The 57,671-nt window shown below is 53.4% G+C and carries 46 protein-coding genes (1 of these 46 running past the window's edge); 12 read left to right on the top strand and 34 right to left on the bottom strand.

Translation table 11 applies throughout. The features are described 5' to 3' along the window. The 3 genes from ABD949_RS15270 to ABD949_RS15260 form a co-directional block, all read left to right on the top strand. A protein-coding gene (locus ABD949_RS15270; RefSeq protein WP_345244718.1) for a NarK family nitrate/nitrite MFS transporter crosses the window boundary here: on the top strand, nt 1-1,048 show its 3' portion. Its footprint begins 257 nt before the window's first position; the window shows 1,048 of its 1,305 coding nt (coding positions 258-1,305); its start codon lies beyond the left edge, outside the window; its stop codon occupies nt 1,046-1,048. Between the two features lie 115 nt (nt 1,049-1,163). Further along, nucleotides 1,164-4,775, top strand: a complete 3,612-nt coding sequence (locus ABD949_RS15265; protein WP_345244717.1) for a molybdopterin-dependent oxidoreductase — start codon at nt 1,164-1,166, stop codon at nt 4,773-4,775. A 63-nt stretch (nt 4,776-4,838) separates the two neighbouring features. After that, complete coding sequence (locus tag ABD949_RS15260; RefSeq protein ID WP_345244716.1) at nt 4,839-6,296, top strand: rubredoxin; 1,458 nt, start codon at nt 4,839-4,841, stop codon at nt 6,294-6,296. Nucleotides 6,297-6,468: 172 nt separating this feature from the next. Here ABD949_RS15260 and ABD949_RS15255 read toward each other — a convergent pair whose 3' ends face one another. The 10 genes from ABD949_RS15255 to ABD949_RS15210 all read right to left on the bottom strand — a co-directional run bounded on the left by ABD949_RS15255 (nt 6,469) and on the right by ABD949_RS15210 (nt 21,529). Then, entirely contained in the window at nt 6,469-6,648 is a 180-nt protein-coding gene (locus ABD949_RS15255; protein ID WP_425576757.1) for a hypothetical protein, read from the bottom strand. 46 nt (nt 6,649-6,694) lie between these two features. Beyond that, nucleotides 6,695-6,961 carry a hypothetical protein gene (locus ABD949_RS15250; protein ID WP_345244715.1) on the bottom strand — a complete coding sequence of 89 codons (267 nt, stop codon included), beginning with the start codon at nt 6,959-6,961 and terminating at the stop codon, nt 6,695-6,697. 22 nt (nt 6,962-6,983) lie between these two features. After that, nucleotides 6,984-7,172 carry a hypothetical protein gene (locus tag ABD949_RS15245; RefSeq protein WP_345244714.1) on the bottom strand — a complete coding sequence of 63 codons (189 nt, stop codon included), beginning with the start codon at nt 7,170-7,172 and terminating at the stop codon, nt 6,984-6,986. Between the two features lie 103 nt (nt 7,173-7,275). Continuing rightward, nucleotides 7,276-7,788, bottom strand: coding sequence for a RidA family protein (locus tag ABD949_RS15240; RefSeq protein ID WP_345244713.1), 513 nt, complete (start codon nt 7,786-7,788; stop codon nt 7,276-7,278). A gap of 8 nt (nt 7,789-7,796) precedes the next feature. Further along, the gene (locus ABD949_RS15235; protein ID WP_345244712.1) at nt 7,797-9,548 is read right to left on the bottom strand and encodes a PQQ-dependent sugar dehydrogenase; all 1,752 of its coding nucleotides are present in this window, start codon (nt 9,546-9,548) and stop codon (nt 7,797-7,799) included. Between the two features lie 111 nt (nt 9,549-9,659). Further along, complete coding sequence (locus ABD949_RS15230) at nt 9,660-10,910, bottom strand: amidohydrolase/deacetylase family metallohydrolase (RefSeq protein ID WP_345244711.1); 1,251 nt, start codon at nt 10,908-10,910, stop codon at nt 9,660-9,662. A gap of 25 nt (nt 10,911-10,935) precedes the next feature. Further along, nucleotides 10,936-12,153, bottom strand: a complete 1,218-nt coding sequence (locus tag ABD949_RS15225) for an aminotransferase class V-fold PLP-dependent enzyme (RefSeq protein ID WP_345244710.1) — start codon at nt 12,151-12,153, stop codon at nt 10,936-10,938. Between the two features lie 79 nt (nt 12,154-12,232). Beyond that, nucleotides 12,233-14,521, bottom strand: a complete 2,289-nt coding sequence (locus ABD949_RS15220; RefSeq protein ID WP_345244709.1) for a T9SS type A sorting domain-containing protein — start codon at nt 14,519-14,521, stop codon at nt 12,233-12,235. Between the two features lie 118 nt (nt 14,522-14,639). Then, on the bottom strand, nt 14,640-17,462 hold the full coding sequence (locus tag ABD949_RS15215; protein ID WP_345244708.1) for a S8/S53 family peptidase: 2,823 nt from the start codon (nt 17,460-17,462) through the stop codon (nt 14,640-14,642). Between the two features lie 29 nt (nt 17,463-17,491). After that, a complete protein-coding gene (locus ABD949_RS15210) occupies nt 17,492-21,529 on the bottom strand; it encodes a S8 family serine peptidase (RefSeq protein WP_345244707.1) in 4,038 nt (1,345 codons plus the stop codon). A gap of 188 nt (nt 21,530-21,717) precedes the next feature. Between ABD949_RS15210 and ABD949_RS15205 the strand changes: the two genes are divergently transcribed. Further along, entirely contained in the window at nt 21,718-23,145 is a 1,428-nt protein-coding gene (locus ABD949_RS15205; protein ID WP_345244706.1) for a DUF1800 domain-containing protein, read from the top strand. 76 nt (nt 23,146-23,221) lie between these two features. Further along, nucleotides 23,222-24,418 carry a DUF1501 domain-containing protein gene (locus ABD949_RS15200; protein WP_345244705.1) on the top strand — a complete coding sequence of 399 codons (1,197 nt, stop codon included), beginning with the start codon at nt 23,222-23,224 and terminating at the stop codon, nt 24,416-24,418. Here the strand turns inward: ABD949_RS15200 and ABD949_RS15195 are convergent. From ABD949_RS15195 to ABD949_RS15170, 6 genes are all read right to left on the bottom strand, one after another. Beyond that, nucleotides 24,415-25,107 carry a hypothetical protein gene (locus ABD949_RS15195; protein ID WP_345244704.1) on the bottom strand — a complete coding sequence of 231 codons (693 nt, stop codon included), beginning with the start codon at nt 25,105-25,107 and terminating at the stop codon, nt 24,415-24,417. The genes ABD949_RS15200 and ABD949_RS15195 overlap by 4 nt on opposite strands. Further along, nucleotides 25,104-25,469 (bottom strand): T9SS type A sorting domain-containing protein, encoded by a 366-nt coding sequence (locus ABD949_RS15190; RefSeq protein WP_345244703.1) that lies wholly within the window; start codon nt 25,467-25,469, stop codon nt 25,104-25,106. Before ABD949_RS15190 ends, ABD949_RS15195 begins: the two co-directional genes overlap by 4 nt. A gap of 56 nt (nt 25,470-25,525) precedes the next feature. Then, complete coding sequence (gene rdgB, locus ABD949_RS15185) at nt 25,526-26,101, bottom strand: RdgB/HAM1 family non-canonical purine NTP pyrophosphatase (RefSeq protein ID WP_345244702.1); 576 nt, start codon at nt 26,099-26,101, stop codon at nt 25,526-25,528. 64 nt (nt 26,102-26,165) lie between these two features. Beyond that, nucleotides 26,166-27,053 (bottom strand): FKBP-type peptidyl-prolyl cis-trans isomerase, encoded by an 888-nt coding sequence (locus ABD949_RS15180; protein WP_345244701.1) that lies wholly within the window; start codon nt 27,051-27,053, stop codon nt 26,166-26,168. 100 nt (nt 27,054-27,153) lie between these two features. Then, nucleotides 27,154-28,101, bottom strand: coding sequence for an FKBP-type peptidyl-prolyl cis-trans isomerase (locus ABD949_RS15175; RefSeq protein ID WP_345244700.1), 948 nt, complete (start codon nt 28,099-28,101; stop codon nt 27,154-27,156). A 69-nt stretch (nt 28,102-28,170) separates the two neighbouring features. Beyond that, the gene (locus ABD949_RS15170) at nt 28,171-29,187 is read right to left on the bottom strand and encodes a DHH family phosphoesterase (RefSeq protein ID WP_345244699.1); all 1,017 of its coding nucleotides are present in this window, start codon (nt 29,185-29,187) and stop codon (nt 28,171-28,173) included. Between the two features lie 154 nt (nt 29,188-29,341). On the opposite strand from ABD949_RS15170, the gene ABD949_RS15165 reads away from it, so the two are divergent. Beyond that, nucleotides 29,342-29,761, top strand: coding sequence for a nucleoside-diphosphate kinase (locus ABD949_RS15165; RefSeq protein WP_345244698.1), 420 nt, complete (start codon nt 29,342-29,344; stop codon nt 29,759-29,761). Nucleotides 29,762-29,865: 104 nt separating this feature from the next. Here the strand turns inward: ABD949_RS15165 and ABD949_RS15160 are convergent, their stop codons facing one another. From ABD949_RS15160 to ABD949_RS15115, 10 genes are all read right to left on the bottom strand, one after another. Next, on the bottom strand, nt 29,866-30,981 hold the full coding sequence (locus tag ABD949_RS15160; RefSeq protein ID WP_345244697.1) for an ABC transporter permease: 1,116 nt from the start codon (nt 30,979-30,981) through the stop codon (nt 29,866-29,868). Further along, entirely contained in the window at nt 30,978-32,084 is a 1,107-nt protein-coding gene (locus ABD949_RS15155) for an ABC transporter permease (RefSeq protein WP_345244696.1), read from the bottom strand. The genes ABD949_RS15160 and ABD949_RS15155 overlap by 4 nt, the downstream gene beginning before the upstream one ends. 111 nt (nt 32,085-32,195) lie before the next feature. Then, nucleotides 32,196-32,945: an ABC transporter ATP-binding protein gene (locus tag ABD949_RS15150; protein ID WP_345244695.1), complete on the bottom strand. Its 750-nt coding sequence runs from the start codon at nt 32,943-32,945 to the stop codon at nt 32,196-32,198. Then, nucleotides 32,926-33,855 (bottom strand): ABC transporter ATP-binding protein, encoded by a 930-nt coding sequence (locus tag ABD949_RS15145; RefSeq protein WP_345244694.1) that lies wholly within the window; start codon nt 33,853-33,855, stop codon nt 32,926-32,928. Before ABD949_RS15145 ends, ABD949_RS15150 begins: the two co-directional genes overlap by 20 nt. Nucleotides 33,856-33,952: 97 nt before the next feature. Continuing rightward, nucleotides 33,953-34,888 carry an HlyD family secretion protein gene (locus tag ABD949_RS15140; RefSeq protein ID WP_345244693.1) on the bottom strand — a complete coding sequence of 312 codons (936 nt, stop codon included), beginning with the start codon at nt 34,886-34,888 and terminating at the stop codon, nt 33,953-33,955. 4 nt (nt 34,889-34,892) lie between these two features. Next, nucleotides 34,893-36,158, bottom strand: a complete 1,266-nt coding sequence (locus ABD949_RS15135; protein ID WP_345244692.1) for a TolC family protein — start codon at nt 36,156-36,158, stop codon at nt 34,893-34,895. 58 nt (nt 36,159-36,216) lie between these two features. Further along, nucleotides 36,217-36,843: a TetR/AcrR family transcriptional regulator gene (locus ABD949_RS15130; protein WP_345244691.1), complete on the bottom strand. Its 627-nt coding sequence runs from the start codon at nt 36,841-36,843 to the stop codon at nt 36,217-36,219. Nucleotides 36,844-36,901: 58 nt separating this feature from the next. Beyond that, a complete protein-coding gene (gene nth / locus ABD949_RS15125; RefSeq protein ID WP_345244690.1) occupies nt 36,902-37,564 on the bottom strand; it encodes an endonuclease III in 663 nt (220 codons plus the stop codon). 152 nt (nt 37,565-37,716) lie between these two features. Next, nucleotides 37,717-39,999, bottom strand: coding sequence for an FAD-dependent oxidoreductase (locus ABD949_RS15120; protein WP_345244689.1), 2,283 nt, complete (start codon nt 39,997-39,999; stop codon nt 37,717-37,719). Next, a complete protein-coding gene (locus tag ABD949_RS15115; RefSeq protein ID WP_345244688.1) occupies nt 39,974-42,097 on the bottom strand; it encodes a glycoside hydrolase family 2 protein in 2,124 nt (707 codons plus the stop codon). The genes ABD949_RS15120 and ABD949_RS15115 overlap by 26 nt, the downstream gene beginning before the upstream one ends. A gap of 47 nt (nt 42,098-42,144) precedes the next feature. On the opposite strand from ABD949_RS15115, the gene ABD949_RS15110 reads away from it, so the two are divergent. After that, nucleotides 42,145-42,384 carry a hypothetical protein gene (locus ABD949_RS15110; protein ID WP_345244687.1) on the top strand — a complete coding sequence of 80 codons (240 nt, stop codon included), beginning with the start codon at nt 42,145-42,147 and terminating at the stop codon, nt 42,382-42,384. Further along, nucleotides 42,381-42,794 (top strand): putative toxin-antitoxin system toxin component, PIN family, encoded by a 414-nt coding sequence (locus ABD949_RS15105; RefSeq protein WP_345244686.1) that lies wholly within the window; start codon nt 42,381-42,383, stop codon nt 42,792-42,794. The genes ABD949_RS15110 and ABD949_RS15105 overlap by 4 nt, the downstream gene beginning before the upstream one ends. Here the strand turns inward: ABD949_RS15105 and ABD949_RS15100 are convergent. The 4 genes from ABD949_RS15100 to ABD949_RS15085 all read right to left on the bottom strand — a co-directional run bounded on the left by ABD949_RS15100 (nt 42,741) and on the right by ABD949_RS15085 (nt 51,711). Beyond that, nucleotides 42,741-44,474: a sodium:solute symporter family protein gene (locus ABD949_RS15100; protein WP_345244685.1), complete on the bottom strand. Its 1,734-nt coding sequence runs from the start codon at nt 44,472-44,474 to the stop codon at nt 42,741-42,743. The genes ABD949_RS15105 and ABD949_RS15100 overlap by 54 nt on opposite strands. After that, nucleotides 44,471-47,101, bottom strand: coding sequence for a glycoside hydrolase family protein (locus tag ABD949_RS15095; RefSeq protein ID WP_345244684.1), 2,631 nt, complete (start codon nt 47,099-47,101; stop codon nt 44,471-44,473). The genes ABD949_RS15100 and ABD949_RS15095 overlap by 4 nt, the downstream gene beginning before the upstream one ends. 45 nt (nt 47,102-47,146) lie before the next feature. After that, nucleotides 47,147-48,628: a RagB/SusD family nutrient uptake outer membrane protein gene (locus ABD949_RS15090; RefSeq protein ID WP_345244683.1), complete on the bottom strand. Its 1,482-nt coding sequence runs from the start codon at nt 48,626-48,628 to the stop codon at nt 47,147-47,149. Nucleotides 48,629-48,720: 92 nt separating this feature from the next. Beyond that, the gene (locus tag ABD949_RS15085; RefSeq protein ID WP_425576762.1) at nt 48,721-51,711 is read right to left on the bottom strand and encodes a SusC/RagA family TonB-linked outer membrane protein; all 2,991 of its coding nucleotides are present in this window, start codon (nt 51,709-51,711) and stop codon (nt 48,721-48,723) included. A gap of 349 nt (nt 51,712-52,060) precedes the next feature. On the opposite strand from ABD949_RS15085, the gene ABD949_RS15080 reads away from it, so the two are divergent. Beyond that, entirely contained in the window at nt 52,061-53,080 is a 1,020-nt protein-coding gene (locus ABD949_RS15080) for a LacI family DNA-binding transcriptional regulator (protein WP_345244681.1), read from the top strand. Between the two features lie 75 nt (nt 53,081-53,155). Here the strand turns inward: ABD949_RS15080 and ABD949_RS15075 are convergent, their stop codons facing one another. The 4 genes from ABD949_RS15075 to ABD949_RS15060 all read right to left on the bottom strand — a co-directional run bounded on the left by ABD949_RS15075 (nt 53,156) and on the right by ABD949_RS15060 (nt 55,928). Beyond that, nucleotides 53,156-53,392 (bottom strand): hypothetical protein, encoded by a 237-nt coding sequence (locus ABD949_RS15075; protein ID WP_345244680.1) that lies wholly within the window; start codon nt 53,390-53,392, stop codon nt 53,156-53,158. Beyond that, a complete protein-coding gene (locus tag ABD949_RS15070) occupies nt 53,367-53,966 on the bottom strand; it encodes an RNA polymerase sigma factor (protein ID WP_345244679.1) in 600 nt (199 codons plus the stop codon). Before ABD949_RS15070 ends, ABD949_RS15075 begins: the two co-directional genes overlap by 26 nt. Before the next feature lie 461 nt (nt 53,967-54,427). Then, nucleotides 54,428-55,150: a hypothetical protein gene (locus ABD949_RS15065; RefSeq protein ID WP_345244678.1), complete on the bottom strand. Its 723-nt coding sequence runs from the start codon at nt 55,148-55,150 to the stop codon at nt 54,428-54,430. Between the two features lie 34 nt (nt 55,151-55,184). Next, nucleotides 55,185-55,928: an iron-containing redox enzyme family protein gene (locus tag ABD949_RS15060; protein ID WP_345244677.1), complete on the bottom strand. Its 744-nt coding sequence runs from the start codon at nt 55,926-55,928 to the stop codon at nt 55,185-55,187. A gap of 163 nt (nt 55,929-56,091) precedes the next feature. Here ABD949_RS15060 and ABD949_RS15055 point away from each other — a divergent pair, with 163 nt between their 5' ends. Genes ABD949_RS15055 through ABD949_RS15045 form a run of 3 tightly spaced genes read left to right on the top strand, consistent with a single transcriptional unit; the run spans nt 56,092 to nt 57,670 of the window. Beyond that, nucleotides 56,092-56,586, top strand: coding sequence for a hypothetical protein (locus ABD949_RS15055; RefSeq protein ID WP_345244676.1), 495 nt, complete (start codon nt 56,092-56,094; stop codon nt 56,584-56,586). 36 nt (nt 56,587-56,622) lie between these two features. Then, nucleotides 56,623-57,288, top strand: a complete 666-nt coding sequence (locus ABD949_RS15050) for a hypothetical protein (protein ID WP_345244675.1) — start codon at nt 56,623-56,625, stop codon at nt 57,286-57,288. Further along, nucleotides 57,269-57,670: a histidine kinase gene (locus ABD949_RS15045; protein ID WP_345244674.1), complete on the top strand. Its 402-nt coding sequence runs from the start codon at nt 57,269-57,271 to the stop codon at nt 57,668-57,670. The genes ABD949_RS15050 and ABD949_RS15045 overlap by 20 nt, the downstream gene beginning before the upstream one ends. Nucleotide 57,671 lies beyond the last annotated feature (1 nt).

Raw genomic sequence — 57,671 nt, 5'->3', positions numbered from 1 at the left:
ACCGCGCAAAACGTATTCGGCGCTGCTGGCGGTGTCGGCTATTCCCATCATGACGGTGGGTCTGGCACATTCCTACGAGGCTTTTCTCCTGTTTCGGTTGGCCATTGGGGTAATCGGTGCTTCGTTCGTGATTACCCAGTACCATACGTCGGTGATGTTCGACAAGAAGATTGTCGGCACCGCAAATGCCGTGGCCGGTGGATGGGGTAACCTGGGTGGAGGCATTACCAACATGGTGATGCCGCTCATCTTTGCCCTATTTGTGGGAATGGGCTATATGCCGGCATCCGCCTGGCGACTGGCCATGATTGTGCCGGGCGTTATCCTGCTCGTGCTGGCGGTGCTGTACTACCGCTATACCAAGGATACTCCGGCCGGCAACTTCGATGAACTGTCGGAAGATGCCATAGCCAGCTCTCCTAAGGCTAAAGGAACCCTGGCGATAGCCGCCAAAGACCCGCGTACCTGGGCGTTGTTCCTGGCCTACGGGGCATGCTTCGGCATCGAGGTGACCTTCGACAACATTGCCGCGCTGTACTTCTCGGAGAAATTCGGCGCTAGCCTGACCACGGCCGGTATTCTGGCTGGCGCATTCGGTTTCATGAACCTGTTTGCCCGCGCTATGGGCGGTATTGTAGCCGATAAAGTAGGCAACACTTTTGGCCTGAAAGGCAAAGGCCGGTTGCTGGCCCTGCTGCTGGCGCTGGAAGGTGTCGGTATTGCCTTGTTTGCGCAGTCGGGCAGCCTGGTGCTGGCTGTCGTGCTCATGCTTGGTTTTGCGATGTTCCTGAAAATGGCCAACGGCGCTACCTACGCCATCGTGCCCTTCATCAACCGCAAAGCCATTGGTTCGGTAAGCGGGATTGTCGGTGCCGGAGGGAATGTAGGTGCGGTGCTGGCTGGCTTCCTGTTCAAGTCCAGCACCATCAGCTATTCGCAGGCCTTTCTGTACATCGGTCTGGCGGTTGGTGCTGTGGCTGCGGTGGTAGCCGTCATGAGCTTTGAGAAAGTAGCCGAAGTGACAGAGTCGGAAGTAGCGATGGCTTAAAGAGTGAAAGAGCGATAGAGCGAAAGAGTGACATTCAACCTATGCCGGGGCAGAGACCGCTCTTTCGCTCTTCCACCTTTTATAGAGATATTAAAAGCTTAAAAACCACAATTATATGGGTGCGCACGTAAATCAACATCAAACTACCTGCTGTTACTGTGGCGTTGGCTGTGGTGTGGTAGTGAAACAGGAGCCAAACGGGCGACTGACCGTTGAGGGCGATAAGCAGCATCCGGCCAACCGGGGTATGCTCTGCTCGAAAGGCATGAACCTGCATTACACGGTCATGGACCAGTCGGACCGGTTGCTGTATCCCCAGATGCGGCTCAACCGGGCGATGCCCATGCAGCGGGTAAGCTGGGATACGGCTTTGGAGCGGACGGCCGCCGTTTTCCGGACGTTTATCCAGAAATACGGTCCCGATTCGGTTGCGTTTTACGTGTCGGGGCAGTGCCTGACGGAGGAGTATTACCTGGTTAATAAGCTGATAAAAGGCTTTATCGGCTCCAATAACATCGACACCAACTCCCGGCTCTGCATGAGTTCGGCGGTGGTGGGTTACAAACTGTCGCTGGGCGAAGACTCGGTGCCGGTTTGTTATGATGATATTGAAGAAGCCGACGTGTTTCTGGTGCAAGGGGCCAACCCGGCCTGGTGCCACCCGATTATCTGGCGACGCATCGAAGCGCACAAAACCGCCAATCCGAACGTCAAAATCATTTGTGTCGACCCCCGTAAAACCGATACATCCCGTTCGTCGGATTTACACCTGCCCATCAAGCCCGGTACCGATATTGTGCTAAACAACGCCATCGGGCGGGTGCTGGTTGAAAAAGGGTACATCGACGAAGAGTTTATTGGCAACCATACCGACGGCTTTACTGGCTTTCGGGAACTGGTGATGCAGCGTACCGTCGAAGAAGCCGCCGATTTGTGCGGGATCCGGGCCGAGGACATTCGGTTAGCGGCTAAATGGATTGGCCGGTCGAAAGGGTTCCTGTCGATGTGGACGATGGGCCTGAATCAGTCGGTGATTGGGGTAAACAAAAACCTGTCGCTGATTAACCTGCACCTGATTACCGGCCGCATCGGTAAGCCCGGCAACGGCCCATTTTCGCTGACCGGCCAGCCCAACGCCATGGGTGGCCGCGAGGTAGGTGGACTGGCCAATGTGCTGCCGGCGCACCGCGACGTAACCAACGCCAAACACCGCGCCGAGGTGGAAACCTTCTGGAACAGTCCGGTGAAGATTGCCGATAAGCCCGGTCTGACGGCCACCGAAATGTTCGACGCCCTGAACGACGACCGGTTGAAGGCCATCTGGATTATTAACACCAATCCGCTGGTGAGTCTGCCGGATGCCAACGCGGCCGAGGCAGCGCTGAAAAAAGCCCGCTTTGTGGTGGTGCAGGATGTCTCCAACCGGGCCGATACGGTGCCCTTTGCCGATGTGGTGCTGCCCGCAGCCGCCTGGCTCGAAAAAGAAGGCACCATGACCAATGCCGAGCGCCGGATTACGCACCTGCCTAAAGTACTGGATGCGCCCGGTGAGGCTCTGCCCGATGCTGAAATCATATGGCGCTTTGCCCACAAGATGGGCTTCGGTGAGTCGTTTGACTACGCCAGTGCTTCTGACGTCTATCAGGAGTACACTCAGATTACCGCCGGGACGAATGTGGATGTTACGGGCGTAAGCTACGACCTATTGCGGGAACAGCGGAGTGTGCAGTGGCCGCTTTCGGCAGTTGGCAGTTCTCAGTCAACAGAGGGCAGTGGGCAGTTGGCAATAGACAGGGGCGTAGGAACGAAGCGTTTATTTACGGATCATGTGTTCTACACCCCCAACGGCCGGGCGCAGATTCACGCGGTGCCGGATGGAAATAACTCCGAGCCCACCGACGAAGATTTTCCGCTGGTGCTCACGACTGGCCGTATCCGCGACCAGTGGCATACCATGACGAAAACCGGTCGGGTTGCCAAGCTGAACCAGCATAGTCCGCAGCCGTTCCTGCAAATTCATCCCGACGATGCCCGCGCCCGTGGTATCAAAGCTGGGCAGTTGGTGGAAGTCAAAGGCCGTCGTGGGGAAGTGCGGGTAAAGGCACAACTAACCGACGACGTGCGGCAGGGGCTCTGTTTCCTGCCAATGCACTGGGGTAAGATTCTAGGTAAAAACCTCGGCCGGGCCAACAACCTGACTAATTCCCTGTATGACCCCCGCTCGAAGGAACCAGACTTTAAATACTCGGCCGTTCAGGTAGTGCCGTACAAAAAGCCGGTCGAAAAAATTATTGTCATCGGTGCCGGTTCGGCGGGGCTGGGCTTCATCAACGCCTACCGGGCACTCAAGTCGGACGCGACCCCGGAGGAGGACGAAATTCACGTCTTCTCCAAAGAAATTTATCCGTTCTACAACCGCGTGCTGTTACCCGATTATATCAGCGGGGCGCAGTCGTGGGAACAACTTGTCAAGCTGCGCGAAGACCAGTTCGACGAAACAAAAATCATTGTCCACAAAGGCGTTGGCATTGCCCACATCGACCGAGAGCATAAGGTTGTGACCGATACCAATGGCGTGGAGCATAGCTACGACAAATTGCTGCTCGGTACCGGTAGCAGTGCCTTTATGCCGAAGGGTGTGCCCCGTATACCGGGCATTTTCAACATGCGGTCGCGGCTGGATGCTGATTCGCTGCTGCCCTACTTAAACCAGCCAGACCCTCATGCCGTAATTGTCGGCGGTGGTCTGCTGGGTCTGGAACTGGCGGCTTCGCTGCGGCAAATGAACGTGCGGGTGACGGTTATCCAGCGGATTAGCCGGTTTATGGAGCGTCAGCTCGACCCACTGGCCGGTGAACTGCTGTATCAGGATCTGATTGAACGGGGTATCGAGGTGTATTTCAACGAAGAGGTACAGACCTTCCGGGGGACCGAACAGGTTGAAGGTATCCAGTTGAAATCCGGCCGGAAAATAGACTGTCAGGTGGTGGTGATCGCCATTGGTACCATACCCAATATTGAACTGGCGCGGCAGGCCGGACTGGACTGCAACCGGGGTGTGGTAGTCAACGATTACCTGCAAACGACAGACCCCGACATTTTTGCCGCCGGGGAGATTGCCCAATGGCGCGGGCAGATGTGGGGTATTACGCTGGCAGCCGAACAACAGGCCGAGGTAGCGGCCCGGTTTATTGCCGGGGATATTTCACAACCGTACAAAGGCAGCGTGTCCATGAACATCCTGAAAATGGAAGGTCTGCACCTGTGCAGCATCGGCCTGCCCGAAGCCCCGCCCAACGACCCCGACTACGAAGAGATTGTGTTCATCGACCGGGCCAAGCGCTATTACAAGAAGTGCATTGTCCACCACGATAAGCTGGTTGGTACCATACTGGTAGGTGACAAAAACGAGTTTCAGGAGTTCCGCGACCTGATTGCCAGTGGCGTTGAGCTATCCGAAAAGCGGCTCCAACTGCTCCGGTCGAGCAAGAAGGTAGACCCCGTGGAAGGCAAGCTGGTCTGCTCCTGCAACAACGTCGGCCAGGGCAACCTCGAACGCGCCATCCAGAGCGGCTGCACCGATTTCCAGCAACTCTGTCAGAAAACCGGCGCCGGCACCGGCTGCGGCTCCTGCCGGCCGGAGGTGAGGAGTATACTCGAATTAATGAGTGAAAGAGCGGTAGAGCGAAAGAGCGGGGCCTTGCCGCCCATTATCGCCAATCATTAGCCAGGCTGCTTTGCAACACACTCTTTCGCTCTATCACTCATTCGCTCTATCACTCTTTGAATCATGCGCGACTACTATTCCCTCAAAATAAATCTCCCGGCGGGTATTGTATCGCCGGGGTATCTGCAAAATGTGCTGACGCTGGCGTATAATGCCAATGTGCGGGAGGTGCGGTTTGGTGCCCGGCAGCAATTGCTGATGACGGTGCATTACGAAGACATGCGCTTTCTGGAAAAAGACCTCAAGACGCACCAGATTTTCTACGAGGTAAACCGCGACGAGTACCCCAACATCATCAGTTCGTATTGCGGAGAAGAGGTATTCCGTACCGGCGACTGGCTGCACGAAGGGGAATACCATACCGTGCTGGATAGTTTCGAGGACCGGCCAAGGCTGAAAGTAAACCTGTCGGATTCCAGCCAGAGTTTTACGCCGTTCTTTACCGGCAACCTCAACTTCATTGCGTCGCCGGAGCCGCACTTCTGGTACCTGTACATCCGCCCGAAGCAATGCAACACGGTATTCCGCTGGCGGGAGTTAATCTATACCAATGAGATTGGCCGACTGGTGAAATCTCTCGACGAGGCCATGCTCAACCAGGGGCACCGTGATGAAAAGTCGCTGTACCGGGCTGTCACGGCGGAGCGGCAGTACATCACGCAGCCGGCTACCCAGGAGCTGGAACTCCCCGAATTTTCACTGCCCTACTACGAAGGTTTCAACCGCTACGGCCAGCGCTCGTGGCTGGGACTGTACCGTCGGGAGGAGCAGTTCTCGATTGCGTTTCTGCTGGACCTTTGCCAGCTCTGTCTGAAAACCCGCATCGGCGAAATCTGCGTGACGCCCTGGAAATCGCTCATCATTAAAGGGATTGAAGAAAAAGACCGGGGCGGCTGGTCGTACGTGCTGTCGAAGCACAACATCAATGTGCGCCATGCGGCCAACGAACTGGCCTGGCAGACGGAGGACCATAGCGACGAGGGTACCCGCATCAAGAACTCGGTTATCCGGTACTTTGCCAAACACGATACCCGAACATTTGGCCTGTGTTTTGGCGTACAAACCCGGCCCAAATCGGAGGTATTTGGCTCCGTGCTGATTCGCCAGCGGCCGCTGCTGCGGATTGGACTGCTGCCCCTCTTTAGTGTCTACGACTTGTATTTTGCCGATAACTTCAACCCCAACAGCCGGACCTATCACCTGTTTGAACGCGGACTACTCAAAATGATGGTACCGGGCCAGATTGAGCGCCTATGCCGCAAGTTTGGCATGCGTCGTTCACTCGAAGGCCCCGAAATCCTGCGCCCCGACCCGGAAGAATCCCAGCCAGCCGCCGATACCGAACCCGTCGTCCACCAGTGCCCCCACTGCCTGACCGTCTACGACGAGCAATTCGGCGACCTCCTTCGCGGCATTCCCGCCGGTGTCCCCTTCGCCAAACTACCGGATTCTTACCAATGCCCTACCTGTGATGCGCCGAAGAAGGAGATGCGGGAGGTGAGGTTGGAGGCAGTTGGCTGACTGAATAATTATTGTATGTTGCTAGTTATGGATGATCAGGTATAATCGTTTCTTTACTTACAATTACTCGGCATTCGGAAGATACCTCTATTACTTTAGAATTTTTGTTATAAGTATGAGCAGATTTTGGCCACTTTAACAACTTTATATTATAGCTTTATAGAGGAGGGCTTCACTCCGTTACCTTCAGCACTTTCTCCATTGGAGAGCCGGTCTTGATAAGCTCCCTCTCCAGTTCTTTGGGTACTTCGTCGGTGTAGGCCCGAATGTCGCCTTCTTTGTGGTAGCCTTTGCCGACCACAAACACTAGATTGTCCAGTTTGGTGAATCCGAAAAGTGAATCAAGGAGCAAGCAAGTGAAAATACGTTATTCTACAGGTAGTAGCTGTTAACCCTTTTTAGTAAGTTTGATCTTTTATTAACCTGAGATTATTTAGCTCAGGGACTTCAATAACGCAATCATGAGGTATCTTGCCCCGATTAATCCAGTTAGTCACTACCTGCGTAGACAGGTTATGTTGCTGGGCGTACTTGGCAATGGTTACCCACTCGGCTAAGTTCAGCCGATGCCCCTGCGTTTCCAGAAACGAGAGAGTCTCAGCGGTTCTGGACTGAATATCAGCCAGCTCTTTATCAAAGTTCGGAAGTGTCTTGTCCTTTACCATCGCTCTACCTCTTATCAGTTGGTCATTCGTCATCCGGCTTTTGTTGTCTCAGCCATTCCAGAATCTCTTTTTGCTTCAACCACTCTTTCACCCATTGCATATGCTTGTCCTGCGCTTCCAACTCAGCATAGTGTTCGTCAAGAATAGTTTTGGCGCGGGCATATAGGGCTTCATGGGTTTTAATCAAATTTTGTAAATCCTTTTTCTTCATCCGGGCGGGAATGACTGCTTGACAATAACCCAATAAAAATACGGATTGTTTCGATACGAAACAATCCGATGACGTACTCCCTATTTTGTACAGGCTATTCTGATTAGATATATGCAATGCAATCCATCTCCACCAGCGAACTACCGGGGACTCCGCCGTAAACGGCTACGGTGGTGCGCACGGGGGGCTTGCTGCCAAATCGGCCTTTGTAGACTTCGTTCATGCCTTTGTAGTCGTTGAGGTCGTGGAGGTAGACGTTTACCTTCAGCACCTTTTCCATTGACGAGCCGGCTTTAATCAGTTCCTTCTCCAGTTCTTTGAGTACTTCGTCGGTGTGGACCTTGATGTCGCCTTCTTTGTGGTAACCCTTGCCGGCTACGAATATCATATTGCCCAACTTGGTAGAGCCTGAAAACAGGGGCACATCCTGGTGCATCTCTACATTGAATACTTCTTTTTCGAGGGCGGGTTCGGCACCGGTGGATACTGCCGCTTTGGCCGATTCTGATGAGGTGGCGGCCATCGAGGTGGCGGCAACCGACGTTGCGCTTAATCCGGTGATACCAGCTACGGAGGCAAACAGTCGTTTTAAAATGGATCTGCGTTCTGCTTTCATGAGAGGGGTTACTTTTTTAAGGCTACTGTTTTTCTGATTGCATTCACTTCGTCGGCGCTTACGGCATCGGCCGTGTTGCCGAAGTTCTGCCGGATGTGGGTCAGCACCTGCGCAATGTCTTCGTTGCTCAGGAAGCTGTGCTGCGGCATTACATTGTTGTACGACTGTCCTTTTACCTCAATAGGGCCTTCCAGCCCTTTCAGGAGCACTTCGATCAGCCGCTTTTTGTCGCCGAGCACCCACTCCGAACCGGCCAGGGGTGGGAACCGCTGCGAGTCGCCGAGGCCGTTGCGCTGGTGACAGGGCGAGCAATAGACGGTATATACTTTGCTACCCGCCACCGGCTTGTCGCGGTCCAGGTTGTCCTTAATCGGGTCGGGTGTGCGGATATGCGACATCGTTTTGCGCTTCTCCATCTGGGCCAGTTGGGCGAGGCCAAAGTTCTTTTTGTTGCCTTTGTAGGTAATCCGCCAGATTTTACCTTTTTCGGTTTCCGCAATGTATAAGGAGCCGTCTGGTCCCATGGCAATGCCCATTGGACGGTACACAGCATCGCTCACGTTGACTATCAAATCTTTCCCCACAAATCCATCCGCAAATACCTCATAGCTGCCCGAGGGCTTGCCATCTTTCAAGGGAACAAAGCCAATGATGTAGCCGGACTGCGGATAGGGAGCGCGGTTGGTAGAGCCGTGGAAGGCAATAAACGCCCCGTTCTGGTACCGCGCGGGAAAGCCATTGGTCAGGTTGGTGCCCTGATAGAACAACAGATCGTTGGGTGCCCAGTGACCTGGAAAACCAATCAAGGGCTTTTCCAGATTCATCTCCTCCGGATTGAGCCGGCTATCATTGGCGTACTCCGGGTTGATAACTTTCTTCCCTTTGATCTGATCGTAGTACGTATACGGCCAGCCGCCATCAAAGCCATCTTTCACCCGGAAAAACTCTTCAGACGGCAGTACCGCGCTCTGCCAGGGCGAATACGTACCCGCCCACAACATGAGCAGGTCGTCGCGGCCGTGCTGCAGGGCATACAGGTTATTGTCGACCGGGTTCCAGTCCAGGGCCACCACACTGCGGAGGCCGGTTGCGTACTTGTAGCCGTCCTTCTGGGTCTGGCCCGTTTTGTTGGCGTCGAACCGCCAGATGCCGCCATGATCCTTCAGCATGGTGCATGGATACTGACCTGCTGAGTTGGGCGTACGATTGCGTTCCTGACAGGTGTTGGAACCTGCCCCAAACGGGACGTACATATTCCCCTGGTTGTCGAACGTAAGCGGCTTGGCAATATGCTCGTGCATGCCGTGTTTGTGATCGTCGGTGAGTACCACCTCCAGCGGGCTTTCGGGTACAAGTTTGCCGGGTGTCAGCTTATAGCGGTACACGATGAGTTCGGAGCTGAAATACAGGAAGCCGTTGTGAATGCGCATGGCGGTACCGTAGGAGCCTTCCCGGTTTAGGCCGCCGAAGCGTTTGATGATGTCGGCCCGGCCATCTTTGTTGGTGTCCCGCAGGGCAATCACCGATTCATCTTTGTCGCGTACGAACCGCGCCTTTACGTAGATGTCGCCGTTGGTGTTGACGGCGATATGCCGGGCGCGTCCGGCCAGGCTATCAACTACCACCACAGCTTCAAAGCCATCGGGCAGGAACAGTCCCCCGTTGGCTGTGGTGGTGACCGGCAGCTTGTTCTTATCGTCGGGTGGGGTAAATCCGATAAAAGCCGTTATAAGTAGTAGAAAGTATCGAAGGTGTGGCATGTTGATTAGTTAATTGGTTCATTAGCAGATTGGTTAATTGGGGACGGGTTCAAAATGGCTAATTAACCAGCAAACTAATTAACCATTGAACCAATCAACCACTCAACCAAATCACCGCAGCACAATCGGGTTGGCAATGCCGTTGAGGTCGTACACGATTTTACCGCCCTTGATGGTCATCTCGCACTCGAACTTCTTTTTGCCCTCCACTTTGTAGCCAGTCTTGTCGTAGAACCCGAACTTGCCATCCCGAAGGTTCAAGATCGCCACATCGGCGATGGCGCCCACAGACAGATGGCCCAGGTTTTCGCGATGAATCACCTGCGCGGGCGTCCACGTACTGGCCCGGATCACGCTGGGTACATCCATGCCCATGCCCAGGAATTTGGACATAACGCTCAGCATATCTTTCATGGAGCCGTTCATGCTGCCCGTGTGCAGGTCGGTGCTGATGGTGGTCGGGTGAAAGCCGCTCTTCATGGCTGGTATGGCTTGCGAGTAATTGAAGCTGGCGCCCCCGTAGCCCACGTCGAACACGATGCCCTTCTTGCGGGCTTCCCAGACAAACGGCCGTACCTGCCCGCTCTCTTCGTCGACAATCGTCTCCCGTACATTATTCTCCAGCAGGGTATAGGTATGGGTAAAAATATCGCCCGGCCGCAGGTACTTCAGGAACAGGTCTTCCAGCGGTAGCGGGGGGGTACTACCGCCAAAATCGATGATCACAGGCAGGCTGGCGAGTTTACCGGCTTCTACCACGCGTTGCACAGGTGCCCAGTTCTGCCCCTGAAAGTGCGCGAGCTTAAAGCCGACGATATCGTTGGGGTTGCTGAGGGCCACCGCTGCGGCCATGCGTGGGTCCATATCGGTGGTATCCTGCTCCCAGACGCCCCCGCGCATGCCTTCGCCGACGATGTTAATGAACGATAGCACCCGCGTTTTCGAGTTGAAGATGATGTTCTTCTTAAAAGCCGGAAACGATTTCCAGCCGGCCCCGCCCGCATCCACGATAGTGGTAACACCTACCCGGAAGGTAAAGCCATCCGGCATAATGGCCGACAGCCCGTTACTCAGGTAGCTGTTGGCTTCGGTACCGGAAAAAACGTGTCCGTGAATATCAATCAGGCCCGGCGTTACATACAGGCCTTTGGCCGCCACAACCTGCTTCGCGCCGGAGGCATCAATGTTTTTGGCGATCTGGACAATACGGCCGTCCGTAATGGCGACATCCATCACCTCATTGACATTGTTCTTAGGGTCGATCAGATGCCCGCCTTTGATGACAATGCTGTAAGGCGTCTGGGCCAGGGCCGTGTCCCAGAAAAGGAAAAGAACAGACAGTAGGAAATAAAGCTTTCGCATGGTGTTTAGGAATAGAACGAATCGATCAGACCGATGCTTTGGTGAACTCTTCTTTCAGCCGCGAGGCCACAATCTTCTCCTGACCCGGCTTCAGCATCCAGGTCGTTATACTGATGCCGTTGGGCGCGCTTACCACTTCGATGGACGGGTTGCCGTTGCGCAGATTTTCCTGCAGTACTTTGGTAGTCAGCGACACTTTCGCCGGGTCCCACGAAATGCGCAGGGTAGGGGTATGGTTGCCGAGGGGCGGAGCATCCGTCGTGACGGTTACCCCATTAACCTTCGTGATGGTATCGGATATATGCGCGGCCCGGTCTTCCCACATTTTCCATTCTTTCTGGTGGTCCTGGTTCACGAACTTCTCCAGCGCCACGTACATCCCCAGAATCTCTTCCTTGTTGACCTTCATGCCCCGGCCGATGGTCGAGCCACGAGGGGGCATACTGAGCCGGGCTGCGGCAATCAAATCTTTTTTGCCCATTAGCAGGCCCGCGCTCTGCGGACCCCGCATGGCTTTGCCGCCGGAGACGCAGACCAGATCAAAGCCCATGTCGTTGAACTTCCACAGGTTTTCCACCGGCGGCACATCGGCTGCAATGTCGATCATCGTGGGTATATTATGCTTTTTACCCAGCGCCACCCAGTCTTCGTGCATGATCTTGCCCTTGTCGGACTGGATATGCAGGAACCAGAGCAGGGCCGTTTTTTCGTTAATGGCCTTCTCGACATCGGCAATGGTTTCAACCTCCACGATTTTGCAGCCGGTATTGGTCAGCGCGTGGTTGTAGCCTACGTTGTGGCCTTTCTGGGCAATCACCTCCGACTTCATGCCGGTGCCTTCCAGATGCGGCAGTTGCTCCACTTTTTTCTGGTCCATACCGGTCAGCACCCCCGCCAGCCCCAGCGTCATGGCCGAAAAGCAGCCGGCCGTTACCACCGCCGATTCCGCGTGCGTCAGGGCCGCAATTTTTTCGCCAACTTTCGTCTGCACATCATCCAGCATGACAAACTCTTTGGAGGCTGCCTGAATGGCGTCCATGACTTCGTCGTGCATGAGCGAGCCCGTCATTGCCGTATAGGTCCCGGCGGCATTGATAAAGGTACGGAGGCCGAGTTCTTTGAATAGGTTACGGGCGGCCGCTGGCGCTGCCAACGCGGAGTCAAACGGAGTTACGCTACCAAACAGGCCACCAAGCAGTGGCATAGCTGATAGACGCCCAAGGAGCTTTCGTCTACTGAGCATAGCAGGTAAGGGTTATCAGGATAGGAAGTAAACTGAGGGGTAAACTACTGAAATTTCAGCTATTTCAGAAGCGAAATACTCACAGCTTCATAATTCGTTTCGAGATTTTCTGATTGCCAACGCTGATTTGGAGAATATACGTCCCGGCGGGGAGTGCATCGAGCGGCAATGTGGTGGTTTGGGCACCCGTTTCCTGCCGGAGCAGGGCCTGACCGGCGAGGTTTGTCAATTCCAGCGAAGCGGGATTCGCCGGCGATAAGCCGTTGATGCAAATCGTTAACGTACCGGTCGTGGGAACGGGGAAAACGTCGATAGCATCCACCAACAGCTCAAGGCCTAAGAGCGGGTTTACCGTCACTACTACCGTACCGCCGGTAATGATCCCCGTGCCGCACACATTGCTGACGTTTGTCAGGTAATAGGATGTAGTCTTTGTGAGCGATATTGCCATCGTGTACGAACTGGCTGCCGTCTGGATCGTCTGCACCGTACCGGCTCCGGCAGCCGTGCTATCGCGGTATGAGAAGGTCCACGGTCCCTCGCCCCCTAACGCAACGGATACCGTGGCCGATTGACCCACCGTCAGGGTCTGGCTGCCCGTCAGCGTAGCCACGGCCCGCCCACGCACGTTGACCGGCAGGGTAGCTTTAGGACCTTCGCATCCGGCGATTGTCTGTGTCACCTGATACATGTAGGTTGCTGCTTTATCAGTATTAATGATGGGAGCGGCATTCAGTCGACTGCCATCTGCATTGTACCAGATTAAACCTGTACCGGTCGCCGTCAGGACTTCGGGTGGCGAAAACTGACAGATGTCTTTTGCGGTAACGCCCGGCGCGTCGGGTACCGGGCTGATGGTAACCTGTAACGGCGCTCGCGAACTTTCGCAGCCATCCAGGGTTTGAGTGACATAGTAAGTGGTTGAACCAAGCTGGCTGGTGTTGGGCACCGGCGCAACCGGAGATCCGGTAGTGTCGGCCGTACTGGTGTACCAAAGCAGGTTTTGCCCCGTTACCGGTAGCATTGGCGCGGTTGCGTTCTGACAGAGCGTTATGTGCTGCACAGCAGGCGACGGAGCCGGTTTTATCCTGATCCAGTACGCATCACTCTGCGCTTTCGGATTCGTACTGGTGACTTTTACCCGAGACCGCCCTCCTTCTATCTGCTGAATCTTCCCGCTTATGGCAGAGATGTTATTGCCTTTGATAATGCTTGACACATACGAGTTATTATTTTGGTCGTAAATCGCCAAGGTGAAGGTATTATCTTGCTGGAAGTCGAGCGAAGACGTAAACGATACCTTCAGTTGGCTGCCGGGGCAAAACACCGTGTCGTTGATACTGGTTAGCTGAAACGTTGGCAGAGCGTCCGGAAACTGAATCTCAGCCGTGTAAACAGAAGCAGGGCCTTCTCTGAAATAAACGTTCTGCACATTGTACAGCGGCATCCAGGTATAGGCAGCTACGTTATTATACACAGCTTTCACCAGAAAGTTGGCATACCGTATATGCCAGGGGTAACCCTGCGTGGATGGCTGGAAAGGATTGGTCGCAAACTCGAAGATGCCCCGTCCATCAGTCTGTCTCTGAAGAACAGGCGTGGGTGTAACTTTATTGGAGTACCAGTCGATAGGGTAGATCTCAATGGTGGCATTATCCATCGGTTTACCCTGAGCGTTTACAGCTTTAAGTTGAATTTTAGCCGGAAATGCCTTTGTTATGTAAGCTTCACCTACTATTGGCTTACCGCCTGTGGTGTTGAGCAGATTAACGGTATGTTCGTCCCATACGATGTTGTCGTATGTGGAATTCATGATGGAACTGATAGCCTCAAACGATTGCTGATTTATCGGGTTGTTCCGGCTTTCTACCCGCATGGCGTATATATCAACAGCTCCCCTGGCGTGACCGAATTCATGCGTAACACCGTCAGTAGCCCATTTACCGAACGGACCGCCATACAAATGCCATGGCCAGTTGTGGTATATGGTCGTGTTGCCCCCGTACCATCCGCCACCGCTTGTAACGGGGGAGAATCCGTTGATCACCAGCTTATAGGTGTACCCAGGGTGGGGCCTGGAAATTTCCGGCCCGGCATCTCCGTCGAAGACGTAAACCGAGTCGGCTCGAAAATCAAACCGGCCCTTAAAATCCCGGGAACTGTTAAAATTGGCAGTTACAGTCGCTAGCTGATTCCGGGCAATCGTCGCGATGTCTTTGCTAGACGTGTGCTGGAAATAATCAGCTGTTTGCCTCTCCACCGCAATGACTACATTGAACGCCCATAGTTCCTGCGCATAAACGGTCCGGTTACTGATGACAATAAAAAGGCAGACACTCAACAACCGAAAAAGCAGACGATGACCCATGGCGACAGGAAGAAAAGAAGGACAAGAGTGACAGGCCAAAAGTAGGGGCAGCGTGCTACTTAGAGAATGAGTAATGTCAGGGAGGTTACTGACATTCAGTCGATTTAGGCCTCGTTCATCACTTTTTGATAAATCGATGCTCCCTGCGCCGGTCACCATCCGTCACGCGAATCCAGTACCCACCGGGAGCCAGGTTACTGACGTTCATCTCCAGCAGGAAATAGTCGCCCTGCCGCATCAGAGGAATGGCCTGCCGGTTGAGCCGCCCCTGTACGTCGTATACGCTTATGCTTACCTCCGTGGCTTTCGGATGGGCGTAGCGAATGGATAGGGTGGAGGCCGCCGGCACAGGGTATACAGTGAGGCTACTGTCATGGGGGGCGGTGCTGAGAATGGGGCCGGTCGGCAGGCTATTGTCGCCCGCTACCCGCACCCGTTTCACCGCCGAACGGCCCGTGCAGTTCTGCTGGTTGATCTGCACCTGGTAAGTCCCCGATTGATTTACCAGCAGTTGATGGCCGGTGGCACCGGTCAGCGGGGTTTCATTGCGGAACCACTGGTAGCGAAAATCAGGTGCGCTGGGTGCCTGCAACCGAACCGAGGCACCCTGGGGAAGCAGCAACTCCTCGTCGGCCGGCAGGAGGGAAATCGTGTTAACTGTGGAGGCCCGGATCACTACGCCGGCCGATGTGACCTGACAACCCTGCTGTTTGATCCGTACCTGGTACGTTCCGGGTTCTTTTGCCTCCAGCGTACCGGATTGCGCCCCCGCAATGGGCTGGCCGTTACGCAGCCATTCGAACGGAACGGCAGCTATACCTTGCTCGGTAATAGCCGTTAGGGTAACTGACGCATTTGGGCAAAGCCATTGCTCCTGGGCGGGGGAGAGTGTGACCGTCGGCGTGGTAATCCGGACGCTTACCGGCTCCGAGGTGCCGGTGCAGCCGTTGCGGTCGGTAATCCGGACTACGTAATTACCTGATTCGCTCACCGTCAGCGCAGCCCCGGTGGTACTGGCCAGGACATTCCCATTGCGTAGCCACTGGTACTGGTAACCGGCATTGGTACCGGCGCGTAGCGTCAGCGTGCTTCCGGCGCAAAGGAGCGTATCGCGGCCGGGTGTGATGGCCGCAGTAAACTGGCACTGGCTCGGACGCAGGCCGCTAACGAGCAATGAAAACGGCTGAGCGCCGTAGGTCAGGTTATTTTTATGGGAAATGGTGAGGGTGTAGGTCTGGTCGGCTACCGGATTGGCAATGTATACCTGCTCTACATTGTCGCGGATGTTGTCGCCCCGCTGCGCCGGCTGCCCGGGTCGGCTGGGGTCCAGTACCCAGGGCAGGTACACGGTACGACCGTCGCTGATGCGGAGGTCCAGATCGTTGATGAGCCTGGGGGTGCGGTTGTTCAGGTTGGCCGCGCTGAGCTGGGTAGCCGGGGCTTCGGGGTCGGTCCAGACCAGCGTAATCACCAGCGGTTCGCCACCTTTGGCAACGACCTGCTCTGTAACGGCGCGGTTTTGCGGCAGCGTGCGCTCATAGAGCCGGTGAATATTGGGTTCGTTCACGATCACCTGGGCGGCTTTCTCCGTGTTCAGCACACCCCAGCCTAGCTGATAGTCAGGCCCCCTGGCTGGTTCGGGACGGTCGGCGGTATGAATGGCCAGGCCTTTCAGTGTTGCCGAGCGCATAAACTGGGGTATGCCATTGGGTTCTTTCATGCGTTGGGCATACAACTCCTGCAGCAGCAGCAATGAGCCGGAGACATTGGCGGAGGCCATGGAGGTGCCGGTATAGGTGCCGTAACTCGTGGGACTTTCGGCCAGTGATGAGAGTATTCGCGTGCCGATACCCACCAGATCGGGTTTGATGCGGCCGTCGTCGGTAGGCCCCCAGCCACTATAGGCTGATGCCTTCAGGCGGGTAAGCTGGTTCTGGGCATTTAGTGTAACATCGGCGGCTCCGACCGTCAGCACATTTTTGGCAGTAGCTTCGCCGGGAATGACATCGTAGCCGTCGTTGCGGCTACGGGGCAGGGTGCTTTGCTGACTGGTGTTTTTCAGGTAATAGGGGGTTCCGGCGGTTGGTCCGGTTTCGCTATGCTTATTATCGGCCGACCGGACCATCAGGTAATACGGATTGTTGAAGGCGATCCGGTCCAGGTCGCGGGCGCGGCCGGAATAAAAACCGTACAGGTAATCTTCCGTATCACTGATAGCCGGGGTACCCCACCATTCCCACTTTAGGTCCGGATTGCTGCCGGGACGTTGTTCGTTCAGTACCCAACCGGTAATGGGGCCGTAGGCATGGTTGGAGATGAGCAGAATCGGAGCGGCTGCGGTGATTTCGGTCAGGTCGTTGGTGTAATCCCAGACCAGGAGTTGAGCGTTGAAGGCCATACCGCGGGCGGCCGGGTTGATCCCTCTGGCGATCAGTGTACCGGCCATATGGGTGGCATGATCACTTAACTCGCCGGTGCTGTTCATTGGCAGAATCCGGCCGGTCAGTTCCTGGTGGTCAGCCCGTGGTTTGCCACCATCCCATATGGCTAACTTACCGGCTACATCGGTACTGCTGCCGTTGACCACCAGGCCTAGTGGCCCTTTGGTATAGAGGCTTTGGGTGCGTGTACCGGCGGCTGCTTCGGTATTGTGCAGGGAATAATAAATCGGCTGCCCCAGTGAATCAATTTCCTGCAGCGTTATCCAGCGGTTGCTGGAATACTTTTTGCGGAGGGGCCAGCCCTGCTTCCTGGCTTGCCGCAGGGTCTGCTGGCGGAGGGTTTTGTAACGGGATTGTAGTTCCTGCTGCCAATTACTTTTTGCGTCCAGCTTTATCTGACCATAGGAACCGATGTTCGTCCATATTGTAAAAAATACCACTGCAATGCCCTTGCACAGGGCAACGGCTACCTTTCGGCCGCTCCAGGGCCTATGGTTCAATAACGCAGTCGTAGAGGTGTGCAGAAGCGCTACAGCTTTATAATTCGTTTGATTCGGGTGGGCGAGGCACCATCCTTCTGAATCAATACAAAAAATGTACCGCTCGGCAGGTCAGTCAGATCGAGGGTCGCTGTATAAATTTTTTTGTCGCTTCGCATTGGTACGGACCGCACCATAACGCCATAGAGGTTGGTAAGCTGTACCACGGGCAGTGGCTCATTGGCGGTAGCGGCCGGTATCTCTACGGTCAGCATCTTAGCAGTTGGGTTGGGGAACACGGCAAAATAATCGTCAGCCGGTGCCGGCTCCGTCGCCAGGATTACGACCGTTACCTCTTCGGACACCAGCTCTCCGCAGCCGTCGATGCTGGCTCTGACTGAGTAGCGTCCCGACCGGTTGGCCGTATAGGTCTGACCGGTGGCTCCGGGAATGAGACTGCCATCCAGCAGCCACTGGTTACCCGACGCGACGCTGGAGGTGAGCGTAAAGCCGTCGCGGGTAATTGCCGGTGGAGCAGCCGTCCGAACGCTTACCTGAACCGCCGATGAGGTGGTGGGTAAACAGGCATTAGCCACCTGCACGGCGTAACTCCCCTCCGACGACGCGAAGTACGCGGCCGAGGTAGCACCCGCAATGGGCTGGCCATTGCGCAGCCACTGGTACGACAACCCCGTACCGGTATTGGCCCGGAGCGTAACAGCACTGCCCCGGCAGATGGCCGTTGACCCATCGGGTGTAATGGTAGCAGTAATGGCATCGCCCGTCGTCAGGACTACGGCCGTACGCTGCGCAACCGGGCAACCCAACGCTTTTATTTTCAGGTCGTAGAAGTAGTACCATGAGCTGGTTAGCGTGTCGGTTCGAGAAGGTTGGATAAACTCCGAACCTTTGATGCTAACCATACCGGGCAGCTGAAATGGAAAACCGCTGACGCCTGCATTGCTTCGGAAGATGCTGGCCCCGTCTTCGTACTCAATGGTGATTTTGTAATCGCCCGCTTCCGGAATGCGCAAATTGAGCGGGTATTCGGCACCGGGGTCGTTGGGATCGTCGGCTAATTGGCCATTGGGGGCCGGGCCGGTAACGTTGGGGTTGCGGGTAGCAGTAACGTCGAGGGTAACGACCGAAACAGGGGAGTCATCGGCCCGGCGAACGGTAAATGTCAGTCGGCCTGACGTGCCAATGTAAAGCCTTGCGCTCTCAATCAGCAAGGGTACCTGTACCGATAGCAACGGAGACGGCCCGAAGTTACCGGCGTATGATCCACCACCAAACGCGCTCTTGCTGGCAGGACCCAGCCGGCCGGCAAAATCATTGATGGCTGCGTAATAGGTATCATTGGTGGGTCTCAGGCCCGTAGACGCCCGGTTGCCACCCGCCAGGAAATTACCGCCTGATGGGGAGTCGTACCAGAAGGCGGTGCCTGCCCCGGAATTGGTCAGGGAAACAGCTGCATCCTGACCGCAGGCCAGGGCTGCAAAAATACCGGTAGCCGGAGCCGGACTGGTGGTGCGGCTAACCGTAATCTGGTTATTGGTACCATCCTGGTCAGCGTTCAGCCCCGTGGTAGAGATAAACTGGTAGCTCCGGCCCGGTTCGAGTCGTACCTGAGGAGGAACTTTTAATGATAGCGTCGATTCGCTGAAAGCCGCCAGCGACGGTACGGTGCCGGTTAACGTGGTCAGTTCGTTCTGACTGGCATCTACAATCCGGATGGTCACCGGAATATGCTGCTGAAGTTGCGTGCCGAAGTTCCGTATCCGCACGGCTACGGTAAAGCCCGCGTCGGAACCGGCTCCCGTCTGGGCACAGAAACTGGACTCGGGAGAGACCAGCGTGATCACCCCCACATCGTTGGCGGTACGGATATATTGAAGCAGATATTCCTGGGTTTCACCGTTGGTGTACGGGCCGCAGGGTGTAACCGTTCCGGCATTATTCGTTTCGACGGCCACAATCCGGAGCCGGGTAAACTGCCCGTTGGCCAGTCCTGGCGGAGCCGTAATCGTGCCGGAAAAGGTACCTCCTCCGCTCAGTACCCCGGATGTAGCGGCTGTTTCACTTGCATCATCAAAATCGCCATCCAAGTTCCAGTCTACATAGGCCTTCACCACCACATCACGGGGGGCATCACAACTGCCCACCGTCACCGACAGTGGCAACTGCTGGCCCGACTGCACCGTGGTCATTTGCTGCATAAAATCCGAATACGCCGAACAGGTGCCGGACCCGCGCTGGTCGATGCTGCCGATTACGACCCGGTCGATGCGGCTGCCGGTATTGGCCGTAGCCGCCGACGAGCAGTAGGCTTGTCCGCCCGCACCGCTCACCAGCAGGGAGTAATCCTGCTTGCCGTCTTTCAGATTACCCTTGTGCGCAATGGTCAGCGTGTAGGTACGGCCGGGAATAGGATTCGGAATGACAATCTGTTCCACATTGTCCCGGATGTTGTCACCCCGCTCAGCGGGTTGATCCGGGCGGTTCGGGTCCAGCACCCAGGGCAGTATATTCTCGCTGCCGCTGGTGAGCCGGATATCCAGGTCGTTGACAAGTTTGGGGGTGCGGTTATTCAGGTTGTCTGATGAAATAGAGGTAGGTGTACCTTCCGGATCAGTCCAGCAGATGGTAACCATCAGCGGTCCCCGGCCTGAGGCTACCAAGGATAGGGTGTAGGTCTGGTTCTGATTCAGCGTTCGTTCGTCCAGGATGTGGCTGCGGTCGGCGTTGTGGATGACCGTAGCGGCCCGTTCCGCGTTCAACAGTCCCCAGCCGTAGCGGTAGTCGGGGCCGGGAGCGGTGCCAACCTCTTCGGCGGTATGAATGGCCAGCCCTTTCAGGGTCGACGAGCGCATAACTTTCCCGTTGTTCAGCTGCGCAAAGTACTCCTGTAAAAGGAGCAGTGAACCGGATACGTTGGGCGAGGACATCGACGTGCCGGACTGGGAGACATACCGGTTTGCGCCCGCCGAACTGGCCGATAAGACACTGACGCCGACACCGACTATATCGGGTTTAATGCGGCCGTCATCCGTAGGTCCCCAACTGCTGAACGACGCCAGCCGGGCGTCGGCTGGCTGAAAGTAGCCGTTGGCGATGGAACTGACGGCACCCACGGTCAGAATATTTTTCGCCGTGCCGTAAGTGCTGATCTGGTCGTAACCGTTCTGGTCTTTCCGCAGGTAAGTACTGGTTGTGTTACGGCTACCCAGGTAATAAGAGGCACCAGCCGCCGGGCCGTTTGAGCCATGACTGTTTCCGGCCGATTTGACGATCAGGTAGTAAGGCGCGTTGACGGCAATGCGATCCCAGTCCCTGGCTTCACTGTTGTAGATGCCGAATTTGGTATCCTCCATGGCATTCGCCGTTGTGTCGCCCCACCATTCCCACTGTGTACTGCCGGCGCGGCCGCTGTTGAAGTACCAGCCGGCCTGGGCACCGTAGGAGTGGTTGGAGATCAGCAAGTCCTGGGCGGCAGCCGCCATCTCGGTTTCATCGTTGCTGAAGTCGTATGCTTTAAGCCGGGCTCCACTGGCCATACCCCTGGCCTGGGCGTTCTGCCCTGAAGCGATCATGATTCCTCCAACGTGCGTTGCGTGGTTGTCGGCCGCCGGGCTGGCGTTGTCTGCCTGCGTCACGCGGTTGCCAAACTCGGCATGGGTCGCTAATATGCGCCCGCCGTCCCAGATCGCCAGCCGGTTCTGCACGGCCGGTGAGGCTCCGGTCAGGTTCAGCCCCAGGCTGCCGCCTTCGTACAGGGCGTTGGTGCGGGTGGTGGTACCGGCGCGGGTGGCACTATGCGTAATGTCATACAGCAACTCCCCGCCTTCGTCTATTCCTCGTAGTTTAAGCACGCTACCATCTGGCCTGACTTCCTTGATCAGGCGGTTTTGCTGCCGGGCCAGTTGCAGCGCCCGATTGTAATTGCTTTCCTGAGACTGGCGGATGTCCTCCTTTACCTTCGTTATCTGGGTACGCTGCCGGGCATTGTAAGGTAGAGGTTGCCCTGTAAGGGAAAGCCAGCAGAGTAAACAAAAACCGGTAATCAACCACTTGTAAAGATGCGACATATGCTGTTGGGGATGAAGCCAACTAAATTACGTACAGAACTGCAATTCATTGCTATACCGGAAAGAGTATTTGAAGAACGGATGGCGGGCGCAGGAAAAGCCGTTTATATACGCCTAATAAACTAATGTATCTAACGTTAATCGATTGTCGGTGAGCTATCCCCTAAAGCCCAGACGCCTATTCTGTTATGGAACGTACTCCCACCCATAAACTCCGACACCTGTTTGGCCGGGCCGGTTTTGACGCCACCCCAGTTCAACTGAATGATGCGGCCCGGCAGCCGCTCCGAAAAGTTGTTCGCAGTCTGTTTACCGATAGCAACAGCTTTGAACCCTTGTCCTTGGCAGGAACTGAAGAAGCACCAGACCGGCGCGAACTAAGAGGGATGTTCCGGAACGGACAGATCGACCGCGACAAACTCCGGGAACAAATCCGGATGAGCACCAGCCAGATTCGGGATATGAACCTGCTCTGGCTCGACCGGATGGCTTCCGGAAGGGGTGCGTTGCGGGAAAAAATGGCCTTGTTCTGGCATGGTCATTTCGCGTGCCGGGTGCGTAATCCTCAACTAGTCCGGAATTACCTGAATACGCTGCGGCAGCACGCGCTGGGCAAGTTTAGCGATCTGCTGATGGCGGTATCGAAGGAACCGGCCATGCTGCAGTTTCTGAATAACCAGCAGAACCGCAAAAACGCGCCCAACGAAAATTTTGCCCGCGAGGTGATGGAGCTGTTTACGCTGGGCCGGGGGAATTACACCGAAAAAGACATCAAAGAAGCCGCACGGGCGTTTACCGGCTGGGGTTTTACACTGGACGGCAAATTTGTGTTCCGCCCGCTCATTCACGATGCCGATGCCAAAACCATCTTTGGGCAGACCGGTACTTTCAAGGGAGAAGATGTAATAGCCATGCTGCTGGAAAAGAAGCAGACGGCTCGGTTTATTACCGGAAAAATTTACCGTTACTTCGTTAATGAGACCGAAGACCCGCGCCGGGTGGATGAACTCAGCGAACAATTCTACCGCAGTGGCTACGACATTGCAGCCCTGATGGAGACGATCTTCTCGGCCGACTGGTTTTACGATAAAGCCAATATCGGTACCCATATCAAATCGCCGGTGGAACTGCTGGCGGGGATGCAGCACACCCTGGGACTGACGTTTGAGCAGCGGCAGCCACCGATAGTCATCCAGCGAACCCTCAGGCAGGTACTGCTGTATCCGCCGAATGTAGCTGGCTGGCCGGGTGGTAAAAGCTGGATTGATAGTTCCAGTCTGCTGTTCCGGATGCGACTGCCCGATTACCTGTTGAAATCTTCGGAAGTGACCATCCGCCCGAAAGACGATGGCGACGTAAATAACGAACTGCTGACGCAACGGGGCGAACGACAGTTTCGGACGAAGGTTAATTGGCCTGCATTTGAATCGCATTTTTCCGGTATCCCAGAAGCAAAACTGCCCGATGCGCTGGCCACCTGCCTGCTGCCCTGGCCCCTGAGCCAACCGCAACGGGAGTTAATTGCTAAACAGGTAAAGTCTGGTCAGTCGCGCAGCGAACAGATCCAGACGTTAACGGCAGCCCTGATGAGTTTGCCGGAGTATCAGCTATCGTAGAATTGTACCGCTCCCCTCTAGGTGAGCCTTTTTAAGCATAGTTGCACCCGGAGGGGGCGACGTACAATGAACCCTTATGAACCGCAGAAACTTCGTAAAAAAATCGGCGCTGACCACGGCCGGCACGATGCTGATTCCGCACTTTTTGAAAGCGTATGAGCTGAACCAGTTTGGTCAGGCTGCGGCTCCCGTCAAGGTGCTGGTGATTGTACAATTATCTGGTGGCAACGATGGCCTGAATACCGTTGTGCCGTACCGCAACGATATCTATTACCGCGAGCGTCCTCGTATTGCCATTGCTGCCGATAAGGTTCTGAAGTTAAACGATGAGGTTGGTTTCCACCCGGCGCTGGAGTCCTTACGAAGCTGGTATGATGATGGTAAGGTGACAATCATCAACAATGTCGGATACCCCAATCCGGATCGTTCGCATTTTCGGTCGATGGACATCTGGCAGACGGCCAGTAATGCTGACCAGTATCTAAATACGGGATGGCTGGGTCGTTTTCTGGATGCTAACTGCGCCGGCACCGCCTGTGAGCCGCACCGGGCCATTGAGGTAGACGATACGCTGAGCCTGGCGCTGAAAGGGCAGAAACTGAATGGCCTGGCTGTGCTGAACCCGACGAGGCTGTATAACCAGACCCGCCACGGGATGGTGAAGCAATTGGCACATATGCAGCCAGAACCTGACCATACTAACGTGGCCTACCTGTACAAGACCCTGGCGGAGACGGTATCGTCCGCCGACTACGTGTACGAGAAAGCAAAAGTACAGGCGGCAAAGGCTGCGTATCCGGCGAGTGAACTGGGTAACCGGCTGAAAACGGTATCGGAGTTGATTCAGTCGGGGGTCAATACCAGCGTGTATTACATCTCCATCGGCGGCTTCGATACGCACATCAACCAGCCGGGGCAGCAGGAGCGCCTGTTGCGGCAGTACGCCGAAGCGGTAAACGTGTTCCTGGGCGACATCAAACAGGCCGGCCGGCTCAACGACGTGCTGCTGATGACCTTCTCCGAGTTCGGCCGACGGGTCAAACAGAACGCCAGCAACGGCACCGACCACGGCACGGCCAATAACGTATTCCTGATGGGCGGCAACCTGACACCCGGCAAGGTAGTCAACGAAGCGCCCAACCTGACCGATCTGGACGACGGCGATCTGAAATACACCATCGACTTCCGCAGCATCTACGCCACCCTGCTCCGCAACTGGCTGAAGGCCGACGATGTGGCCGTGCTGGGTCAGCAGTTCGATTTGCTTACCTAAATTTTAACCCCTAACTCAAACGTCAGCAAGCCGTACTTATCCGTTTTGACCTTACTCAAATCGCCTTTGATCCGGTTCAGCAAGCCATGTTCGTAACGAGTGGTAAACAGAAATCCTTTGGGCAGTTTAACCGCCAATTCAACCGGCAAAACCGGGACAATCGGTTTGTAGTGTTTGTTGATAGCGATTTGGTCGTGTTCCTGTAAATCCGGCCGGTGATGCTCTTTAAAATCCGGCAGTCGGGCCAAAGAAATAAGCAATAGTTGGCCGCCTATTCCGGTGCCAACCGATACCCGACCGGTTACGTTATAATGCAGCGTTGAGGTCAGGCCAATCGTATAGTCTGAACTTCCTGCCCCAGCATACCCCATATCTAATCCCCTGACGTCTACTACTCTGGTAAGTTCATCCCAATACGTATGTTTGGATAGGTTAGTCTGGGTGCGCCAGCTTACATTCGCCGTAAGCGGCCTCACGAATAGAGCGCCAACACCAAGGCCACCGATTAAGAAGCGGGGGCGCGTCGTTTTATCGTACCATAAAATGGGATAAACCCCCTTATTCGGATTGTTTACAGGAATGTATAGATTCCCGTTTTGCGTGAAAAAGCATTCGTAGCCGGCGGATTGCGCGTAGAGGTTGGCAGAAAAGCAGCTAATAAATAACCCTAAGCAAAAGAGCAGTCTCATAGTTTCAGGAATTTTTGTTGCACGCTAGATCCACCACTGATCAGAACAGCCTGGTAAGAACCTTTGGGCTTATCGTCAAGCGTAATACGCAGATCAATAGCCTTTCCGTCCAGGGCGTTCTGGTTAACAAACATGGTTCCTGCGGGATCAAAAACCTGTAGTGTTAAGGCCTGCTTATTCGGATTTGGCGCGTAAATAAAAATCTGAGTGGTGGCCGGATTAGGAAAAGCCGTTAATTGTAAGTCAGCGCTCCTGTCTATGTCAGGTTTATCATTGCAACCTGTAATAAGGCCCAATAGAAGCAAAACAATAGTAAATCTTTTGATCTGTTTGCTGCAAATCCCGATCATAAAGTATTGCATTATAATACGTTCATTTTTTAGGGTACGAAGATAACTGATGCGTACGTTTACTCCTCTTAAATCGTTTGCAGAAATTCCACCATTTTGTCGAGTGCCCGGGCGCGGTGGCTGATCTGGTTTTTCTGCTCCATGGTCATTTCGCCCAGTGTCTGGTCAAATCCGTCCGGTACAAACACCGGGTCGTAGCCAAAACCGCCGGTACCCCGCGGTTCGGTGATAATATGCCCGCCAATGATGCCTTCAAACTGATATTCTACGCCGTGCAGAATGAGCGTAAATACCGTGCGGAAATGGGCCCGGCGGTCGGCCACGCCGTTTAGCTCCGACAGGAGTTTCTGCACATTGCGGGAATTGTCGCGGGGGAGTCCGGCGTAGAAGGCGGAGTTGACACCCGGTTCGCCGTTGAGCGCGTCGACCTCCAAACCAGTGTCATCGGCGAAGCACGAGACGGCGTAGTGGGTCCAGACGAACTCGGCTTTCTGGCGCGAGTTGCCGGCGATGGTGGTCTGGGTTTCGGGCAGCGATTCAGTGCAGCCGATGTCCTGGAGCGTTTTCAGTGTAAACGCGTGGCCCAAACGGGCGGTTACCTCTTCCAGTTTGTGGGGGTTGTTGGTTGCGAAGCAGAGTTCCATAAGGGAGGAGCATAAAAAAGCCCTTCGCAAAACTACGAAGGGCTTTGGAAGACGTTACGGAAAATTATTTAACACTCAGAATTTCGAGGTCAAAGGTCAGCGGAGCGTAGGGGCCGATATTCTGGCCGCTACCCTGTGTACCATAGCCCAGCGTCGACGGGAAGATAACGGTCGCTTTTTCTCCGGCCCGCAGTTTTTGCAAAGCCTCTTCCCAACCTTTCACCACCCGGCCTTCGCCAATGGTTACATTGATGGTGCCTGCGTCAAATTGTTTGTCAGTCAGCAGTTTACCGCTGTACTTGACATTGACCGTTTTACCGGTCGTAATCAGGACCGAATCCGGCCGGGACTGAGTTACGGCAATGCGTAAGCCGTTGTCCTGCTTTTGCGTAATCGTCAGCTTTTTAGCCTTTACGTAATCTTCAATCTGTTCGTCTTCCGTGCGGACGCTGGCCACTTTCAGATCGTACCGGACCGGTGAATACTGCGGCAGCAGCAACGTACCAACCCGGCCGTTGTCGAGGTATGACGGCACGAGCAGAATGGCTTCTTCGCCTTCCTTCAGCTGACTAATGCCCAGAAACAGGCCGGCGGTGATGTTAACGGGCCGGTCGAGGTACACAAACGACAGGGGCTTGTTGGCGGCAACCTCAGTACTATCCACAATCAGGTTATCCAGTCGGCGGGCAACGTAGTGGTACTGTACTTCATCACCAATTTTTGGTTGCTGGGCGTTGGGCACCGGCTTTACTATGTAATAATACAGGCCCAGATCGTTTTTCTGAATCTGACCGCGCAGGTTATTCTGAACAATATACTGTTCAATCTCCTGCTCGTTCTCACGTCGTTTCCGATCCTGGAGAGCTTCGCCGGACTGTAGGCAGGAGACTACACTAAAGCTGATGCTCGCCAGAGCCGCAAAGAACAAAACTTTATTTACCAGGGTACGCATCTTCTTGTTTGAAGGGCTAAGTCATTCTTTATGCTCAATTGAATGACAAAGATAAAACGGAGCCGGATAGCGTTTGGTGCTATCCGGCTCATTAAAATTGTTAGCGCGGAGCGCCTGAACCACCGGCTCCACCCGGTGCCGGCGCGCCACCCGGTACACCGGGGCCACCAGGACCGCCGGCCGGACCTTTCTTCACGTCCAGCAGATCAATGTCGAAGATCAGCACGGAGTTCGGCGGGATAACACCACCGGAACCTTCCGGGCCATAGGCCAGCGTCGACGGAATGATCAGGGTTCCTTTAGAGCCCTGGCGCATCAGCATGACGCCTTCTTCCCAGCCCGGAATGATCATACCCACGCCCACCTGAAAGTCGATGGGCTGGCCACGGGGCACGGAGCTGTCAAATACCTTACCATCCAGCAGTTTGCCGGTATAGTGTACCTTTACCATATCACCGGCTTTCGGCTGGGGACCGGTACCGGGCTGGTTAATGATATAATGAAGACCGGAGGCTGTCTTTTGAATTTTGCCGCCGAGGTTGTTTTTCGCTACGTAATCGGCAATAATTTTTTCGTCAACCCCTTTCTGCTTGTCACGGACAGACGATTGCGCTTTGGTATATTCTTCTTCGCTCTGAACATCGAGTACTTTTACCGTAAATGAAATATCGGAACCTTTGGTTACACCGGGAGGCATCGGCTGCATGGCCCGCGAGAACAGCGAGTCGGCACTAACGAAGAAGGTAGCGCTGTCGCCTTTGCCGAGCATGGCCAGACCTTCTTCAAAGCTGCCCTTGAAGGGCGGTACCTGAAGCATGATTTTGAGCGGAGTGGGTTCTTTATGCGTATCGCGCAGGACCGAATCCTTGCTGTTTTTCAGGGCCAGGTGCATGGTCATAATATCCCCGACCTTGGCTTTGCGGGCGTTGTCTTCCTGTTCGTGAATCTGATATTTTAAGCCGTTGTCGGTTACCTGAACGCGGTTGTTGTCGCAGGCAGCCATCACAGCTACGACGAATGCAGCCTTACCTAAGGTTTTGAAAAACATGAGTTTGTAATAGATTGAATGAATAAAGTAAAAACGTTAAAAAGAATGACATAGTGCCCCAGGGGCAGATTAAACCGTTTCGAGAAGCTGCTGTTGATATTGCGGTAAGACCGCCAGCAAATGCTGCTCTGTTTCTTCCAGCGACAGGCTTGACCGTCCGCCGGCCGCGTTGCGATGACCCCCTCCGTTGAAATGGGTGCTGGCCAGTTCGCGTACCGAAAACTCGCCGATGGAGCGGAACGACATCCGGATTTCTTCGCCCCGGTCAATCAGAATGGCGGCCATCACTACTCCTTCTACCGAGAGGGCGTAATTGACCATACCCTCGGTATCGCCCGTTTTTGAGCGGAAACGCTTCAGTTCATCGGCTGTCAGGGTGATGTACGCGAATTTGTATTCCGGCCGTACCTTCAGTTTTTCGTTCAGTACGTAGCCCAGCAGGCGCAGCTTGTCCAGGGAGGTATTGTCGAAAATACGCCGGTGAATGCTGCTGACGTCGATGTGCAGGTCCACCAGATCGGCGGCCATGCGGTGCACATCGCCGGTAGTGGAGGGATGACGGAAAGAACCGGTATCGGTCATCAGGCCGGCATACAGGCATTCGGCAATGGGAATATCAATCAGGTCTTTATCGCCCAGCCGGTTGATCAGGTAAAAGACAAGCTGGGTGGTGGCGGCTGCTGATGGGTCCCAGTAAGCCAGATCGGCAAAGGCTTCCGGCTCCAGGTGATGGTCGATAAGTATTTTGGTGGCGCGGGCCTGCCGGACCATGGGGCCGAGGTCACGAATGCGGTCTAGACTGGAGAAGTCCAGGCAAAAAATAACGCTGGCTTCTTCCATCAGTTGGCTGACCTGTACCCGTACTTTCTCCTCAAACGCTACTACTTCGTCATTGCCTGACAGCCAGTGCAAGCCGGTGGGGTAGTCGGTCGGCGTAACAACCGTTACGCGATGCCCTTTCTTCTTTAAATACCCGGCCAGTCCCAGTGATGAGCCCATGGCATCGGCATCGGGGTTCTGGTGGGTGGTGATCAGCACCGTCTGCGGTTGTTTAAGCAGGTCGCCAATCGCTTCAATATCTTGCATATACCAAACGTCCGGACCGTTGCCCAAAGGAGCGGGTCCGGATTCTAACCCCAAAAGTACGAAGTTTTTAGCAAAGTAGCGGCCTCTGATGTCGCACGGCAATTGGGTGAAAGTTTGTAGCTTTGCCGCCGAATAAAATTCTGTATACAACCGCATGGTAACCAACCGAACATTCACAATGATTAAGCCCGACGCCGTTGCGGAGGGTAATACCGGTGCTATTATCAAAATGATTGAAGAAGCCGGCTTCCGGATTGTAGCAATCAAGAAAGTGCAATTGACTAGTGAGCGGGCCGGCCAGTTCTACGCCGTACACCGCGAGCGGCCGTTTTATAATGACCTTTGTGCCTACATGTCGTCCGGTGCGATTGTGCCGATGATTTTGGAGAAAGAAAACGCCGTTGCCGATTTCCGGACGCTGATCGGTGCAACCAACCCGGCACAGGCCGCCGAAGGTACCATCCGCAAGCTGTACGCCAAATCCATCGAAGCCAACGCCATTCACGGCTCCGACTCCGACGAAAACGCTAAAATTGAAGGCGATTTCTTCTTCGCGGGGGTAGAGCAGTATTGATACTGGTTGATTTGTCATCCCGTTTTTTGTCATCCCGACGCAGGAGGGATCTTATTGGTTAGCTGACGCCTGAGATCCCTCCTGCGTCGGGATGACAAAAATTACTAAACCGTCTTCCGATACCGCCATACCGCCAGCGACAACAACGTAGTGGCGATGAGTAAAAGGGCGAAGAATTGCTGCTGAACGTCGCGGAAGGTGCTGCCTTTGAGCATGACGTTTCGGGAAACTTCGATGATGTACTTCAACGGGTTGATGGTGTCGAGGTACTGCGCCCACATCGGCATGTTCTCGACGGAGGCAAACAGGCCGCTGAGGAGAATAAACAATACCAAACAGAAAAACGCCACAAACATGGCCTGCTGCTGCGTTTCCGACAACGTAGAAATCAGCAGGCCCAGCGAAACGCTCAGGAGCAGAAACAACAGCGCAAATCCGTACATCAGCGGAATACTGCCTTCAGTCGGTATCTTGAACAGGAACACCCCCACCAGCAACCCAACGGTGAACTGCGCGAGCCCGATAATGACAAATGGAATCATCTTCCCCAGGATGAACTGATACCGCTGGATGGGCGTGACGTTGAGCTGCTCCATCGTACCAATCTCTTTCTCCCGCACAATATTCAGGGCGGCAATCAGTCCGCCAATCAGAATCAGCAACTGGAACAGAATGGCCGGTACCATGTAGGTCCGATACTCCAGTTTTGGATTAAACCAGTACTGATTCTGCACCGTGAGCTGCTGCATGGTACCGGGCGCAACGGGAAAATTCTCCACCACAATATCCTGATTAAAATCCCGGATGATGGTCGACGCGTAGCCGTTGGCAATTCCCGCTTTGGAACCGTCGATGGCGTTGACCATCAGTTGAGTGGTAGCGCTGTTATCGCGGTACAGGTCTCGCTCAAAATGGAGCGGAATCACGAGTACCAGGTCGGCTTTGCCGTCGAGCATCAGTTGGCGGGCCTGTTTGTAGCTGGGTACGTACCCTAGAAAGTTGAAGTTGCTGATGTGACGGAATTTGCCGGCCAGTCGCTGCGAGAAGGTGGTATGGTCATGGTCGACTACGGCAATATTCAGGTTCTTGACTTCGAAGTTGGCTGCAAACGACAGCAGAATCAGCTGCATCAGCGGGGCCGAAATAATCATTCGCAGGAGGACCTTATCCCGAAATATCTGCTTGAATTCCTTTTCGACTAAAAACAGAATACGTCTCATGACAGGCGGGTCTTAAGGTTTCGCAAACTCATCCCCACAAAAAACAGGGTCATCCCCATCAGCACCAGCGTCTCTTTGTAGAGGTACCCCAGGCCGACACCTTTAATCATGATGCCTTTCACAATCTGAATAAAGTACTTGGCCGGGATGATGTTGGAGATGATTTGCAGCGGCCGGGGCATACTCTCAATCGGGAAAATGAACCCGGACAGAAAGATGGTGGGCATCAGCATAATCACCAGCGAGCTAAACATGGCAACTAGTTGCGAGTTGGTCAGCGAGGAGATAAAAATGCCGATGACCAGCGCCAATAGGATAAACAGCAGCATCTCGACAAGGAGCAGCGCCAGACTGCCATTGAGCGGAACCTTCAACAGAAAAACACCGAGCGCCAGAATCAGGCAGCCGTTGATGAACGAGAGCAGCAGGTAGGGCAGCACTTTGCCGAACAGAATCTGACCCTGGTTGAGGGGAGAAACCATCAACACCTCCATCGTACCCATTTCTTTTTCGCGGGCAATGGTTACCGAGGTCATCATCGCCGATACCAGCAGCAGCACCAGCGTCATCACGCCCGGCACAAAGACAAACGCTCCTGCCAGTTCCGGATTGAACACCATCCGGGAAGCGATGTCGATGTTCATGGGCATAAAGTTGCCGCCCTGCTGCTCGTTGACATAGTCGCGGATAATGGCCGAGGCATAATTGGTCAGGCTGATAGCCGTGTTCTGCTCCGACGCATCGGCCAAGAGTTGCACGGATGCCTGCTTCCCATGCTCGAAATCATTGGAGAACCCCACCGGAAACACCAGCACCATCTTGATGACCCCTTTCCGGAAAGCCGGCTCAATATCGTTGTACGAACGCAGGTTCTGCTGCAACTGAAAATACCCCGACGACAGCAGCCGGTTGGTAATCTGGCTGGAATGCAGGCTATGGTCGTTGTCGAGCAGCGCGATTTTGGCGTTCTTGATTTCGTTGGTCAGCGCAAAGCCGAACAGCAGTACCTGCGCAAACGGGATGCCGAACAGGATGAGCAGCGTCCGTCGGTCGCGCAGGATGTGCAGAAATTCTTTTTTGACGAAAGCGAAAAAGCGGTCCATTTTTAGTAAGCAGTTTGCAGTAGGCAGTTTGCAGTGGGCGGTTGGCAATTGGTAGAAGATGAGCCACTACGTTGCCCTAAAATCTGCCTACTGCCTGCTGAGAACTGCCCACTATTTAGTTGATGTTCCTCTCGCCAGAATCTGGAAAACGCCGTCCATGGAATCGACGCCGTACTGGCTTTTCAGCGCGCGGGGTGTGTCGAGGGCCTGGATGCGGCCGTCGACCATGATGGAAACGCGGTTGCAGTACTCGGCTTCATCCATATAGTGTGTCGTGACAAAAATCGTGGTGCCCCGGTGGGCGGCTTCGTAAATCATATCCCAGAACTGCCGGCGGGTAATCGGGTCGACACCCCCGGTGGGTTCGTCCAGAAACACAATTTTCGGCTCGTGAATCAGCGCTACCGAGAACGACAGCTTCTGTTTCCAGCCCAGCGGCAGCGAGGCTACCAGCGTGTCGGCAACGGAATGCAGGTTCAGGTTCTGTAGAATTTGCTCCGTTTTGCGTTTAATCTCGGCTACGGATAGGTCGTAGATGCCGCCGTAGAACCGGATATTCTCACGTACGGTCAGGTCTTCGTACAAGGAGAACTTCTGGCTCATGTACCCAATCTGCTGCTTGATTTTCTCCGTCTCCCGGTACACATCGTAGCCCGCAATTTTGGCTTCGCCCGACGACGGTTTCAACAAGCCGCACAGCATTCGGATCGCTGTGGTCTTGCCGGCTCCGTTGGCACCCAGGAATCCAAAAATTTCGCCTTTGTCGACCGTAAATGTGATTTCGTTCGTCGCCACAAAGTCCCCGAATCTCTTGGTCAGCTTATTGGTAATGACGGCTGGTTCAGTGGTTGACTGGTTCATTGGTTTGCTGGTTCATGAGGGCCATGAAAGTGTCTTCGATTCCGGGGGCAATACGTTCGATTTCCAGTTCCTGGTGTTGTTTGTCGAGCAGGTACTGTTCAATCTGGCGTTTATCGGTGCCGTTGTGGGTCGCCAGGTGCAGCGACTCACCGAAAGCGTAGCAGGAGTCGGTGAACGGAGCCTGGCGCAAATCCTGGATAAGTCGGTACGTTTCGGCCGCCCGCACCCCGTACAACGGTTTTGTAAACCGTTTCGTAATCTCCTCCGGCGTATCAATCGCCAGAATCTGCCCGTTCTGGATAAACCCTACGCGGTCGCATAAGTCGGCTTCATCCATATAAGGCGTAGAGACCAGAATGGTAAGTCCCTGCTCTTTCAGCCGGCGCAGCATCTCCCAGAACTCTTTACGCGATACCGCATCGACACCCGTAGTCGGTTCATCCAGAAAAAGCACTTCGGGCTTGTGAATCAGGGCACAGCACAACGCCAGCTTCTGCTTCATCCCGCCCGAAAGCTGCCCCGCCCGACGGTCTTTGAACGGAGCCAACTGTTCGTAAATATCCTTAATCAGGAAGTAGTTCGCTTCGATGGTAGTGCCGAAAACGGTAGCGAAAAAATTCAGGTTTTCCTGCACGCTCAGGTCCTGGTAGAGCGAGAACCGACCGGGCATGTAGCCGATATGATGCCGGAGCTGTTTGTAGTCACCTACAACGTTCAGCCCCGATACGGTAGCTTGCCCCTTATCGGCCAGCAGCAGCGTAACCAGAATCTTAAAGAGGGTAGTCTTACCCGCTCCGTCAGGCCCGATTAGTCCAAACAACTCCCCCGGATTGACGGTAAACGACACATCCTGCAGGGCCTGTGTAGGGCCGAAGGCTTTTGCGATATTTTCAATGACAATGGCGCTCATAATAGTCAGCAGTTTGCAGTGGGCAGTTCTCAGTAGGCAGTAAAATAGGGCCAGTTGGTTGCTAACGCCAATCTGCTTACTGCTCACTGCCAACTGCCTACTTAAATCTAACCTCTCCCGGCATACCGATTTTCAGACTGCCGTCGTTTTTCACCTGCACCTTCATGGCGTAGACCAGGTTGACCCGCTCGTCTTTGGTCTGGATGACCTTTGGCGTAAATTCGGCTTTGCTGGAAATCCACGTTACCGTTCCCGGATATTCCTTATAGGTGTCGTTCGGGGCATCAACCAGCACCTTGACCTGCTGGCCGGTCTTGACGTTCACCAACCGGTCACCGCTGACGTAGGCCCGCAGCGTGATATTGCTTAAGTCGGCAATCTTGTAGAGCGGCTTACCGAAGCTGGCCACCTCGCCTTCTTCGGCAAATTTGATGGTGACCGTACCGTTGATAGGGTTCACCACCGCCGACTTCTGAATCTGGTCCTCTACATGCTGAATTTGTGCCTGCAGGGGGGCTTCTTCGGCCTGCGTGCCGCGCCGTTGGGTACCCAGTGCCGATGCCTGGGCCGCCCGCTGCTGCCGAATCAGGGCAATTTGTCGGTCAATCACGTCAATTTGAGAATTGATGTCGTCGAGTTGTTTGGTTGGCGCGGCTCCGGCGGCAATCAGGTTCTCTGCCCTCGTTCTTTCGCGTTGCAGCGTCTTCAACTGCTGCTCCTGCACCGCAATCTGCTGTGCGTAGTACGAGAGCTGGGCATCTACATTGGGGGTCTTGCTCGCAACGGCCTGCCGGCTGGCGGCCAACTGCGCTTTGCGCAATTCAAGTTGTTTGGCATCAATCTGGCCGACGCTTTGCCCGGCTTTCAGGGTTTGCCCTTCTTCTACTGCAAAGGATTGCAGCGTACCCGTGGCTTCGGCCGACACTATCGTTTCAACGGCTTCAAAGTTGCCGTAAGCATCGGCCCGGTCTTCGTCGCGGTTGCAGGCAGACAGACCGATGGTGAGGCTGAGGATAATTATTAGTGATTTCATAGTTTTAATTTCCCGTTAGCGTTCGGTATTGAATACGAGCCATAATAAGTTGCAATTCGTGGACTTTCAGGTTGAGCTGGGCCTGGTTTTCGGCGTTCAGTTCGGTGGCATAGTCGCGGGCGGCAATGGCCCCGTTGTCGAGTTGAACGGCGGTAGCCTGTCGGATGCGGCTGCGCAGGGCGACAATGTCACGGTCTTTCTCAATGATTGCCTGAATTCTCTCCACCTCGTTCTGCTGTTGACGCAGTTGAATGGATAGGTTCTTTTCGAAAGCTGCCTGCTGAATATCGACCTGCTGCCGGTTGAGGCTGAGAATCTGGCGGTCGTTTTTCAACGTGTAGGTATTATTAAAGGCCCAGTTCAGGCGGATACCGCCGATAAAGAAGCTCCGGAAATCATTGTTCAGGAAGTTCAGTCCCGGTCGCCCGATACCCGGCTGGGCGAAGGCGCTGATGCGGGGGAAGCGCCGGTTGTCGGTTAATTTGGTTTGATCCTCAAAGAGGGAGCGCTGCAAACTGTAAAGCTTCAACTCCGGACGCTGAATGGGCAGATTATCCGTAGCGAGGGAATTATCGGCGATTTGCAGCGTCGTAGTCTCGGTAACGGGTAGGCCGGTTAACAAAGCCAATAAGTCACGTAAGCCTTTGCGGACGGCGGTAAGTTCGGCCAGTCGCTGCTCCGCTTTCAGGTATTCGGCCTGCAGGGCGTCGAGGTTTAGTTGGGCGGCCGTGCCAAATTTAACGTTGGCGGCTGTTTTCTCGATACGGTTTTTCAGGTCGGCTAGTAAAGCTTCGGTGAGTTGCCGGTTTTCGTCGGTCAGTAAGGCGTTCAGGAAAAAGGTGTTTACCTGGTCTTTCAGGCGGTTTAGCTCCACATCTACCCGCTGCTGTTCGATGGCTGTATTCGCTTGCTGCACCTGCTGCTGGAGTTTCGTCAGGCCACCGTCGTACAGCAAATAGCTGGCGTCGAGAGTCAGCCTGTACTGGTCCTTGCTAAGCTGGGGAACTTTGATGTTGGGCAGTTCAATCGGCAGCTTTGTCACCTCCGACTGCCAGGTAGCCTGGCCGTTCAAGGCCAGTTGCGGTAAGCGCCGGTTGAGATCGAGGTTGGCGAGGGCTAGGTCACCGGCTTGTTGTCCCATCTCTTTTTGTCTGGTTAGCGGATAGTTCTGAATAGCGGCTGTATAGGCCTGTTCCAGCGTGACCGTGTTCTGGGCCTGCACCGTGTTCAGGCTTAGCCAGCTAATGAATCCGAGCAGAAACTTGTTCATGGTATAATGCTATTAAATGTTCATTTTAAATAGTTGTTTAATCGATGGTCAAAAAAATTTATGTTGGACGGAGATAGGCCATCACCATCTCCGGAACAATCTTTTTACGTTCTTCCATAAACTGGCGGAATCCGTCATCGTCGAGATCACCGATATACGATACAATTGGGCGGGCCAGAATTGGAAAAACAATATTGCCTATAATGGTCATAATGAGGTGCAAAGGTTTGATGGGTCGAATAGCTCCTTTACTGATTTCCTCCTGCAACTGTTTTGTGAAATAAGCTGACTTAATGACCTCTCTGACGTGTAGTTCTTTGAAAAATGTTCCACCGTTTCTACTTTCTGACAGTACGAACATAGGAATCAGTGGGTTATCAAGGATAAAATCCGTATACCGGTCAACGATCTTCCATATCTTGACCTCTAAAGGCGTCTCCTCATTGAGCAGCATTACAATCCGGCCAAAAAACGCCATAAAGTTCTCCATATAGATGCTCTTAAACAGTTGCTCTTTGCTTCGGAAGTAATAGTTCACCAGAGCAATGTTGACACCAGCCGCATCGGCAATCTGCCTTATCTTCGCTCCCTCATACCCGTACTCTAAGAAAACCTGTTCGGCTGCCCGCTTTATTTTTGCTTCGGTATCCTGTTCTTCGCCTGCCATAATAACTTCCTTCCACACAAAGGTATGATGTCTTTGTGAAATTAAACAAGTGTTTAAAATAAAATTTTAAGGTGAGTTACTGAACGGTAGCAACGGTAGCCCCAATCTTCTGGTAGTACTGGCAGAAATGCGTCAGCGGGCATTCAAAGCATTTGGGTGAGCGGGCCACGCAGATGTAGCGCCCGTGCAGAATGAGCCAGTGATGGGCTTTGGGAACGTACTGCTCCGGGATGTATTTGACCAGTGCTTTCTCGACCGCCAGCGGGGTAGTTGCCGTTTTGGGAACCAGACCCAGCCGGTGCGATACGCGGAATACGTGGGTATCGACGGCCATCGTTGGCTGATTAAAAATAAGGGAAGTAATCACATGCGCCGTTTTGCGGCCAACGCCCGGCATCTTCTGTAGCTCCTCGACGGATGCCGGTACCTCTCCACCAAACTCCGCCATCAGCACCTTCGCCATGCCGACCAGATGTTTGGCCTTATTATTGGGATACGAGACACTCCGGATATAGCTGAATACTTCTTCTACCGACGCAGCCGCCAGCGACTCCGGCTCCGGGAAACGCTCAAACAGGGCGGGTGTAATCAGGTTAATGCGCTTATCGGTACATTGCGCCGACAGAATGACGGCTACCAGCAGTTCGTAGGGATTGCTGTAGTTCAGTTCCGTTTTGGGTTCCGGGAAATTAGTCGTGAAGTAGTCTAGAAAATGACGAAAGCGTTCTTTCTTCTGCATCCTGCAAATTTAACGCTCTTTGGTCCTTCACGAAATAGAAAACCTTTCCGGTTACACCAAATAATTGGCACTGCCGGAAAGGCTAATAAACACGCATACACCCCACTCAACTAATGAACCACTGGGTCGCCAGCCCGTTCAACCAATCAACCTCACTCCCCGTAGCAGCGAATCTCCATAAGCGCTGCGGGAGCGTTGCCGTTGACTGACTGGAGGTGAATGGTCAGGCTGCTGGTTTCTACAGGTTGCTCAAAGCGGATGGTGTTCCGGCCCTGGTGATTATCAGTTTGGTGAAAAATCCGCTCCTGCCGGTCGTTGCAGAGGATGTATTCTTTCACGCAGAACGGTACTACCGTTTCGGGATGCGTCATTAACACTGATTCGAGCGGATGGTCATAGTCGGCATCGAAGAACAATTCTACCCGGCTTAGCCGCTTCTTCTCAGGCCACCGTAGTGTCAGGGTAGGGTTGGGGTCTGTCAGGTCGGCAACCCAGGCATTGGGCTGGCTGACCGGCCGTTGAATACCGTTTCGTACGTTATCCGAACTGAACAATTGAATGCCCGGTTCAATCCGCAGGGCAATGTTTTGACCTTTTGGTCGGCGTTCGGGGCACCAGAACTCAAACGTGTCAACGCCGATGTCCTCGCTTGGCTCCTGCTTGCCGTAATTAGACACGGCCGGGTTGATTCGGTTGAATACTGATAGGACTCCTGTTATACGTAGATCACTGTACTGGAGCCGGACGTGTTCGTTCTTCAGGAAGCAGTAAAAACCGTACGCTGGTTGGTCCATGACTACATCAAACGCCAGTTCAATTTCCTGCTTGCCTTTGCTCAACGGTATATCCAGCATCGCCAGCGTTACATCAGGCGTATGATTGTCTGGTCGGCTGCTCCGCCGGAACTCTACCGTCAGCATCGTGTCTGCATCCGCCACCACCCAGGCCGTCAGACGCGGTACCGGACCTTTCGTTAGCGGCAACATCTGAGCGGCCGACTCGGTGATAGGTCGCAGCGGACCATCTAACGGCAGTTCCGTTAGTCGCAATTCACTGGATGCGGTTAGGGTAGCCTGCTGGGCTAAGTCTGCCGGGTCGTGCAGGTGCAGACCTGGTATGTGCTGACCAGTTTTCAGTAGCTCCTGTTGTAAGATGGCTATTCGGGTTGACTCGCCATAAGCCCGTGGCATCAGTCCATCTTTGCTGCATAGCGCAGCTGCCATCCCGACGGCCTGCCCTACGTGGGCGCTGGTACCCATTACCCGCGACGAGCCAAAAGCGACGTGACTGGCGCTGATGATGCGCCCGGCCAGAAACAGGTTGCTGATATTTCGACTGTACAGGCTGCGATAGGGTATCTGATAAAGCCCTTTGCTGTGCCACTGGTTGCAACCCGGTTTTTCGCTGAATACCCCATCGGCCGGGTGCAAATCGATGGACCAGCCGCCGAAGGCTACGGCATCCGGGTGCGTACGCTGTTCGACGATGTCCTGCTGGTGAAGGATGTAATCGCCTTCAAACCGGCGGCTTTCGCGCTTGCCGGGTATCTGTCCGACCCATTCCAGCGTCAGGGTTTCGGCTTCGGGGAACTGGCCGGAATTCTTGATGTAGTTCCATACACCATACACCACCTTCCACAACTCCCATTTAATAGTCTCCGTATCGTGAACCGTATCGAGCCGCCCGCCGTACTCCAGCCACCACAATTGACAGCCTTGTTCTTTGGCGTTGAAACGCCGGTACCGGGGAATTTTGGTAATATCCTGCAACGCATAGGCTGGGGGCACAAACCGAACCGGCCGACCCGTATCTTTGGTATAGAAGTAAATGGAATGCCCCAGCAACTCACCATACTCGGCCGTCGGCGCAAACTTCTCACCAAACTCCTCCTGCGACTCGGCACCCATGCGAAACGCGGCTCCGGCCTGAAACGCCACAATCCCATCGCCGGATGCATCGCAGAACAGCGGAGCTACCAGTTCGTACATCGTGCTGTTCTGACTGCAAATGGCTTTTAGGCCGCTGAGGGTTTCGGCATCGGATTTTTCCACCTCATAAACCGCCGTGTTCAGCAGCAGCGCAATGTTGGGTTCGCTAATTACCTTTTCAAGCAGGATGGTATCGAAAATCAGGGGATTCCCTTCCGGATTGCGGTACAGGTTTTCAATCAGGATTTCGTCGATGACGCCCCCTTCCCGCGCCCAGCGGTTGTTGTTGCCCATGTGCGAGGTAGCGCCCAACACCCAAAGCCGAACCTCACTGGAGGAGTTGCCCCCGAGTACCGGCCGATCCTGCACCAGCACCACCCGACTGCCGGCGCGGGCCGCCGTAACGGCACAGCACAGGCCGGATAAGCCGCCCCCTACTACAATTAAATCTGCTTCGTGCCGTACCGTTTTCAGCGCACGTTTATCGGTTGCTTGTTCGCGAATCATTCGTCAGGTCGATGGATTTTGAAATGATAGAGAACCCCGTCGGCTTCACAACGTCCAGCGTTATCGTCTGGTCGAAGCCGCTTACGGGAATAGTAATGTCGGCGCTTTGGCCGGGTTGGAGGGTGGGGATTTTGTAGCCTGGACCGGGCCGCCGGGCGGTTTCACTCCGGGTGTTACTCGGAGTATAACCGCCCGGCGGCCCGGTCCAGGCTACTAAAACGTACCCCTTCACTTCATACGCCGGGAAATCATTGCGGGCGGTAATCCGCACCTGCAATTGGTGCCAGCCTTCCGGACCGGGGGTAAAGCTGAGCTTCTCGATAGTTACCGGGGCCATACCTTCGCGGTGCGTGTCGTATAGCGGGCGCTTGGTGCGGTCAGGTTCGACCAGGCCCCACGGTCGGTAGCCGCTGGGGTTGGTGCCGTGGAAGCGGCTCTGGTAATCGTTGAAGGACCACCACGAAGCGCCAATTACATACGGCAACTGGCGAATGTCTTTCAGGAACTGCTCCAGATGACTGACCTGCCCCGCTTCGCCCGATTTTGTATCGGCCCGGATACCATATTCGCTGATGAATATGGGCTTGTCGGGGTATAGTGAATGAATATGCTTCAAGACGTTTAGGTGATTGCCGTAGGTATTGGTCGAAACAAAGTCGACGTACTGACTGGCTTCATCTTCCGGCTTTTTGGGCAGGATGTTCAGCCGCATGGAAGCAAAGGTGTACAGGCGGGTGGAGTCCAGGGAGCGGGCATAGGCAATCATATCTTTCGTCCACCGCTGGCCCGACGGCGTTTCGGACAGGTATTCGTTACCGACGCTGTAGGCAATCACGCTCGGGTGATTCCAGTCGCGCTCGGCCATTTCGCGAAACTGCTGGCGGAATTTGGTGCGAATGGTATCGTTGTCCATCTGCTTCGGTGTCAGTTGCCAGTTACCGGCTTCGGTGATGATGAGCATCCCGTGGCGGTCGGCCCAGTCGTAAATGGCTTCGGAGGGGGTGTAATGGGTGAGCCGGTGAAACTCCATGCCGGCTTCTTTCATCAGCCGCAGGTCTTTTTCGATGAGCCAGTCGGGTTCCATGGAGCCCAGACCGGGATAGTCGACCACCCGGTTGCCACCCGCCAGCTTTATCGGCTGCCCATTAAGCAACAGTTGCGCATTACGTACCTCTACCTTGCGTATGCCGAAGTGGGTGGTAGTAGTATCGCCCGCTGTCGCAACCGTTAACTGATACAACTGCGGATTGTCGATGCTCCAGAGCTTAACATCGGCTGGTTTCAGGCTCGTTTCGGCTACCAGCACCGCCGTCTGATTGGCCCCAACGGCTTCGGTCCGTGTCTTCCAGGGTAAGGTAATGGCGCGGCCATTCTGCGTAACAGTAAACACCAGTCGGGAAGATGCTGCCTGTCCGGTGGTGTTGCGGATACGGGTCTTTACCCGCAGCGTAGCCGTGCCCTTAGCCAAATCCGGGTTAGCCTCCACCTTTACATTGTCTACATAGACGGCCGGTTCGACGGTGAGGTAGACGGGGCGCAGGAGACCCCCGTAGTTGAGCCAGCCGGGAAACTGACCGGCTGGCGCATCGGCTTCCCGGTACTCGTCTTTGGAACCCGGTATGGTACCGCGTCGCCAGGTATTGTTATTGACGGAGACGGCTATCGTGTTCTCTCCCGCTTTCAGGTACTCCGTAATGTCAAAATTAAACGGCGTGTAGCCACCTTCATGAGTGCCAACTTTCCGGTTATTAATCCAAAGTCCGGTTTCGTAGTACGCCCCGTCGAAATGCAGGAGTACTCGTTTGTTGCCCGCTGGCTGCCAGGAGAATGTCCGACGGTACCACGTATTGCCGGTATAGTTCAGGTACCGGTTGTCGGCCGAGAAGCAGTGCGGTACGGTGACTTTATCCCAGCGATTCGTGGGGTAATTGTCGCGGTACCACTGCTCTTGCTCACCTACCGCAGCCGGGTCCAGTGTAAACAGCCATTCACCCTGCAGGGGTATCGCATTCGGCTGCCGTATCTTGTATTGGCTGAAGGCTGGAAGTGCCGAGAAGATAAATAATAAGAGAAGTATTATATTCAAGAGTTTAGTCATAATCAGAATAAGTTAGACAGCGCATTATATTTGTAAAAACCTCGACCATGGCCACTTCCCAAACCACCCCTTCGAAACTGAGCAATCTGCAAATTGAATTGCTAAAACTGTATCCGTACAATGTGTCGGAGGAACAGCTTCGGGATATCCGGAAATTGCTGGCCGATTATTTTGCTCAGCAGGTCGACGATGAAATGAGCAGACTTTGGCAGGAGAAAGGCTGGAATGAGCAGACGCTTCAGGACTGGAAAAACGAACACATGCGTAGCCAGACTGCCGAGGAATGAGAGTTGTTCTGGATATAAATGTGTTGCTTATCGCATTGCCTGTAGCCTCCCCGTACCGTCCGATTTTTGATGCGTTACGAACTGGTCGGTTTGAACTGGTGGTGAGCAACGACATCTTATCTGAATACCATGAGAAACTAGCAGAGAAGACAACTGCTTCAGTGGCCGATAACGTCATCAAGCTCTTGTTATCACTGGATAATGTGATACTCCAGTCGGTGTACTTCGAATGGGGCTTAATGCACAATGATGCCGATGATAACAAGTACGTTGACTGCGCACTTGTTGCGAATGCCGACCACTTAGTATCCGAAGACAAGCATTTTACTATTCTCAGAGACATTGATTTTCCAAAGTTATCGGTTCTCCGAATTGACGAATTTCTCAGCCTCCTGCGTACTCAGGTTTAATTGAATCCGCTTCGACGCCCGCCAGGGAATCAGGGCCGCCAGTAAAACAACACCTGCAATGCCGGCGGTAATGCCTGCCCCGCTGCTGGCCAACGCACTCAGTCCAAATAGCATGACGCCCGTAAAGGCTAGTGATAAGGCAATGACCCGCAGCCCAAAGCGATTCTGCTTCCGAATTTCGAATGACTCACCGGTATCCGTGTGCAGCAGGGCATCTTCCCGCTTCTGCTGCCGGGTGGCCTGGTAGCGCAGGTATTCAGCCGCAACCCGACCTTTTCGGCTGGCGTATAGTTCAAACGTCAGCAGTAGTAACAAGGGCAGACCTACCCCAATGATAGTCTCGGCTCCGCGCGTCAGTTTAAAGTCCAGCAGCCAGGGCGAGAGTATCTTGAAGAACAGGTTTACTGCCAGGCCAATGCACGTAATCCAAAGCGTAGTGCGGCTGGTCAGGCGTTTCGAGAATAAGGCCCAAAGCGGAGGGGCCAGCAATGGTCCGCCCGAAATAGCAGAGATACTGAGCACAACTTCGACAATGCCACCGGCCGCCGGTACGAGCAGCGCAATGCCAATCATACCGAGTCCGAAAAACCAGGAGGAACCACGAGCCACTCGCATGAGCTGCTTGTCAGAAGCTTTTGGGTTGATGATGCCTTTGTAGATGTCGTTGGTGAACACCGCCGATACCACATTGAGCGCGGTGTTGGCGCTGGCGGAAGTGGAGAAATACATACCCGTGAGCATCAGCCCCAGCAGACCCGGCGGCAGTACCAGTCGGCAAATCATCAGGTAAGCGTTTTCGGTATCGAGGCCGGTGAGCGACGGATTGATTGCCTTGTATATCATCGGAGGGAACATCCAGATGACGGGGCTGATGAGGTACAGGGCCGCGAACAGGAACGCTACCTTCCGTGCTGACTTCGGACTATCGACACTGGTGTACCGCTGCACAAACGTCCAGTTGCCGCCGATGTACGCGATGTGGTAAATCACAAAGGCCAGCACAAATCCCAAGGTATATTCGCCGTTCAGCAGGTTGAAAAAGTCATCGGGTACCGCACTGGTAAATCCCTGCAATCCCCCAACCCGGTCCAGCGACAGCGGCAGCAGAATAAACACGGCCGCCGACAGTACGACGAATTGCAAAATGTCTGTCACCATCACCGCCCATAGCCCGCCAACCGCCGTATAGGCAATCATGAACAGCCCTAAGCCTATCGTACACGGCACCAGCGGCAGGTTCAGCGATACACTAACCAGCTTGGCAACGGGGTACAGTACAGAGCCTTTAATGAAAACCGAAACTAAGGTAAAAATGAAAATATAGGCTTTCTGCACGGTCAGGCCTAGCCGTTCGCGGATGAACTCGGCGGCCGTCAGGGCCCCGGCGGCTTTCCAGCGGGGAGCCAGAAATAGCCCCGTCACCAGCGCCCCGATACACATAGTCCATTGTATCGTAATAGCTACCCAGCCGTGTTTATACGCGATAGATCCCCAGGCCACGAAGGTACCGGCGGAGAAGAAACTCATGAATAGGGAAAGGCCACCAATAAACCAGGGGACCGCTTCGCCACCCGCAAAAAACGACTTCAGGTTCCGGCCGGTACGGGCAAACAGCATACCAATGACCAGCACAAACGCCGAAAAAACGACAATAACCAGCGTATCTATGGTAGTATTCATTTTATAGAAGTTTGGTCGCCGTTCGGCGCATAGGTTACCGCCAATACTTTAATCCCAAAGGCCGGTATTTCCAGCGACACTTGTCCATTAGTTGCCTGTACATTTCCACCCGAGTCCAGCCACTGCATACGGGTTATCTGCACCTTTTGCTCAGTTCCTAACTTGTCTTTGTCGAGCGAAAAGGTGAGCTGCGTTGGCTGTGCCCGGTTGTTCAGCAGGGCCACGTAAACTTTATTGGAGCCGGTGGAATGCGACAGAATATAATCAACCGATGGGCTATTGGCCCGCAGCAGTCCTTCGCGGATAATCAGGTTGGCTTTGTCGCCGTACACCGTACCGGGGGCAAAGCCGTAGGTCTGGTGCGGCCCTACTTTCGGAGTTACAAAACCTCGCGGAAAGCTCACCTGACCACCCGACCGCAACTCAGCTTCGGCCAGCAGGTAGTCGGTTATCCAGCCGACCTGCCACCAGGCATGGTGCGGATATGGCCCTGCGCCCCGATTCATCGCTTGCCAGTAGTACGAGGCTACGCTGGTTTTCGGGTCGACAAACGCATCCCGACCAATGGCAGCCGTCCGCGCCATGTCCGCAAACAGCGGTTCTTTGGTGAGTTGGTACATCCGAATAAACAAACCCGCGTGACTGGCCAATTGAATTGGACCGTGGCGCGTAGCCGAACCGAAAATGCCCCCATGCTCAAAGCTCAGCCCCGACTGCGCTATCTCCCAATCCTCTCGCTGGACACCATTGACCGTCTTAATAGTCCGGTTTGGAATGGGGTGGGTGTAAATCGATGTGGTGTAGATTTTAGCTGCCGTGATGGCGGCCTCTTTGTAGCGGGTATCTTTGGTCAGGTCATACAAGTCCAGCAGCGCCTGCGCCGACTGCCCCGTTGCAAAGTCGGGTGCGTACCGGGCATCTCCGCATACGCCGAGGAAGCTCCCCGTTTTTATGGCGTTATCGATAAACCAATCAGCCCCTTTACGAGCGGCCTGCAGGTATTTCGGATCTTTCAGCAGCCGGTAGGCGACAATCAGGCCGTAGAAGGTGGGCCGGACGTCCTGCACGTCTTTGAATATTTCCTGCTCGGTATGCCGATCGTAGGCCACCGCCCAGCTACCGTTGGGTTTCTGCCAGGTCAGCAGCCGGTCGGCTCCCAGGCGCAGGCGTTCTTTCAGTTCGGTATTGTTCGGCTCAAACAACAGCATGTTGCCTACGTCGAGCATGGTGTAGTAGGTCAGGCCGATGGGTTCCACTACTTCGCCCCATTCCTCCACAAACTTCCTGGACTTGGCGAGATAGTATTGCCCAACCGCAGCTCCCTTGAAAAAGCCATCCTGCGTCTGCTGCTGCGCCAATTTAAAGTTCAGGGCATAGGGGACTACCTTCTCGGTCAGTAGCGGATCACGCGTCGCCGTCGCCAGCATCCACATGGCACCGTAGTCGGAATTCTTCATGGCGTCCTTATTAGAGCCAACCACCCCACCCAGATATGACTGCGCCCCTATTTTCCGGCCATTAAATTCTTCCACATTCCACATCGACGTCTGCGGATCGGTGAGGTAGTGGTGCATCTTTTCGATACGGTTGGTAAGAGACTGCTTACTTTGCCGCAGGGCCAGTGACTCCCTGAACTGGTAGATGTCATAGACGGCATGGTTTAGTGCTTTGAACCAGTCGCCATCAGTCAGGCTGTACCGGAACGTATAGCTCACCTGTTCCCCCGCTTTCATGGCTGATTTCGGCTCTCCCAAGACCGGATAATAGACCGTTGGTGAAAGCTGGGCTTTGCGGTTCATGTGCGACAGACCAATGTGCCAGTCTATCTGTGTAATCTTGTCCTTCCCCCACGGATCGCGGGCCAGTCCCGGCTCTGGAATCACCGAAAGCGTTAGGCCATTTCGCGTGCTGACCATTGGCGAGAGTGTACTGGCGCACCGCTCCCGGTAGATGACGGGCAGCGACGGAATACCGTGGCCGTAGGCATACGCCAGCGCAAAATTTGGCTGTAGGGTATTGCCCTGAAAATACCCCGGTACCGTGGCCCAGGCGAGTTGCTGTTCGTTTACTGAAGCCAGTGTCGGACTGGCCAGCGAGTAGTAACCATCTTTTTTCGCCGTCAGGGTTTGTTTCACAACAATGTCGGACGGAAACTTCGGGTCCAGTGTCCACTCGGTCGTGACCGTACCTGCTTCGGTTTCCTGCTGAAAGCGCAGGCTGTTTGCCCCTGCCTGTTTCGCTTCTTTCGGAAAGAAATGGATAGCCTGCCCGGCTGTGTTCAGCGATACCGGATTGGTACTCTCCGCCCACTGGGTGGCCTGGTAATGGTATTTCGGGCCGGGAAACTCTTCGCCTGTAATCGACCGGAACGTTGTTACAGGCTTATCGGGGGGGGGGGCGGCGGCATACAGCAGCGTGCTTTCGCCGGATGGTGTCGCCAGATTGACCCATTGCTGCCCTTTCCGCACCGCTACCTGCCGAATCTGCCAGCCGCCGGCGGCAGATTGCCAGGTCACTTTTATCCGGTCGTTGGCCAGTGACAATGATCGACCGGTCTGCGCCCAGGCGGCCGAACAACCGAACCAGAGTAACAGATAAAGGGCCTTGTTTTTCCAGATAGTATGCATTCGTTGAAGAGTTTCTATATAGCTAAAGTCGTGTGGGTGAGCGGCCTACTTCCAGTCCGGATTTTGCTCCAGTTTCGGATTGGCGTTCAGTTCGTCCTGCGGAATCGGGAAGTACTTGTGCTTGGCCTGTACGTTCCGGGTCGGATACACGCTATTGACCGCTTTCGGAATCACCGTCAGGAATTTACCGGTACGAGTCAGGTCATACCAGCGGTCGCCTTCGGCAAAGAACTCCCAGGCCCGCTCCTGCAACACTGCTTCAATGAAGGCGTCTTTGCTCAGGCCCGTTGCCAGTTCGGCTAGTCCGGCCCGTTTCCGAACGGTATTGATGTACTCGTAGGCCGTAGCGGTGGCACCGTTCAACCGGGCTTCTGCTTCGGCCGCAATCAGGTACATATCGGCTAAGCGCAGAATAGGAATATTGGAAATAAGACCGCTGGTTGAGATGGGGTCCTGGTATTTCTTAACCAGTACGCCATCGGTTGTAATCGGGGTAATGCTCCGCTGCGGCACAATCTTGCCGGCCTTATCGACATAATTGGTATCCAGCAATTGCCGTCGTTTGTCCTGAGCCGAGAACGACTTGTAGAATGACATATACGCGAACATGGAACCAAACGATGTCCGGGCGTATTCCGGACCGGCACTGGCCGGTGGGCCGAAGAGTCCTACCAATTGGTGTGAGCGACCGGGTGAAATCGGGTCTACCTCGTACGCCCACATATTTTCGATACGGGCCGCATCTTCTTTATCGTACCGGTATACATCGCGCACATCCGGTATCAGCGAGTATTTACCGGAGGTAATGACCGCCTGTGCTTTTTCGAGTGCTTTCGCCCAATCTTCGTTATACAGGGCAGCCTTGGCGTAAAGCGCATTAACCACCTCTTTGGACGGGCGACCCTTGTCTACAGCCGGGTACGAGAGTAAACCAGCCTCCAGCGCCTGATCTAAATCCGCGTAAATCTGCTTGTATACTTCCGTTTTGGGGCTTTTGCCCACAATAGCATCGGCCTCAGAGTAGCTGGGTGTCGTTTTAATGGGTACATCGCCGAAGTTCTTGGTCAGCGCCCATAAGTAGAACGCCCGGAGGAAATACGCTTCGCCGATGATCTGCTTTTTACGCGTTTCGTTCATGGTAGCCGCAGGCACTTTGGCAATGATCCAGTTTGCCTTCTCGATGCCATCGTACCCCGACGCCCAGATCTGCTGGGGTGATTCGTTAGTGCGTGAATTACTCTTCTGCGTGGTGTAATTGACATCGTACGTGAAAAGAGTCAGTGTATTACGGCCTACTACACCCCGCGGGTAGGTCTGATCGTCGCTCATATCCGGCACCATTGTCATGGCCGGACCACTGTAGAGATCCGCCAGTGGATCGTAGGCGGCAATCAGGCCTTTCTCGGCATCGGATGCGGTTTTGTAAAACGCTTCGGTATAAATGGACGAGTAGATGGTTTCGTCCAGTTCGCAGGCGCTCAGCGTCAGGCCCGCCAATATGTATAGGGTTTTTGTTATGGCTTTCATGGAATGATTGAGTGATTGAATGATTGAGTGGCAGAATGATTGAATGGGTGAATTGTGGAATAGTTTAATTCAATCATTCTGTCATTCAAAATTTAAAACGTTACCTGAATACCACCCAGAATGGACCGGGCCTGCGGGTACACTAAATTGTCGATACCAATGGCGGTGTTGGAGCCGGCGTAGGAGTTTACCTCCGGATCGAAGCCGCTGTAGTTGGTAAGGGTGAACAGGTTGTTGGCGCTGGCGTAGACGCGGATTTGCTGAACGCCTTTGATGGCCGGCAGGCGATACCCCAGCGTTATGTTCTTGCAGCGCAGGTACGAGCCATCTTCCATAACAAAGTCGGAAATGGGTAACCGGCCTGCCTGGAAGCCACTAACGTACTGGTTGCTCGGATTGGTGGGCGACCAGCGGTTCGCGAGTCCTTTAAACTGGTTACGCTGACCCAGCGGCATTTCGAACGACAGGCGGCTGGCGTTGTAAATATCATTGCCCTGTGAGCCTGACAAAAAGGCGCTGAAGTCGAAATTCTTGTACGAGAGGTTCGTCGAGAAACCGTAAATAACCCTGGGATTCGGGTCGCCGGTAATGGTCTGGTCGGCCGAGGAGATGGCACCGTCGCCGTTCATGTCTTTTACTTTATGCCCGCCCAGGCGTCCGTCGTAACCCGGCAGAATCGTCTCACCGGTCTGGTTGATACCGTCAAAGACGTACGTTTTGAACACGCCCAGCGGACTCCCTACCCGCAGCAGCGAATAGGCCGTAATAAACCGCTCCCGGGTGGTGCCGCCGTCCAGGTCAAGCACCTTGTTGCGGTTTACCGTTACATTACCGGATACGCTCCACTTAAGCGGTCCGTCCAGAATGATGCTGTTGACGGCTAACTCAATGCCCCTATTTTCAAGCGAAGCAAAGTTGCCCGTGATCGTACTGTACCCCGAACTCAGTGGCAGGGCCTTTACATACAGCAAATCATTCGTCCGTTTATGGTATACATCGACGATCACACTTAACCGGTTGTTAAGCAGGCCGATGTCGAGGCCAATGTCCGCCTGGGCCGAACGCTCCCACCGCAGGTCGGGGTTGGCAATGCCCGATGGATTGATACCGGTAACGTACGTATGGTTGATGTTGTAGTCGCTACCCGAAGCTGATACGGTAGCCAGCGACTGGTAGGGGCTAAGGCCACCGGCGTTTCCGGTAATACCGTAGCTGGCGCGCAGTTTCAGGTCCGACAGCCACGGTAGCGATTTAACGAAGGGTTCCTCAATGATCCGCCAGGCGGCCGAGATGGCTGGGAACAAACCGTATTTATGGTTAGCACCGAACTTGCTGGAGCCATCGACCCGGGCGGTCAGGTCCAGGAAATATTTGTCTTTATAACCATAGTTTACCCGCGCCAGGTACGAGTCCAGACGCTGGCTGCTGCGGCTGCTGCTGACCGTGCGGTTCAGCGCCAGTTGCAGGGCTTCGTTCTGGGTAGCATCGTTGGGGAAACCCGTAGCGCTGATGGTGTTGGAGTTGCCGGTTTCGGTCTGGGTGGCAAAAACGGCCGTGGCTTTAACGGAGTGCTGCCCGGCAAAGATCTGGTTATAGGTCAGGATACTTTCATGCAGCAGGTTCAGGTTATTGGCGTTGCCTTTAGAGCCCGAGCCCGAATTATCGTTCAGGTCAGACTGGTTGACGTTGGCGCGGGGCGAGTATGTATCGCGCAGGCTGTTCTGCATATCCACGTTGAACGAAGCCCGGTAGGTCAGTCCTTTCAGAATGTTGAAGTCACCGTAGAAATTGGCCAGTGTCCGGCGGATGGCGGTCTGGTTCAGTACATTAGCGAAGGATAGCGGGTTGGTTACCTCGCGGTACTGTCCACCGGCCTGCTCACCAAAAGGAAATAGCGTGCCATCTGGTCGGTAAGGTTGCAGGGTTGGGGGAGCGCCAACGGCCGCCCCCAGAATAGAGGCTGTTACTACAGCTGCATCGCCAATGGTAGTAGAGCCCGTGGTGATGCCGGAGTTGATAGCGTAACTGCCCAGAATACTGGCACCTACCTTTACCCGGTCACTAACCTTATGATCGACATTCATCCGGAATGAATAGCGCTTGAAAGCCGAGTTCAGGATAATCCCTTTCTGGTCGAAGTAGTTTGCCGAGAGAGCCAGTTGCGTCTTCTCTGAGCCGCCGTTGATCGACAACTGGTGGTTCTGAATGGGCGCTTCGCGGAAGATGATATTCTGCCAGTTGACGCCCTCACCCAGTGAAGCTGGATCAGGGTAGAACTTGTTCTTGAATACCTCGTTCTCCAGTTGGGCAAATTCGGCGGCATTTAGCACCGGCAGCGTTTTGGCCGCTTTCTGAACGCCATAGTAACTGTCGAAGGTAACGCGGGTCACCCCGGATTTACCGCGTTTGGTTGTAATCAGAACGACACCGTTGGCGGCCCTTGATCCGTAAATAGCCGACGCCGACGCATCTTTCAAAATTTCGACAGACTCAATATCGTTGGGGTTGATGGTCGACAGCGGACTTACATCGTTGATACCACCCCCGTTGGAGATCTGAATACCATCGACAACGTACAGGGGCTCGGAGTTACCGTTGATGGAGTTGGTCCCCCGAATCCGGACGCTGATATTGCCACCCGGCGCACCAGTATTCTGGTTTACCTGCACACCGGCTACCCGTGCCTGCAAGCCTTGGGCTACGTTCGCCACCGGTGTCTGCACCAGGTCCGCAGCCTTGATGGAGGCAATGGCGCCCGTCGTTTCAATTTTTCGCTGTGTTCCGTACCCGACCACGACGACTTCGTTGAGGGAACGCTCATCGGATTGCAGCGCCAGGTTTATCGTAGACCGGTTAGCAACTTTAATTTCCTGCGTAACATAGCCGATATACGAGAAAGTAAGGATTGTATTACCGTTGGGCACGGTCAACTGATACTGTCCGTCGGCACCCGTTGTCGTGCCCTGTTGGGTTCCTTTGATGATGACGTTTACGCCCGGTAGCGGTTCTGCGGTGCCATCGGTGGTAACCCGGCCACGCACCGTCAGGTTCTGAGCCAGAAGCGGAAGGGAGAAGAGAGACATTACCAGTAGCCAAAGACTGAGTCGGGCTATAAAGGGTAAAGGTTTCATAAGAGTAGGGATTGGAGAAAATGTACAATTTTAGGTTGACTGGTTATTTGCTTTTGTAACGCTGAAATCTTCGTATAAAAACAGTTAGATAAGGCTAGAGAATGACTGATATTGTCGTATTCAGAGACTTTATGTTGATATTACAATAGGTCGGGCGAGATGCAAGAAAAAAGTTGCAATATTTTTTTGGGAACATTCCCAAATTATTGGGAATGTTCCCAAAAAATGAGGTAGATTGAAACAGTAGAGAAAGCAGGTATAGATAAGCAGACAAGGTTGCTTATAGGAAAAGTTATATTTTATGAAAGGCCATCAGACAACGATTATTGATATTGCCAAAGCACTGAACCTATCTAAGTCAACCGTTTCGCGGGCGCTGACCGGTCATCCGAACGTAAAAGTAAAAACCCGCGAACAGGTATTGGCACTGGCGACTCAGATGGATTACCAGCGCAACCAACTGGCCATCTCGCTGCTGACCAGTCAGACGAAAACCATAGGTATTATCGTACCGGAGTTTCTAAGCTTCTTCTTTCCAAAAGTAATTATTGGCGCACAAGAGGTGCTGGCCAGAGCGGGCTATAATGTGGTGATCTGCCATTCCAATGAATCCTACGAAATCGAAATGGCTAATACGCGGGGATTACTGGCCAGCCGGGTCGATGGACTGCTGGTGTCGCATACCAAAGAGACCCGCAACTTCGACCATTTCCGGATTTTTGAGCGGAAGGGGGTACCGGTTGTTTTTTTCAACCGGATCTGTGAAGACATGGCCGTTTCGAAGGTAACGGTCGATGACTACGACGGCGCTTTTCGGGCGGTTGAGCATCTGATTGAGACAGGAAAACGCCGGATTGCGCACCTGGCCGGCCCCGACTCGCTGCAAAACAGCCGTAACCGCCTGAACGGGTATCTGGATGCACTACAAAAATACGGCCTTCCCATGGACCCATCTTTAATCATTTCCTACGACCTGACCCTCGATAAAGCGAATATCTACGTAAACCACTTGCTCAATCTTTCCCAGCCCCCCGATGCTCTGTTCGCCATTAACGACCCTACCGCCATTGAGGCCTTGCAGGTGATAAAAGCCCGCGGCCTAAAAATACCCGATGACATTGCTGTAGTCGGCTTTAGCGATGATCCCATCTCGGCGCTGGTAGAACCCGGCCTGACTACCGTTGCTCAGCCTGTTACCGAAATTGGTGAGCAGGCCGCCAGGCTATTGCTGAACCAGCTCCAAAACGAAGACGACCGCTTCGAGCCCGAAACGGTCGTCCTGTCCACGCAACTGATTGTGCGAGGGTCAACAAAGCGATAAAGATCCTTAAGAAGAGTAGGTTGTGCTACTCCGCCAGAACAGCTGAAAACAGAACAACCCACCCGCCAGTATTAATCAGGCAGATGGGCTGGGCGTGTATTTTCGAGAGTAATCAAATACGTTTTGAAGGGTCTGCTGGCGCGGTTGCCGTTCAATCCGGTTCATGAGCGCCCTTAACTCGAGAGTATCGAGAAAGAAGGCCATCAAATCCGGCTCGGACATCAGCGCGTCCTCAATCAGCAGACTTTCCTCTTCAGAGGTTTCTTCATAGACATAACGGATTACGTCATCTTGGGTAAAAGTTTTTATCATAGCTCGGAGCACGTTTGCTTAGTTGCTTACGCAGGTTTATTAAAGCATAACGCATTCTCCCCAAAGCTGTGTTAATACTGACGCCGGTCGCATCGGCAATCTCCTGGAAACTCATCTCCTCGTAGTGCCGCATGATTAGCACCTGTCGCTGTTGCTCCGGCAGTCGCTGGATCAACTCGCGCAAATGCTCATGTGTTTCCTGCCGAATCTGCAGCGACTCAATGGAGTCCTCGGCAAATTCCAGCGAATTAAACACATTGCTTCCGTCCTCAAACACTACATTGGGGTAGCGTTTATCTTTTCGGAAATAGTCAATTGCCAAGTTGTGAGCGATCCGAATGATCCACGGGAGGAATTTGCCCTCTTCGTTGTACCGACCCGACTTAATGGTTTCGACCGCTTTTATCAACGTATCCTGCATTAAGTCTTCCGCCACATATTGATCCTTAACAATAAGATATATTGTTGTATAGATCTTAGACTTATGCCGGTGAACTAACTTTTCAAAGGCTTTTTCACTACCACGTATGTACAGGGAAATAAGCTCACTGTCGTTAACCTGGGCTTTCTCCATTTTCAGTTATCAATTAGTTAACGTAGAGCCGTGCTTCGATAGTGTATGTGGTGGTTAAAGTTTTTGGTAGTGAAATTTTCAAGACTATCAAAAATAAAACATTTGACTGATCTTTTGCAAGTGTGCACCCAAAATATTTTGTGAGTGGTATCAACACACCTACATTCTTTGTATTTTCTGTAGTGATGATACAAAAATAGCTAAAATTTGGCAGATATGGGTTTTTCCGTGAAAAAATTTACTTATATCTGCTTACAGCCATATAGACCCCAAAACCAGTCAAATGGTTTAAAAGGTTATTTAAAATACTTCAGGATGTACTTAAAGTTTTAACTCAAGGGCCTTTTTCTGCGTAAAATTGAGCAAATGGTACGCTGGCTACCTAACAAACAGAGGTATTCCGGGCCAAACCTGCGGCTCCGGAATACCTCCAACAATACAGCGGCACTTTACACGGTGGGTTAGGCCGCCATGGCTTCCCGTTTCTGCCACTGACCTTTAATCTCTTCTACCATCGCAGCAAAGCGGGGGTTCACCCGATCCGACCGAAAATAGACGATCTCAAGTTCACACCGGTGAAAGGGATCATAGAACCGCGCGTTCGATGTTCCTTCCAGGCAATTGATTCCACCCATCATCTTCAGCAGTGCAGCCGAGTTGTGCTTCACCGTTGCGGTTGCAATAGCCACAGCGCCCCCGATCAACTGGCAGAACGCCCAGGTTGCAGCAACCAGGGTTGTACCGGTTAGCTTCTCGCTGATTTGCCGGTCAACCGCCCAACCTCCCGGTTCAACAATGAAGGGGTACGTTGTTGCTGACTGGTCGATAAACTGCTGAATGGCCGAGCTGTACAGCGCTTTTGGACCCGGCTCCATCCGCTCCAGCACATGGTACAACTGCATGAACCACACCGCAGCCCCACTAACATACAAAGGGACTCGCATAACGCCGGTGATGGCTCCTTCATGAGTCCGCGCTACGATATGATACGATGAGTAGTCCAGCTTGTTGTAATGTCGCCCGGAACCATCCAGCGCACTGGCCGGAATAGCTTCATCCTGCACGTAGATACGGCCCCGGAACCGCTGGATGTCGGCAATTGTCTGTTCGTACTGCTCGGCCGTCAGGGTAGCCGCAATAATCGGTAGGGCTCCCGCATGAGGAGCAATCAACGACAGGTTCATAAAAGAAAGAGGTTAAAAGGAGGAAGGGGAAACGTTACACGGTTTCGAAGGCATTCAGGTAAAACTCGCCATAAGCGTGTTGAAGGGACGCCCGCCAGATGGGCAGCGGGTAGACGGCGGCAAAGCAATCGAACCCATACTCAATAGCCGCTTCGGCTTCTGGGTACTCCGTCACGATGCGAGCCACCATATTTGACATCAATTGGGCGTGACCGATGTCTTCCGTAGCATGCTCATCAATAAATGCCTGGGCTTCGATGGGGAAACCTTTGGCCGCCAGGAACTGCTGCGCACGCTCGGTCAGAATTGGGGTTAGTCCCTCAAAGAGGTACATATAGCCGAGGTACGCGAAGGGATTCTCAAACTGGCCGATCATCCGGCAGGTAGCGGCCATCGCCAGCGACTTGGGTGTCATCCGCCGATTGCGGGCCCACTGCTCATCGCCACCGAGCTTGATAAAGTCCTTTAGCGCCATTTCGCCATGATCTACTTCCGAGAGATCGTGCAGAATGAGCGACTTCATCAGGTCTGGCCGGTCTTTGGGCAGGCGGCTGATGGCCATAAACGTGGCTTCGGTTACGTGCGGGCCGTAAGAAAACACCTCCAGCAGGATGTATTTAATGATGGTCGCCACCAGTTTGGGATCTGTGTTGGGTGCCGCTACAATCTGGTACATCTCGCTCCGCTCCACTTCTTTGAGCACCAGATCAATTTTGTTGTCAAGTTTTTGGACAAAAGCTTGCGCCGATTGTGAAAAAGGAATACTTTGGGTCTTCATGTGAGACAGGTAGTCGTTTGGTATTTAGATTTGGTTAACGGGTCAAAGGTAGCGAGGGGGTAGGTGGGGGAGTAGGGGAGGATAGCGGGAGTTAGAGGGGGATAAAGGAGTAGGTTATACGGGGAATTTCCCATTTACTAGTATATAACTAAACTTAAATTTTATGGCTAAGATTAGAAAAACCTCTATTGATACAGAGAAACCATCCGATGCGTTCTTTTTTACGGAAGAGTGTAATGTGAATTTTGAAGAACCAAATAGAATAGCTGAATCTGATTATTGGATTGACGTTAATGAAACAGGTGTTCTGGAAAATCCCTTTAAAAGGGCAACTAATAAATATAAGGAAATCCTAACAAATCCAAATCCACAAAATTTAATTTCTCATAAGGGAAGACTTATAAGGACTGCTTTTTTTAATGTATATGAACTTCAGGCTGCAATTAACCAGTCTCTCAATGCAGGATCAAATCATGTAAGATTGTATTATGGTATTGGTGAGACAAATGAAATTGATAAGGAAGTTCACAAAATGTTTGTTTCGCCTATTGACAGAGATGGAAAAGCAATAGGTGGTGAAGAATCAATAGTCGCAATGTGCTGCTGCCAACACCCGCCTTGTCCAAATCCTGTACCAGATAGTTACTATGATGTTTAACTAGGAAAGACCTGAAATTTCAGGTCTTATAGACTTATGTGGTGGGATACATTTTTACTGTTTACGTTATATCTTGCAGCTTGTACTGTCTTTTTTATTTTTTTTAATAAACTATCAAAGTCTGTTAAACTAATTGGTTATGCTGTTTTGGCTGGTTTTCTAATAAATCTTTCTGCTGTATGTTTAATATATATATTTAATTTTAAAAATAACTTGTTCCTATTTCACTTATTAACTTTGTTGCAATATTTACTTTTTTCTATGTCTTACTTTTATCATCTAAATAATTTTAATATAAGAAAGTTTATTTTGATTTCTGTTCCATTTTTTGTTATAAGTTCAATCATCTTGTCTTTGTTTGTGGAGCCACTTAATGAGTACAATTCTTACTCTGTAAGTTTAAGTAATTTGCTGATTGGATTCATTACTTTATTCTATTTTATTGAAATTTTTTTGAAGCCAAACATAAAAAGAATAGAATTTGAGCCAATGTTTTGGATTAGCTCAGGTCTTTTATTTGTGTCATTCGGCAATTTTTTAGTTCAAGGGTTTATGAATTATTTGATTAAGAATGCAGGAGATTACGCTTTGCAGGTTTACTGGATTCATGAATTTTTAAATTTTTTGTTTCTTATAACTTTCATTATAGGTATTATGAGTCAATATGTAAATGTTAGTAATAATGGCTTTGAAACCTTATGATATAGTCTTATTTACTGTTCTAGGTACATTGTTGTTTATAATATTAACTGCTTTTGTTATCGTTTTAGTTTATTCTTATAGAAAGCGTTATATCATATTTCAGCAAAGTTTAGCACTTATAAGAGAGGGATACGAAAAAGAAATACTCCAATCTCAACTTGAAATTCAAAACCAAACCCTCCGTCAAGTGGCTGAAGAGCTTCATGATAATATTGGTCAGGTACTCTCCGTAGCCTCACTGCATTTGAGCGTTTTAGATGAAGATTTAGCAAATTCCCCTCAGTGCTGGACACTGAAGAAAAAGATGCGGATGGGAATCTTCAGCGGCTTGGCCAACTGCTTCATCAGCCAATCTATGAAATGTTCTATTGTGCTCACTTGAT

This window comes from Nibrella saemangeumensis (assembly GCF_039541915.1).
In the GTDB taxonomy this organism is placed as follows: Bacteria; Bacteroidota; Bacteroidia; order Cytophagales; family Spirosomataceae; genus Nibrella; species Nibrella saemangeumensis.
Note: the sequence above shows the minus strand (reverse complement) of the source record. Positions and strands in the feature narration are given on the sequence as shown.

Coding starts and splice junctions, on each gene's coding strand:
- ABD949_RS15265 (WP_345244717.1), top strand. CDS start 1,164: ATGGGTGCGCACGTAAATCAACATCAAACTACCTGCTGTTACTGTGGC.
- ABD949_RS15260 (WP_345244716.1), top strand. CDS start 4,839: ATGCGCGACTACTATTCCCTCAAAATAAATCTCCCGGCGGGTATTGTA.
- ABD949_RS15250 (WP_345244715.1), bottom strand. CDS start 6,961: ATGGTAAAGGACAAGACACTTCCGAACTTTGATAAAGAGCTGGCTGAT.
- ABD949_RS15245 (WP_345244714.1), bottom strand. CDS start 7,172: ATGAAGAAAAAGGATTTACAAAATTTGATTAAAACCCATGAAGCCCTA.
- ABD949_RS15240 (WP_345244713.1), bottom strand. CDS start 7,788: ATGAAAGCAGAACGCAGATCCATTTTAAAACGACTGTTTGCCTCCGTA.
- ABD949_RS15235 (WP_345244712.1), bottom strand. CDS start 9,548: ATGCCACACCTTCGATACTTTCTACTACTTATAACGGCTTTTATCGGA.
- ABD949_RS15230 (WP_345244711.1), bottom strand. CDS start 10,910: ATGCGAAAGCTTTATTTCCTACTGTCTGTTCTTTTCCTTTTCTGGGAC.
- ABD949_RS15225 (WP_345244710.1), bottom strand. CDS start 12,153: ATGCTCAGTAGACGAAAGCTCCTTGGGCGTCTATCAGCTATGCCACTG.
- ABD949_RS15220 (WP_345244709.1), bottom strand. CDS start 14,521: ATGGGTCATCGTCTGCTTTTTCGGTTGTTGAGTGTCTGCCTTTTTATT.
- ABD949_RS15210 (WP_345244707.1), bottom strand. CDS start 21,529: ATGTCGCATCTTTACAAGTGGTTGATTACCGGTTTTTGTTTACTCTGC.
- ABD949_RS15205 (WP_345244706.1), top strand. CDS start 21,718: ATGGAACGTACTCCCACCCATAAACTCCGACACCTGTTTGGCCGGGCC.
- ABD949_RS15200 (WP_345244705.1), top strand. CDS start 23,222: ATGAACCGCAGAAACTTCGTAAAAAAATCGGCGCTGACCACGGCCGGC.
- ABD949_RS15195 (WP_345244704.1), bottom strand. CDS start 25,107: ATGAGACTGCTCTTTTGCTTAGGGTTATTTATTAGCTGCTTTTCTGCC.
- ABD949_RS15190 (WP_345244703.1), bottom strand. CDS start 25,469: ATGCAATACTTTATGATCGGGATTTGCAGCAAACAGATCAAAAGATTT.
- rdgB (WP_345244702.1), bottom strand. CDS start 26,101: ATGGAACTCTGCTTCGCAACCAACAACCCCCACAAACTGGAAGAGGTA.
- ABD949_RS15180 (WP_345244701.1), bottom strand. CDS start 27,053: ATGCGTACCCTGGTAAATAAAGTTTTGTTCTTTGCGGCTCTGGCGAGC.
- ABD949_RS15175 (WP_345244700.1), bottom strand. CDS start 28,101: ATGTTTTTCAAAACCTTAGGTAAGGCTGCATTCGTCGTAGCTGTGATG.
- ABD949_RS15170 (WP_345244699.1), bottom strand. CDS start 29,187: ATGCAAGATATTGAAGCGATTGGCGACCTGCTTAAACAACCGCAGACG.
- ABD949_RS15165 (WP_345244698.1), top strand. CDS start 29,342: ATGGTAACCAACCGAACATTCACAATGATTAAGCCCGACGCCGTTGCG.
- ABD949_RS15160 (WP_345244697.1), bottom strand. CDS start 30,981: ATGAGACGTATTCTGTTTTTAGTCGAAAAGGAATTCAAGCAGATATTT.
- ABD949_RS15155 (WP_345244696.1), bottom strand. CDS start 32,084: ATGGACCGCTTTTTCGCTTTCGTCAAAAAAGAATTTCTGCACATCCTG.
- ABD949_RS15150 (WP_345244695.1), bottom strand. CDS start 32,945: ATGAACCAGTCAACCACTGAACCAGCCGTCATTACCAATAAGCTGACC.
- ABD949_RS15145 (WP_345244694.1), bottom strand. CDS start 33,855: ATGAGCGCCATTGTCATTGAAAATATCGCAAAAGCCTTCGGCCCTACA.
- ABD949_RS15140 (WP_345244693.1), bottom strand. CDS start 34,888: ATGAAATCACTAATAATTATCCTCAGCCTCACCATCGGTCTGTCTGCC.
- ABD949_RS15135 (WP_345244692.1), bottom strand. CDS start 36,158: ATGAACAAGTTTCTGCTCGGATTCATTAGCTGGCTAAGCCTGAACACG.
- nth (WP_345244690.1), bottom strand. CDS start 37,564: ATGCAGAAGAAAGAACGCTTTCGTCATTTTCTAGACTACTTCACGACT.
- ABD949_RS15120 (WP_345244689.1), bottom strand. CDS start 39,999: ATGATTCGCGAACAAGCAACCGATAAACGTGCGCTGAAAACGGTACGG.
- ABD949_RS15115 (WP_345244688.1), bottom strand. CDS start 42,097: ATGACTAAACTCTTGAATATAATACTTCTCTTATTATTTATCTTCTCG.
- ABD949_RS15110 (WP_345244687.1), top strand. CDS start 42,145: ATGGCCACTTCCCAAACCACCCCTTCGAAACTGAGCAATCTGCAAATT.
- ABD949_RS15105 (WP_345244686.1), top strand. CDS start 42,381: ATGAGAGTTGTTCTGGATATAAATGTGTTGCTTATCGCATTGCCTGTA.
- ABD949_RS15100 (WP_345244685.1), bottom strand. CDS start 44,474: ATGAATACTACCATAGATACGCTGGTTATTGTCGTTTTTTCGGCGTTT.
- ABD949_RS15095 (WP_345244684.1), bottom strand. CDS start 47,101: ATGCATACTATCTGGAAAAACAAGGCCCTTTATCTGTTACTCTGGTTC.
- ABD949_RS15090 (WP_345244683.1), bottom strand. CDS start 48,628: ATGAAAGCCATAACAAAAACCCTATACATATTGGCGGGCCTGACGCTG.
- ABD949_RS15085 (WP_425576762.1), bottom strand. CDS start 51,711: ATGTCTCTCTTCTCCCTTCCGCTTCTGGCTCAGAACCTGACGGTGCGT.
- ABD949_RS15080 (WP_345244681.1), top strand. CDS start 52,061: ATGAAAGGCCATCAGACAACGATTATTGATATTGCCAAAGCACTGAAC.
- ABD949_RS15075 (WP_345244680.1), bottom strand. CDS start 53,392: ATGATAAAAACTTTTACCCAAGATGACGTAATCCGTTATGTCTATGAA.
- ABD949_RS15070 (WP_345244679.1), bottom strand. CDS start 53,966: ATGGAGAAAGCCCAGGTTAACGACAGTGAGCTTATTTCCCTGTACATA.
- ABD949_RS15065 (WP_345244678.1), bottom strand. CDS start 55,150: ATGAACCTGTCGTTGATTGCTCCTCATGCGGGAGCCCTACCGATTATT.
- ABD949_RS15060 (WP_345244677.1), bottom strand. CDS start 55,928: ATGAAGACCCAAAGTATTCCTTTTTCACAATCGGCGCAAGCTTTTGTC.
- ABD949_RS15055 (WP_345244676.1), top strand. CDS start 56,092: ATGGCTAAGATTAGAAAAACCTCTATTGATACAGAGAAACCATCCGAT.
- ABD949_RS15050 (WP_345244675.1), top strand. CDS start 56,623: ATGTGGTGGGATACATTTTTACTGTTTACGTTATATCTTGCAGCTTGT.
- ABD949_RS15045 (WP_345244674.1), top strand. CDS start 57,269: ATGGCTTTGAAACCTTATGATATAGTCTTATTTACTGTTCTAGGTACA.